A 56,568-nucleotide genomic window follows, 5' to 3' on the forward strand; every position below is an offset into this window, starting at 1 on the left:
GGAAAGCGGCGACCCGCTCAACGACATCAACGCACTCGCCGAAGTCTGCGAGCCGGGCACTGTGGTCATCGCCGTCGGCCAGGTGAACGACGTGCGCCTCTATCGCGACCTCATCGCCTCGGGCATTCAGGATTATCTGCTCAAGCCACTCAATCCCGGGCAGATCCGCGATGCGCTGGTACAGGCCCAGACGATCTTCACGGCACCCAAGAACCACGATGCGGGAACGGCAAAGCGCCACGTTTCGACCGCCATTGTCGGTACGCGTGGCGGCGTGGGCGCATCGACGCTGGCGACATCGATCGCCTGGCTGTTCAGCACCGATCACAAGCTGCCGACTGCATTGCTCGATCTCGATGTCCACTTCGGGACCGGCGCACTGACGCTGGACCTTGAGCCGGGCCGAGGCCTGACCGACGCGATCGACAATCCGAGCCGCATTGACGGTCTGTTCATCGAGCGCGCGATGATCCGTGCGAACGACAATCTGGCGATCCTTTCGGCCGAGGCGCCGATCAGTGCCCCGCTGATGACCGACGGCAGCGCATTCGTGCAGCTCGAGGAGGAATTCCGCCACGCCTTCGAGATGACGGTGATCGACATGCCGCGCAACATGCTGATCAACTTCCCGCATCTCCTGAGCGATGTGAATGTGGTGATCGTGGCAACCGAACTGACCCTTGCCGGTGCACGCGATGCCATCCGCCTGCTGTCGTGGCTCAAGACCAACGCGGCCCATGCTCGTCCGATCATCGTTGCCAACAAGATCCAGGTCGGCGCGAACGAGATCAGCAAGTCCGATTTCGAAGCCTCGATCGAGCGCAAGATCAACTTCATGGTGCCCTATGACATCAAGGGCGCATCGAATGCGGCCAAGCTGGGGCAGACCTTCGTCGCTGCCAACCGGTCGACCAAGGCCGGCGGTGTCCTGCGCGATGTCGCCCAGATGATCATCGGTTCGGTCGATGAAGAGGGGGCGACGAACGCAGACAACGGTGCCGACAAGCGCAAGGCATCGCTGCTGGGCAAGTTCGATCTCAAGAAGATGCTCGCGACCAAGCCGAAGGCCGGTGCGCCGGCCTGAGCCGGCGATGGCAAGGCATGAGGCGAAGTGACGTGAAGTTACCAGAAGGGCACAGCCGATGAACAACCTGCCACAGCTACTGATCATGGCCGTGGGCCTGATGCTGGCCATGGTGCTCGGCTATGCAGCGCTTTCGGGTCCATCGGCTTCAAAGGAAAGCGGCCGCCGCCTTCAGTCGGTGCGCTTCCGTCACTCCGACAACGCGACCGACAAGGTCGAGGCGCAATACCGGAAGACCGTTGCCTCGCGAAAGCCGCTTGGTCACAAGATCGCCGGCAGCGGATCGCGCCTGGAAGCGCTTGAACTTCGCCTGCACCGTACCGGCAAGGGCTGGACACTGTCGCAGTATCTCTATGTCAGCGGCGGCCTTGGCCTTGCGATCGTGATGCTTGTCTACCTCAAGACCGGGGCACCCATGCTGGCCCTGGGTGCGGGTGTCCTTATCGGAGGCGGCCTGCCGCACATGCTGGTTGGCCGCGCGATAAACAAGCGCACCGAGGGTTTTGTAAGCCGCTTGCCCGATGCGCTCGATCTGCTGGTGCGCGGTCTGCGCTCGGGCCTGCCGGTCACTGAAACGCTCAGCGTTGTCGCTGGCGAACTTCCGGGTCCGGTTGGCGAGGAATTCAAGCTGGTCACCGATCGCATCAAGGTCGGCCGCAGCATGGAAGAAGCCTTGCAGGATACGGCGGACCGCCTGAACCTGCCTGAATTCAACTTCTTCTGCATCACGCTGGCTATCCAGCGCGAGACCGGCGGCAACCTGGCGGAAACGCTCTCGAACCTTTCGGACGTGTTGCGCAAGCGCGCCCAGATGAAACTGAAGATCGCGGCAATGAGCTCCGAATCCAAGGCCTCGGCCTATATCGTCGGCGCCCTGCCCTTCCTCGTTTTCGCCGTGATCTACTGGATGAATCCGGCCTATCTCAGCCAGTTCTTCGTCGATGACCGCCTGATCATCGCCGGGCTGGGAGGCCTGACCTGGCTTGGCATCGGCGCCTTCATCATGGCCCAGATGATCAGCTTCGAAATTTGAACGGGAAGGACCTGCGAACATGACCCAGACTCCTCCTGGACCCACCCTGCTTGGCTTCGACGTCTACCTCGTCGGTTCGCTTCTCATCGGTGTTGCTGCCGCTGCCGTGATGCTGGCGATTTACGCCGCGATCACCGTGCGCGATCCGATGGCAAAGCGCGTAAAGGCATTGAACGAACGCCGCGAACAGCTCAAGGCGGGCATCGTCACGGCCAATGCGCGCAAGCGCACCAGCATCGTCCGGCGCAACCAGACCACGGACCAGATCCGCGGCTTCCTCGAATCGCTCAAGGTGCTGCAGGACAGCCAGCTTTCGGTCGTGCAGCAGAAGCTGGCTCAGGCCGGCATCCGCAAGAAGGAATGGGCCGTTGCGGTCATTCTTGGCCGCCTGGTCGGACCGATCGTGCTCGGCCTGCTCGGCGCGGTGCTGTTCTACTGGACTCAGACCTTCCCTGAATGGGGTCCCATGAAGCGCTTCATGGGTTTCGCCGTCATGCTCGTCGGCGGCTACAAGGGTCCGGACATCTTCATCCAGAACCTGATCTCGAAGCGTACGAATGCCATTCGCAAGGGCTTGCCTGACGCGCTCGACCTGCTGGTGATCTGCGCCGAGGCTGGCTTGACCGTCGATGCCGCATTCAGCCGCGTCGCCCGCGAACTCGGACGCGCCTATCCCGAGCTGGGCGACGAATTCTCGCTCACGGCGATCGAATTGTCGTTCCTGACCGAACGCCGCCAGGCTTTCGAGAACCTCGCTTATCGCGTCAATCTCGACTCGGTGAAGGGCGTGGTAACCACCATGGTCCAGACCGAACGCTACGGTACGCCGCTGGCATCGGCCCTGCGCGTGCTCTCTGCGGAATTCCGCAACGAACGCATGATGCGCGCAGAGGAGAAGGCTGCGCGTCTTCCCGCGATCATGACCATCCCGCTGATCCTGTTCATTCTTCCGGTGCTGTTCATCGTGATCCTAGGCCCGGCGGCCTGCTCGATCACCGATACGCTCATCAACAGGAAGCCCGCAGGCTGATCGTCCCGCAAGGGCAGAAACGAAAGGCCCCGCCGGGAAACCGACGGGGCCTTTTCGATTTCAGCTGAACTCGGCGCGAAGCTGGCGTCAGGGCTGGGTCACGGTCTGCTCGATCGCGCCGAAGATCGACTTGCCCTTTTCATCGCGCATCTCGATTCGCACGCTATCGCCCCACTTGAGGAAGGGCGTTACCGGCGATCCCTGCGCAATCGTCTCGACCATGCGCTGTTCGGCAATGCACGCATAACCGCGGCCACCCTGGGCGACGGGCCGGCCCGGTGAGCCATCCGGATCGCGGTTCGATACGGTTCCCGAGCCGATGATCGTGCCAGCGCCCAGGCTACGGGTCTTGGCGAGGTGGGCGATCAGTACCCCGAAATCGAACGTGCATTCCTCGCCCGCTTCGACACGTCCGAACGGTTCGCCATTCAGAAAGACGTTGAGCGTCCGGGAAAGCTTGCCCCCGCTCCAGGCTGTTCCGAGCGCCGCCGGGGTTACCAGCACGGGCGAAAAGTGACTTGCCGGCTTGGACTGCACGAAGCCGAAGCCCTTGGCCAGCTCGCCGGGAATCAGGTTGCGCAACGACACATCGTTGACCAGCCCGACAAGCCTGACGTGAGCGACCGCCTGCTCCGGCGTCACACCTTGCGGGACATCTCCTGTCACGACGACGATTTCTGCCTCGAGATCACAACCCCAGGCCTCGTCCGCCAGAAGCAGCGGCTCGCGCCCTCCGCGCAAGTCGTCGCTGCCACCCTGGTACATCAGCGGATCGGTCCAGAAGCTTTCCGGAAGCTCCGCGCCCCGGGCCTTGCGGACCAGTTCAACGTGATTGACGTAGGCGCTGCCGTCAGCCCACTGGAAGGCACGCGGCAGGGGGGCACAGGCCTCACGCTCGTGGAAACGCTTGCGCGGGATAGCTTCGTGAGCAAGCTCGATCGACAGGGCCTCGACCATCGGCGCGTAGCGATCCCAGTCGTCGAGCAGAGCCTGCATCGTCGGCACGATGTGATCGGCGTCGGCGTACCAGGCAAGGTCGTCGGACACGACGATCAGACGACCGTCGCGCCCCTGCGGCAATGATGCGAGCTTCACTTGTCGTCGCCTTCCAGTGTACGAGCCGCCTTGAGCAGCTTGTCGAGAATGGCGCGAAGCTTTTCCTGCTCGCGCGGGGTGATTGCCGCAAAGATGCGATCGTACATCTCGACCGCCTGTGGCCAGATCTTGCCGTGCAGGTCGCAACCGGCGGTCGTCAGTTCGAGATGGTGCGAGCGTCCGTCGTGCTCGTTTGGGCTGCGCTGGACCAGCCCTCTTTCCTCAAGCACCTTGCAGGCACGATTGACGGCGACCTTGTCCATCAGCGTTGCCCGGACAAGGTCTCTCTGCGTCAGCGAGCCGGCATCGCCCAGCACCGCCATGATGCGCCATTCGGGTATCTTCAGCCCGAATTCGCTACGGTATTCACCAGAGATCAGGCCACTCACCGCGTTCGAGGTGATGGCCATCCGGTAGGGCATGAAGTCGGACAGTCGGGTCTGTGTCTGCGGCATGATTTCGTATCACATGAAACCAGCCTGATGTGCAAGAGCGAAATAATGTGACACCAACTGGCGCGGTGACCAATAGATCAATGCGCGATAGAGCGCCACACGACATTTTCTTTACAGATGCACCACGCCAGCTTTAGCACGACCTGCCGCCTGGGGCAGCCTGCTGCGATCAGTGCGCGAGTATGCCTGCCATGATGAAATCGACGGTATGCTCGCGGTAGCTGTCGCGCAGATCTTCGGTCAGCGTATCCTGATCGAAACAATGCTTCAGCACCAGCCGCGCCGAGAAGAAGCGGTCGGCAGCTCCGGTAACTGTGAAGTAGAACAGCTGCGGGTTGATCGGCCGGAACACACCTGCCGTCACGCCATCGCCGATGAAACGGTTGTAAGCGCGATGAAGCGGCAGCAAATATTTGTCGGCGATGCGCTTGGCCTCGGCCTCGTCGCTATCACGAACCAAGCGCATCAGCAGCCGATTGAGATAGGGATAGGCATAGTAGGTATCGATGCACTTCGAGATGTGCTTGCGCAGCTTCGCTTCGGGACTCATGTCGTCCTTCGCCAACAAGGCGTCGACCGACTTGACGATGTTCTCCATGTCACGATCGAGCAGCGCCTTGAGCATCCCGGCCTTGTTGCCGAAATAATATTTCACCAACGCGGAATTGAGCCCGGATCGCAGGCTCAATTCCGAAAGTGAAATATCAACGACATCTCCCTCGCGCATGATCATCGACGCGGTCTGAAGAAGCTGCTCGCGTGCGCCTGGCGTTTCCAGGCTTTCCCCCTTTGACACTTCCGTACTCATTCCCAACCCGGCTCATTCCAAAACGGATAAAAGGCAGGCATATCCGAAGAAACGCGTCCAGGGTAGCGGGGTGCGCGTTTTTCCAGGAAACTGGCGATACCCTCTGCAGCATCCGCCCCGCGCGAGAGGGTATAGATCGCCCTGCTGTCAACGCGATGGGCCTCCATCGGGTGCGAAAGTGAAGGATTGTGCCACAACATCGCCCGGGTCATCGCGACCGAGACGGCGCTTGTGTTGTCGGCAATCTCGCGGGCAAGCGCAATGGCCGCAGGCATAAGGTCCTCCGGCTCATGGAGTGAGCGGACAAGGCCTCCGCGCAAGGCTTCCTCGGCACCGAACACGCGCCCGGTCATGCACCACTCGAGCGCTTGCGGCAGCCCGACGATGCGCGGCAGAAACCAGCTCGATGCCGCCTCGGGAACGATCCCGCGTCGTGCAAAGACAAGTCCGAAGCGCGCCTTGGTCGAAGCAAGGCGAATGTCCATCGGCAATTGCATGGTCACGCCGACGCCGACAGCCGCACCGTTGATTGCGCCGATTACCGGCTTCTTGGACTGGTAGATGCGCAGCGTGATAATGCCGCCGCCATCGCGCACACGTGGGTCCGAAAGATCGTCGACCGTATCGCCGCTGGAGAAGACATGCTTGCCGTCCGAAGGCGTCAGATCGGCCCCTGCGCAGAACGCGCGGTCGCCTGCGCCGGTGACGATCACCGCGCGGACACTGTCATCGGCATCCGTCCGATCGAACGCGTCGATCATCTCGGTCATCATCGTGCCGGTATAGGCATTCATCTTTTCGGGCCGATGCAACGTGATCGTCGCGATGCCGTCGGCGATGTCGAGCTTGATCTGCGTGTAGTCGGCCACGAAATTCTCCCAAACGATGGAGGCGGGGTTCATGCCCCGCCCCTCACTTGCCCTGGTGTTTTCAGCGTGGCGCCATGCGGATGGCACCGTCGAGGCGAACGTCCTCGCCGTTGAAATAGCCGGTCTCGATCATGCACATGGCAAGGTTCGCGTATTCCTCGGGCATGCCGAGCCGCTTGGGGAACGGCACCGACGCGGCGAGCGCATCCTTGACGTTCTGCGGCGCGCCCTGCAGAAGCGGGGTGTTGAAGATGCCAGGCAGGATGGTGTTGACGCGGATGCCCTCGGCCATCAGATCGCGCGCGATCGGAAGGGTCATGCCGACGACGCCGCCCTTCGAGGCCGAATAGGCGGCCTGGCCCATCTGGCCGTCTTCTGCCGCAACCGAGGCGGTGTTGACGATGGCGCCACGCTCCCCGAACTCATCGCACGGATCCAAGGTCATCATGCCCGCCGCAGACTTGGCGATGCAGCGGAACGTGCCGACGAGGTTGATCTGGATGATCCAGTTGAAGGCATCCATCGGGAAGTGCTTGATCTCCGCGGTTTCCTTCGAGCGGCTGGCGGTCTTGATCGCGTTGCCGGTGCCGGCGCAGTTGACGAGGATGCGCTCCTGGCCGTGCGCGGCGCGGGCCTTGGCGAAGCCGGCATCGACGCTTTCGTCGCTGGTCACGTTCACTTCGCAGAACACGCCACCGATCTCGGCGGCCATCGCCTCGCCCTTCTCCTTCTGCAGATCGAAGATGGCGACCTTGACGCCCTTGGCAGCAAGGGCGCGAGCGGTGGCAGCGCCGAGGCCGGAAGCGCCGCCGGTAACAACGGCAGCAACGGAATTGTCGAGCTTCATTGCAGGTTATCCTCTCTGGAATGCTTGAATATCAAAGGGCTTCGATGATGGTGACGTTGGCAACGCCGCCGCCTTCGCACATCGTCTGCAGGCCGTACTTGCCGCCGCGTGCGCGCAGCGCATGAACGAGCGTGGCCATGAGCTTGGTGCCCGAGGCGCCCAGCGGGTGCCCGAGAGCGATGGCGCCGCCATTGACGTTGAGCTTCTCGGGATCGGCGCCGGTATGCTTGAGCCAGGCCATCGGCACCGAGGCGAATGCCTCGTTGACCTCGTAAAGGTCGATATCGGAAATCTTCATGCCGGCCCGCTGCAGGGCGCGGTCGGTGGCGAACAGCGGCTCTTCAAGCATGATCACCGGATCGCCTGCCGTCACCGTCAGGTTGTGAATGCGGGCAAGCGGGGTCAGGCCGTGGGCCTTGAGCGCTGCTTCCGAGACGACCAGAACGGCGCTCGACCCGTCGCAGATCTGGCTGGAGCTGGCAGCGGTCAACGAGCCTTCAGGGTTGAGCAGCTTTACTCCGGCAATGCTTTCGAGCGTGGCGTCGAAGCGGATGCCCTCGTCCACGGTGTGCATCGCGGGGCCTTCGGGCGTCTCGATTTCCACGGGGACGATCTCGCCCGCGAAAGCCTGGGCATTTGTCGCGGCAATCGCCTTCTGGTGGCTGTTCAGCGAGAAGCGATCGAGGTCGTCCTTGGAGAAGCCGTGCTTCTTGACGATCATTTCTGCGCCCATGAACTGCGAGAACATGATGCCGGGATACTTGTCGTCCAGTCCGGGCGACTTGTAGTGACCGAGGCCCTCCTTCATGTGGAAGGTGGCGTTCGAGCCCATCGGCACGCGGCTCATGCTTTCCACGCCCGAGGCGATGACCACGTCCTGCACGCCGGACATTACTGCCTGCGCAGCGAACTGGATCGCCTGTTGCGAGGAACCGCACTGGCGGTCAATCGTGACGGCCGGCGTTGATTGCGGCAGCAGCTTTGACGCAAGCACAGCGTTACGCCCCACTTGCATCGCCTGCTGCCCCGCCTGCGTGACGCAACCCATGATCACATCGTCGACGGCCGTCGGATCGATGCCGGTGCGAGCGATGATGGCATCGAGGCTCAAAGCCGCGAGATCGACCGGGTGAACGCCCGCAAGCCGCCCGCCGCGGCGCCCCCCAGCAGTGCGCACTGCATCGACGATGTAGGCTGTGGCCATTTGCTCCGACTCCCTCTCAGACTTCTTTAATCGAACGATTAAGGAGCGAGAGGGCACTGGTCAAGCAGGCTTGTGGAGTTCGGCGCGCCATCCCATAGACCGCCTGTGAGCAAGGAACTTGCCCTGATCGAAGCACTGCGCGCTCTGGCCCTGCATCCGGCAGCGCGCGGACTGGCAGATGACTGCGCAGTTCTGCCGTTCGGGCAGGAAACGCTGGTGCTGACCCATGACATGATGGTCGAGGGTGTACACTGGCTCCCGGGACAGGACATGGCCGACGTGGCGTGGAAGCTGGTGGCCACCAACCTGTCCGATCTCGCCGCCAAGGGTGCCGAGCCTGTCGGCGTGCTGCTCGGCTTCACGCTGGGCGAGGACGATGGCCGCTTCGTCGAGGGTCTGGGAGAAGCGCTGCAGGCATTTGGCGTGCCCTTGCTGGGCGGCGATACCGTCAGTGCGAATGGGCCGCGCAGCCTGGGCCTGACTGCCTTGGGGCGCGCTACCTGCTCGCCAGTGCCATCGCGAAGCGACACACGCCCGGGCGATACGCTCTGGCTCACGGGGCCGGTGGGCGCAGCGATGCTGGGTTTCGAAGCGCTACGCGACGAGACGGGGGCCGATAGCCTTGCCTTCCGGCGCCCTTCCCCCCGCCTGAGCGAAGGGCGCGCGATTGCCCCCATCGCCCATGCGATGATGGATGTCTCGGATGGCTTGCTCATCGATGCCGCGCGCATGGCGCAAGCCAGCGGCGTGACCTTTGCCATCGACAGCGCTGCGGTCCCCTTCCCCGCCGACTTGCCCGACGGTCGCCGCGACGAAGCGATGCGCTGGGGCGATGACTACGAGCTGCTGTTTACCCTCGCACCCGGTGTTGCTTCACCGGTCGCAGCCTCCTGCATCGGCGTGGCTCGCGCCAGCATGGCCTCACCTGTTATCGTTGATGGTGCAGTGCCACATGGCAATCTGGGTTATACGCACGATTAAAAAAGCCCTTGATGCAGATCATGGAGGGCTTGCGGGGCAGAAATAAAACGATAGCTTCGCCCGACCCGCAACGACGGGGACGGGCCATTCGTGGCACCGGACATAAAGGGGGATGCCAACGTGAACCTAGTCGTATTATCGATAATACTCGGGTTGCTTGCCGTCGTTTATGGCTTCGTGACCAGCCGCCAGGTGCTCGGCGCACCGGCGGGCAACGCCAAGATGCAGGAAATCGCTGCCGCCATCCAGGAAGGTGCGCAAGCCTACCTCAAGCGCCAGTACACCACCATTGCGATCGTCGGCGTGGTCGTCGCCGTGATCATCGCTGCCACATTGGGCGCGATCTCGGCCACCGGCTTCGTGATCGGCGCAGTGCTTTCGGGCGTGGCGGGCTTCATCGGGATGAACATTTCGGTCCGTTCGAACGTGCGCACGGCAGCGGCTGCGCAGAACGGCCTGCAGGCCGGCCTGACCCTCGCCTTCCGTGCCGGCGCGATCACCGGCATGCTGGTGGCAGGTCTTGCCCTGCTCGCCATCGCGGTGTTCTACCACTACCTGACCGACATCGCCGGTTACACCGTGGGCGGCGATGACCGCACTGTGGTCGACGGCCTTGTCGCGCTGGCCTTCGGTGCCTCGCTGATCTCGATCTTCGCGCGCCTTGGCGGCGGCATCTTCACCAAGGCCGCAGACGTCGGCGCCGACCTCGTCGGCAAGGTCGAAGCAGGCATCCCCGAAGACGATCCGCGCAACCCGGCCGTGATCGCCGACAACGTGGGCGACAATGTCGGCGACTGCGCAGGCATGGCCGCCGACCTGTTCGAGACCTACGTCGTGACCGTGGGCGCAACCATGGTGCTCACCGCGCTGCTGCTCAAGGGCCTGGGCGACGCCCTGGGCGCGATGATGGCGCTGCCGCTGCTGATCGGCGGCGTCTGCATCGTCACCTCGATCATCGGCACCTATTTCGTCAAGCTCGGCTCCTCGAACAACATCATGGGCGCGATGTACAAGGGCTTCCTTGTCACCGCCGTCCTGTCCGTCGGGGCGATCTGGTGGGCGATTTCCTATGCGCTGGGCGACATGGAAACCGCGATGAGCTACACCATTCTCGACAACACGGTGACGTTCACCGGTCGCGTGCTGTTCTACTGCTCGCTGCTGGGCCTCGTCATCACCGGCCTGATCATCTGGATCACTGAGTACTACACCGGCACCAACTATCGCCCGGTGCGCTCGATCGCCAAGTCGTCGGAAACCGGTCATGGCACCAACGTGATCCAGGGCCTTGCGATCAGCCTTGAATCCACCGCAATGCCGACAATCGTGATCTGCGCCGGCATCATCATTGCCTACCAGCTCGCCGGACTGATCGGCATTGCCTATGCGGCCACCGCGATGCTGGCGCTGGCCGGCATGGTCGTGGCGCTGGATGCCTATGGGCCTGTCACCGACAACGCCGGCGGCATTGCCGAGATGGCAGGGCTCGATGATTCGGTTCGTGACAAGACCGACGCGCTGGACGCAGTGGGCAACACCACCAAGGCCGTGACCAAGGGCTACGCGATCGGATCGGCGGGCCTTGCCGCGCTCGTCCTGTTCGCCGCCTACACCACCGACCTCAAGGAGTTCTTCCCGAACCTTGCGGTCAGCTTCAGCCTCGAAAACCCTTATGTCATCGTCGGGCTGCTGCTCGGCGCGCTACTGCCGTACCTGTTCGGTGCGATGGGCATGACCGCAGTGGGCCGCGCGGCGGGCGACGTGGTGATCGACGTGCGTGACCAGTTCCGCGACAATCCGGGGATCATGGCCGGCACTTCCAAGCCGGACTATGCCCGCACGGTCGATCTCGTCACCAAGGCGGCGATCAAGGAAATGATCGTGCCGTCGCTGCTTCCCGTGCTGGCCCCGATTGCGGTCTATTTCGTGATCGCGGCGGTGGCTGGACAGGCCAACGGCTTTGCCGCGCTCGGAGCCTTGTTGCTCGGCGTAATCGTCGGCGGGCTGTTCGTCGCGATCTCGATGACCTCGGGCGGCGGCGCATGGGACAATGCCAAGAAGTACATCGAAGACGGCAACCACGGCGGCAAGGGCAGCGACGCCCACAAGGCCGCCGTCACGGGTGATACCGTGGGCGATCCCTACAAGGACACCGCCGGGCCTGCCGTCAACCCGATGATCAAGATTACCAATATCGTGGCGCTGCTGCTGCTGGCAGCCCTTGCCAGCCGCGCTATGGGATAAGCACCAACGGCAAAGTTGGGGAGAGGATGCCCCGCTCGGAGAAATCCGGGCGGGGTTTTCTTTTGCTGCTCCGTTAACCGAGTTTTCGGGCCTTGGGGCTAAAGCGGGCGGCGGAGACCTGTAGCTTGAACGCCCCGCCCTTTGCGCCGCTTGCCGGCACCGCCGTGATGGCCGATCTGCCGCAGCGCCTTGACCGCAGCGCCGAGGCGCGGCTGTCGCGGTGGCAGAACTGGACCGCGCCCGCATCGCTTGCGCAGTGGCGCAAACTGGCAGAGCAGGCGACCACGCCCAATCCCTTCTTCGAGCCGTGGTACCTTATCCCGGCATTCGAGGGTCTGGCACCAGCCGGCACCGGCAAGCTGCTGACTGTCCACTTGGGCGAAAAGCTGATCGGCCTGATGCCGCTTGCCACGCCGTCACGCTACGGTCGCTGGCCGTTGCCGCACCTATCGACCTGGCTGCATCCCAACGCCTTCCTTGGCGTGCCCCTGGTCGCGGCCGGCTGCGAGGCGCTGTTCTGGCAGGCAGTCCTGACCTGGGCCGACGATGTATCGCGGCTCGGGCGACGACTTTTCCTGCACTTCCCGGCGATGCCGCTTGAACAGCCGGTGACGCAGGCTCTCCTGGATCAAGCCGATGACACTGGGCGCCGTGCGGCGCTGGTGATGCGCCAGCAGCGCGCCCTGCTGCATTCGGCCCTCCAGCCCACAGCCTATTTCGAACGCGCCCTGACCGGCAAGAAGCGCAAGGAATTGCGCCGGCAATATGCCCGCCTGTCCGAACAGGGCGAACTCTCGTTCGAGCGGCTGGAAGGCAGCGCGGGGGTGGAACAGTGGATTGACGCATTCCTCGCACTCGAGCGCAAGGGATGGAAAGGTGCCGAGGGCAGCGCCATGGCCTGTGCCGAAGGGACCGCCAGCCTGTTTCGCAAGGCGCTGGGCAACGCGGCAGGCGAAGGCAAGCTTGAAAGGCTGGCGCTGAACCTTGATGGCCGCCCCATCGCAATGCTGGCAAACTTCCTGTGCCCGCCCGGCAGCTTTTCCTACAAGACCGCTTTCGACGAAGACTTCGCCCGCTTCTCTCCCGGCGTCCTGCTGCAGCGCGAAAATCTGGCGCTGCTAAACCGGCGCGAAGTGACGTGGTGCGACAGTTGCGCCGCCCCGGACCACCCGATGATCGACAGCCTGTGGACCGAGCGCCGTCCTATCGGCCGCGTCTCGGTTGCCATTGGGGGGCCGGTCAGGCGCAAGGCCTTCGATTTCCTCCTCTCGCTCGAATTGGGCCGCAACCCTGCGGGACTTGACCGATGAATCAGCAAACCAGCCTTTCCGCCGCCCATGCCACGCCGATCGATGCCTTCGACGGATCATCGCGCGCCGCCTTTGCCGCATCCTATCCCGAAGTGCCCCACAAGCTGGCGCACCAGCTGGTGGAGCATCCGTTGATGCAGCTTGGCGCGCTCGCCGAACTGGGTGAAAGCCTGCCGCCCGCCTCGGTCGAGTACAACCGCGCCGCCCTGCCTATCGGCCTCAATGGGGAAAAGGCCCCGGCCAATGGCATCGGCATTGGCGAGACCATCCGCAGCATCGCCACAAGCGGCAGTTGGGCCGCACTCAAGAACATCGAGCAGATTCCAGCCTATGCCGATTTGCTGCATGGCCTGCTTGCCGAACTTCGGCCGACGATCGAGGCGCGCACCGGCGCCATGCTCAAGCCTCAGGGCTTCGTCTTCGTTACCAGCCCGAACGGTGTCACGCCCTATCATTTCGATCCCGAACACAACATCCTGCTGCAGCTGACCGGCAGCAAGGTCATGACCATGTTCCCGGCGGGCGATCCACGCTATGCCCCGGACGAAACACACGAAACCTACCACACCGGCGGCGGGCGCGAGCTGTTCTGGCGCAACGAACTGCTCGACGGTGGCAAGGAGTGGGCCCTGTCGCGCGGCGAAGGCCTCTATGTCCCTGTCATGTCACCGCACTTCGTCCGCAATGGGCCAGCGCCGTCCATCTCGCTCTCGATCACCTGGCGTTCGGAGTGGAGCTTTGCCGAAGCCGATGCGCGCGCCTTCAACAGCCTGTTGCGCCGCATTGGTATCACCCCGCGTGCGCCAGGGCGCTGGCCAGCCACCAATCGTGCGAAGGCGCTGGGCTGGCGTCTGGCGAGACGCCTTCGCCGCTGACACATCCCGTTGACGTAAACGAGAACTCGGTTCATCGCGTCGCGCATGAACGACGATTCCAACCCAGGCCCCCAGGAAATGGTCGACCGACTTCTCGATCTGCTGGACGTGAAAGATCACGGCGGCGATCGCTTCGAGGGGCGTCGCAAGATTGGCGGCGTGGGCCGCGTATTTGGCGGACAGGTGATTGGCCAGGCTCTGGCCAGCGCCGAGCGTACCGTGCCCGATGATCGTCCGGTCCATTCGCTCCATGCCTATTTCCTGCGCGGCGGCAACGAAGACCACGAAATCGACTTCAAAGTGGAGCGGGACCTCGATGGCGGCTCGTTCTCCAACCGCCGCGTCGTCGCCAGCCAACTCGGCAAGCCGATCCTCAACATGGTCGCCTCGTTCCACAAGCGCGAGGACGGACGCTATCATGCCGAGCCGATGCCCGAGGTGGCAGGGCCAGATGATCTTGCCAGCGAAGCCGATCTGCGCCGTCGCCATGCAGAGAAGATGCCCGAGAAAGCCAGGGCGCAGATGCTGCAGCCCCGGCCGATCGAACTGCGCCCGCTGGAGGCCAGGCATTGGATGGACTCAGGACCGCGCGAACCGCGCGCCCACACCTGGTTCCGCTCGGTCGCAGCCTTGCCCGACGATGCGCGCATCCATCGCGCGGTGCTTGCCTATGCCAGTGACATGACGCTGCTCGGCACCTCGACCCTGCCGCACGACATCAGCTGGTCAAAGGGCAACCTCATGGGCGCAAGCCTTGATCATGCAGTGTGGTTTCACGATGATTTCCGCGCCGATGAATGGCTGCTCTATGCCTGCGACAGCCCGTGGGCAGGCCGCGCGCGCGGCTTCAATCGTGGGCGGATCTACACGCGCGACGGCCGGCTGGTGGCCAGCGTGGCGCAGGAAGGTCTGATCCGCCCCATCGAGCCGAAGAACCGCGGATAGGGCCAGATTTCAGGGTCTGTTGCACGCAGGCCCGGCAATCCTTGGCTGTGCGACCATGGCCATGACAACCCTGCCGAGAGCCGAAACCGCAGGTTGCCCTGCAAGGCTCCGCGCGACCGTATCGAAGCGACGGCAATTGGCAGGATCTGTCGCGCCCCCGCCATATCGGTTTCCGAGTTGTGTGGTGTAGCTGTCGTAAGTGTGGCCCTGGGCGAAGTGCGCGCGCAGGCGGCGGTCGGCAGCGGCGAAGACCGATGCGTGGGTGGACAGCATCGCTTCGTACTGGGCAGAGATATCGGCACCGATCGCCTTGCAGCGCAAGTTGACCGTCATCATCATCGTCTCGAATTCGTGGACCTGCGCGGCCACGAACGTCTCGCGGTCAAGGCAGCCCTGCGCCTGGGCCTGTGCAAGCAGCGGCATGAGCAGCGCGCTGACAGCAAGGCAGGCGATCAGGCGCTTCACTTTGCAGCCACCGTCACGGCGCAGGCAGCAATCGGCAGGGCCATGATCGCATCGAACTGGCGAACGACTGCTGCCTGCCGGCTGTAGGTCAAGGCCGCAACCTGCTGCTGGTAATCGCGCGCCTCTGCTGCCAATGCGTTCATTGGCGAGGGATCGCGCGAAAGCTGGTAGCTGTCATAGGCCTGCTGCAGCTTCTGCATGTGGGCAATGGCAGCGGCGTTGTTGCCGCGCGCTAGCTCGAGCAACGGCTTGTAGCGCAGTTCGTAGAACGCGTTGCGCTGTTCGGTCGAGCAGAACGAGGCCGGCAGCGCGAGGTCGCTGACGTCAGTCAACGCTGGCCGCGGTGGAAGGGCAAAGCCTTGCGCGGAAGCGACGGCGGAAGTGCTCGCGCCTAGCTCCTGCGACCGCGCTAGTTCGGTGAGCAGAGCCGCATCGCTGGAGACCTGCGCCGGCTCCGGGTGTGCCGCTGCAGCAATGGTCGTCGCCGGATTCTGGGAAGGTGGCGTTGGCGAAGGCAACGACGGCGAAGGTGGCGTCGGGATGGCTGCCTGGGTCGCCGGCACCGGCACGGCCTTGCGAAGGCTTGCAGCTTTCGCCCTTGCCAGTCCGGCAAATGTCCCGGAGGGGTACTGCTGCAGGTAGGCGTCATAGACTGCCGGATCCTCGCTTCCCGCGACAGACTGCCAGAACGCCAGTTCGAATGGGGATCCTACGCCATTTGCACTTTGCGCCGCCAGGGGCGAGGCGAAGGGCAGTATCGCTGCCGCCCAAAATCCCAGTGCCGCAACACGACCCTTGCGTGATGTCATGACCCGATATCTCCCGAACCCCGGCGCGTTCCGAATGCGCGGGGTCTTGTCCCGCAATCAGCAAGCACCGCACGGGCTCAACCGGGAGCAAACAAACAGGGTTACCGCTGCCTAAACGGTATTGTTGCGTAGCGCCCGTGTCAGGAAAGCAACGCTGCGGCGCGTGCTGCGGCAGGCTTCCAGCCCAGGCCCTGCGCCTCCAGCCAGGCATCGTCGTAATAGGTCTGGGCATAGCGCAGACCGGAATCGCACAGGATCGTGACGATCGAACCCGCCTGCCCCGCTGCCGCCATTTCCTCCGCCAATATCAGGCAGGCTTGGATGTTCGTGCCGGTCGATCCGCCAACCGGCCTGCCGATCCGCGCGGCAATGGCCCGCATGGCCCCGATCGAGGCGGCATCGGGCACGGCGATCATCCGGTCGATCACCTCGGGCACGAACGAGGGTTCGACACGTGGCCGGCCAATGCCTTCGATCAGGCAGCACGACCCCTGCGGTGGGGCCGTGACGCTGCGGTCGGCGTGGTGACGATGGAACACCGAACCTTCCGGGTCTGCCACGCACAGCCGCGTCGGGTAGCGGCCATAGCGGATGAAGCGCCCCAGCGTGGCCGAGGTGCCCCCCGTCCCCGCCCCGCAGACGATCCATGATGGCACGGGATGATCCTCGCGCGCCATCTGCTGGAAGATCGACTGGGCAATGTTGTTGTTGCCCCGCCAGTCGGTAGCGCGCTCGGCGTAGGTGAACTGGTCGAGGAACAGGCCGTTGCCCTCGGCAGCCAGGCGTTCGGCCGCCGCATACATCTCGCCCGGGCTGTCGACCATGTGGACATCGCCCCCGTGGAAGCGGATTGCCTCGATCTTGGCAGGCGATGTGCTGCGCGGGATGACCGCAACGAACTTCAGGCCGATCAGCCTGGCGAAGTACGCCTCGGAAACGGCTGTCGAACCGCTCGTGGCATCGACCAGCAGCGTGTCCGGGCCGATGCGATTGTTGCACAGGCCATAAAGGATCAGCGAGCGGGCCAGCCGGTGCTTCAGGCTACCGGTTGGATGGACGCTCTCGTCCTTGAGATAGAGCGTGATGCCGGGAAACTTCGGCAATTCCACGCGGATCAGGTGCGTGTCGGCAGAGCGGTTGAAATCCGCCTCGATGCGGCGCACGGCCTCGTCGCTCCACGCCCTGCGCTGGTCTGCCATGCTGCTCTCCATCTTTACCCGTTGGGATGATAGAAGTCGTAGACGGTTTGCGCCACAGTTGCGCTCACGCCGGGCGCGCGCTGCAGATCGTCGAGGCTGGCGGCGCGGACTTTACCCGCCGTACCGAAATGAAGAAGCAGAGCGCGCTTTCGCGCCGGGCCGATGCCGGGGATCTCGTCCAGCGGACTGGCCGTAATCGCCCGGCTCCGCTTGGCGCGGTGCGCTCCAATGGCGAAGCGGTGGACCTCGTCGCGCATGTTCTGCAGATGGAACAGCACCGGCGAGTTGACCGGAAGCATCTTCTCGCGCCCGTCTGGAAAGTGGAACACCTCGCGCCCCTCGCGCCCGTGGTGAGGGCCCTTGGCAATGGCGATCAGCGGCACATCCTCGATGCCAAGTTCGCCCAGCGCTTCCTTCACGGCCGACATCTGCCCCTTGCCGCCGTCGATCAGCACAAGATCGGGCCACATCCCGCTCTCGCGATCAGGATCTTCCTCCTGCGCCTTGCCGAAGCGACGGGTCATCACCTCGCGCATCATGCCGAAGTCGTCGTTGGTCTGCGCGGTCTTGATATTCCACTTGCGGTACTGGCCCTTCACGAAGCCCTCCGGCCCCGCGACGATCATGGCGCCAAGCGCGTTGGTGCCCTGGATGTGGCTGTTGTCATAGACCTCGATCCGCTGCGGCACTTCCGGCAGCTCGAGGAATTCGGCCAGTTCGCGCATGACCCTGGCCTTTGTCCCGCTCTCGGCCATCCGCCGGTCGAGTGATTCCACGGCATTGCGCTGCGCCTGCTCCATCAGCCTGCGCCTGTCGCCGCGCTGTGGAACGGAGATTTCGACCTTGCCGCCCGCGCCCTCGCACAAGGCTTCGGCCAGCAACGCCGCCTCGGGCAATTCGCGGTCGACGAGGATCAGACGAGCTGGTGGCACCTCCTCATAGAACTGGGCGAGGAAGCTCGTCATCACTTCCTCCTCGGACAACCCCTCGGTGTGGCTGGGGAAGAAGGCACGATGCCCCCAGTTCTGGCCGCCACGGATGAAGAAGGCCTGCACGGCAACCTGTCCGCTTTTCACCGCCATGGCAAAGACATCGGCATTGCCGACGCCTTCGGCGTTGATCGCCTGGCTTCCCTGGATGAAAGTCGCGGCGCGCAGGCGATCACGCAGCATTGCTGCCCGTTCGAAGTCGAGGCTCTCGGCCGCTTCCTGCATCTGCGCCTCGATCTCGCGCTGCACCGCGCTCGACTTGCCGCCGAGGAAGTCCTTGGCCTGCCGCACCAGATCGGCGTAATCGTCCTTGCTGATGCGATCGACGCACGGTGCCGAGCAGCGACGGATCTGGTAGAGCAGGCACGGCCGGTCGCGGCGCAACATGAAACCATCGTTGCAGCTTCTGAGCAGGAAGAGTTTCTGCAACGCATTGATCGTGGTGTTGACGCTCCCGGCGCTCGCAAAGGGCCCATAGTAATTGCCCTTGGCCTTGCGAGCACCGCGGTGCTTCTGGATGCGCGGGAAAGCGTGATCGCCCCGCAGCAGAATGAACGGGAACGATTTGTCGTCGCGCAGCAGCACGTTGTAGGGCGGGCGGAAGCGCTTGATGAGTTGCGCTTCCAGCAGCAGCGCCTCGGCTTCGGAATTGGTCGTGACGATCGTCATGCTGCGCGTCTGGCTGACCATGCGGCGCAAACGGTTGGGCAGTCTCTCGACCTGCGTGTAATTGGCGACGCGGTTCTTCAGCGCTCGCGCCTTGCCGACATAGAGCACGTCGCCCTTGGCGTCCTGCATCCGATAGACGCCGGGCTTGGGCTTGAGCGTCTGCACCGTGTCGCGGATTACCGACACGCCCAGCTCGATATCCGGCTTGTCCGCGCCGCGCACGGTCGTCGAGGCGCGGTCCTCGTGAAAGCGCTCGGTATCGCGGTCGGGTGGAGGTACGGGCTTGCGGGCCATGGTCTGGGCAGCAGATAAGCCTTGCCGCGCGTGGTGCAATGCCCCCGCCGCCGCTTTCCCCAGCACAAACCGCAAGACTTGCCCTGCGTTTGTCATAGCTATCAGTGTTTTACCTGATACCTCGTTTCGTCCGAATTATCCCCGATGCGACAGAATTGGCGCATGATCGGGAAACCATTTGGCACGGCAGGGCTGGGGTCGGGCGCAACAAGCATGCCCCACCGTCGCGGTGATCCTCGCGTTCGCCTCAACATACCTGGACGCTTGATCATGCTTTCGGGCACGGAAGAGTGCATCCTGGAAGACCTGTCGGTCACCGGGGCGGCCATCGTGCCGCAATACGGGCTTCCGCCCGCCGGTACCTCGGCCATTCTCAAGTGTGAACATGTCGAAGCCTTCGGGGTCGTGCGCTGGGCCCGTCATGGCCGCTGCGGCCTCATGTTCGACGAGAAGCTGCCCCTGGCGCAGGTCGTCAGCCTGCGCCATTTTGCCGATCACTTCGAGACGACCGAGCGCGAGCGCAACATGGAGCGCGCTCGCATCTGGGTGCAGGGAAGGTCTCGAGCCGTCTAGAACTGCTTGCGGAACTCGATCTCGAACACGCGCCCGCGCGCATCGAGATAACCCGGCTGATAGCGCAACGGCACCGTTCCTGTATCATCGGTCACGCGCTGCTGGGCGTTGAACAGGTTTGACACCGAAAGTGACAACCGCGAACCCTTGAAGAAGGGCACCTTTTCGACAAGCTTCTCCTTCCGCCCGAGATCTGCGAACATGCGCAGGTTGAACGTCGCGATGGGATCGAAGCGCAGCGTCGAGGAACCGGGCAGGCCGCTCGCATCGATGCGTGAACCGCCGGTGTAGGTGCCGTTCAGGCGCAGGCCGAAACCGCGATAGAACCCGCCACCTTCCATCTCGATCGAATGGCGCGCCACGCCGCCCGAGATGGCATCGCCATCGAGCAGGTCAAGCACCTGCCCGCCCGGCGCGATCTGGACAGACTGCTGAAAGCGCACCGTGTGGAATACCGACAGGTTCCATCGACCGCGACCGTCCGAGTTGAAGCCGCCCGGCCCTCCCCTGCCCCCGCCGCCTGCGCCCCGCGCTCCCATGCGCGGGCCGCCTTCGGGAGGCGCACCCGCACCGGCAGGCGCGCCACCGCCGCCAGGCCGTCCCGCACCACGCATTGCCGCCATCGGCCCGCGCGGTTGCGCCATCGCAGGGTCAGGCTTCCCGAAGCTTCCCGACACGTTCAGCCCGTAGCGCAGGCGCGACCCCTTCTCCTCGGCAAAGGTCACCGGGCTTTGATCGATGGCAATGATGCGGCCGCTGGCATCCCGCTGCACTCTTCCGGCGAATGCCGCCTCGACCTCAGGCGTCAGAAGCGAGAAGCTGTTGGTCGTATTGGTTGAACGGTTGCGGAAGTATTCGGCAACGAACGTGGAATCCTTGAGGAACGGGAGGGACCAGTTCACGCCGAACTTCCAGTCCCGCTGCCGCTCCTTCACTAGACCCGGATTGCCACCCGAGGTCACTTGCGCCAGCACGGTCTCGTTGCGGCTGAAATCGTAGACCGACACGTTCTCGGTCACGATGGTCGGTCCCCCGAGATCGCTAAGACCCGGCGCCTTGTCTGCGGCAACATACGTCGCCTGCAGCGTGAGCTTCTCGGTCGGCGCGTACGTCAGGCCACCGCCCCAATTGTACAGTGTGCCGAAGTCCGAAAGCCGGTGCACTTCGGCATTGGCGTTGAGCGACAGGTCGCCAATCCCTGATCCGAAATTTTCCTTCCGGCTGGTGATCGGAACATCGACGCTGAAGCCTGCCTGGGCATCGCCACGCTTCAGATTGATCTGGCCGACCGCCGTGCGCGTGTCGGTGCTCTCGATGCCCGAATAATCGAACCCCGCCTTGACGGTAAGTGCAACCTCGCCACCGGGCAGGCGAAGCGGTCGTCCACTGACCGTGGCCAGACTGGAAAGCGAGTCCGTCTTCGACAGCGCCCGGTTGGGGGATAGAGCGCCGATGGCGCCTGTCGGCAAAGCGCTGGTCGCGGTCAGCGAACCCGCATCGACCAGAGCCTGCAACCGCGACAGATCCGCGCGCTGGTCGATCGTGCTCTTCGTTTCGACGTGCCCGCCATCTGCAGTCAGCGCGAGAAACCAGTCGCCCAGGGGCTTGTTGTAGGCTGCCCCCGCCTGCAGTGTCGTCGTGCGCCGCCGCGTGGTCAGGGCCTGCGGATCGAGCAACGTGCGGGCATAAGTCCCGCTGGCATCGCTCAGCGTCACGGTATTGAGGCCATTGAGTGACCGCGAATCATCACGCTGGACGAGGATGTTGGCGCTCAAGCCCGCACCACCGCTCAAGGCGCGGGCCAGCGTCGCATTGATCTGCGCGGACTTCGAATCCGCGATCAAGGTGCGGTACGCAGCCGGATCGGGATCGCCGGCCACACGCATCGCTGAAGACGCTGGCTGGATAATGCCACGCTCGGCTTCGGTCAGGGGGCTTGCATCCTCGACCTTGCCGGTAACGTTGATGCGGTTGCCACCGGCAATCTGCGTGAGTGTGAATTCCTGCTCCCACTCGGTGAACCCGCCCCCGCTGGGCAGGCGAAGTTCGCTGTCGGAGCCCAGACTGCTGAAATTGTCCTTTAGGATGAAATTCACCACCCGCTGGTCCGGGCGGTAACCATAGCGCAGCGCCACTTCCTCGGGCAGGATTTCCACGCGCCGGATCGCCTCGGGCGGAAGGCCGCGCATTTCGCGAAAGCCCGATATGCGCATGCCGTTGAGCAGGACCACAGGCATGCCGCCGCCGCGCCCCCGGCCCGATCCCGTCTGCGGCGCCAATGCCGAAAGCAGGTCCTGGAGCGATCCGGCACCGTAGGAAGCAATCGCATTCTCGTCGAGCACCGCGATCGGCGGCTGGACCGTATCGACCTGGCCCTTGATGCGCGTGGCCACGACCAGGATCTGGTCGTCTTCCGGGGTGATTTCATCGCCATCCAAGTCCACGGTTGGCTCCTGCGAAGCTTCGGCCCCGGCGTTCTCAGCCTCCGGAACGGCACTTTGCGCGAATGCCGGGGCCGTCCCTGATAGAGAAAAGGCAATGGCGGCCAGCGATGGCGCGGCGTAAAATCTCACGTCTGCAATTCCTTGAATTCAGGCTCACCGGATCGGCATTGGCAAATTCAACGCCACACCTGCCGAGACTGTCCCGTAGCGGCAACGCGCATTTCGTATCAGTTTGTCGCACTGCAACATGCACGGCGCCATCGTGCACGAAACCTGAACCAAAGCCGGTCAGTCTCAGCGCGCCTCTTTCCTTTTGCCGCTGGCAAGGCTATGGGCCGCCCAAATTCCTTGCGCAGGGATCATATCCGGTGATCGCTGCGTTTTCCTGCATACCCTTATAAAAAGGCATCCGAGCCCGCCGATGGCGAAAGAAGAACTCCTCGAAATGCGCGGCCAGGTGGTCGAACTGCTGCCCAACGCGATGTTTCGCGTCCGTCTGGAAAACGATCATGAAATCCTCGGCCACACCGCCGGCAAGATGCGCAAGAACCGCATCCGCGTTCTGGTGGGTGACGAAGTGCTGGTCGAATTGACGCCCTACGATCTGACCAAGGGCCGCATCACCTATCGCTTCATGCCCGGCCGCGGCGGTCCCGGCGGCTTCTGATGGCGGGCGAGGTTTCGCCCGCACCTTCCTCTCCACAACTCGTTCTGGCCTCTGCCAGTCCGCGGCGGCAGGAGTTGCTCGCCCGCCTTGGCATAACGCCTGCGCGGGTCGTCGCCACCGATATCGACGAATCGCCGCTGCAAGGTGAACGGCCGCGTGCGCACGCTGTTCGTCTCGCTGCCGAAAAGGCGCGCGCTGCAGCGCTGTCTGCTCCCGATGCGATAATCCTGGCGGGCGACACGGTTGTCGGCGCCGGCGCACGCATCCTTCCCAAGGCCGAAGACGAGGCTACAGCGCGCCAGTGCCTCGCCCTGCTCTCCGGCCGGCGCCATCGCGTGTTCTCGGCAATTGCCGTGCTCACGCCCGATGGACGAATTCGCGAAGCCCTTTCTGAGACGATCGTGCGCTTCAAGCGCCTTTCCGAGCAGGAACTGGAGGATTACCTCGCTGCCGGGGAATGGCGGGGCAAGGCCGGCGGCTACGCGATCCAGGGCAGCGCTGAAGGCTTCTGTGACTGGTTGTCCGGCAGCCACTCCGGGGTCGTCGGCTTGCCACTGTTCGAAACGCGGCGCCTGCTGCGGGCGGCGGGCATCGATGTCCGCTGAGTGGCTTTACGAAGCCGGAATCGGCGAAGAGCGAGCCATTTACGTGGCCAACGGCGCCATCCTCTCGGCCCGGCTGGACTGGGGCGAAACCGTAAAGCCGGGGCTTGTCGCGCCAGCACGGCTGGTCATGCGCCACGCTGGCAGCAGACGTGGTGTGGTGCGCCTCGAAGATGGCACCGAGGCGCTGATCGACCAGCTGCCCCGAGAAGCGACCGAAGGCGTACCGCTGACCGTTCGGATCGTCCGCTCTGCCATTGCCGAGCGTGGCCGGACGAAACTGCCTGTGGCTCGCAATGCCCCCGGCGATGAACCACGACCTGCCCCTACCCTGCGAGAGGAACTGGAAGCCAGCGGCGCCCGTGTTCGTCCGATGCCCTCGGGCAGCGGAGAGTTTTCGCGCCATGGCTGGGATGAACTCGTTGGTCAGGCCATGAGCGGGGAGATCGCCTTTGCCGGTGGCGCTCTGCTCGTCAGCGCCACACCCGCGATGACCCTCTTCGACATCGATGGCAGCCTGCCGCCGCTCAAGCTGTCGCTTGCGGCTACAGGCGCCATTGCCGATGCGCTCCACCAGTTGGACATCGCCGGAAACATCGGCATCGACTTTCCGACCTTGTCCGAGAAAAAGGATCGCCAGCATGTCGACACGGCGCTTGGCGATGCGCTGCTGGATTGGCAGGGCGAAAAGACGTCCATGAACGGGTTCGGTTTCGTTCAGCTCGTCGCGCGTCTCGAACGGCCCTCTTTGGTATCACGCTTCGCCCGCGATCCGGCAGGCGCCATGGCGCGACAGTTGCTGCGCCGGGCAGAGGCTGTGCGCGAGCCGGGTGCGCTGTGTCTCGAGGCGCATCAGCGCGTCCTGGATGCCATCACCCCCGCATGGGAAGCCGAACTCGCTCGTCGCACCGGGCGAACCATCCGCCGCAGGGCTGATATCGCCATGGGCCTGCACGCTGCCCATGTTCAGGCGGTCCCGCTCTGATCCCTGCCCCGGAGACTGTCAGGCCAATGCATACCCCGGTTCGCAAACGCTGCCCGATCTGCGGCAAGCCGCGGCATGAAGATCATGTCCCGTTCTGTTCGGCGCGTTGCCGCGACCGCGACCTGATGCGCTGGCTGGACGACGGCTACGCGCTGCCCGGACGTCCGGCGGAGCAAGACCCCGAGGAATGAAATGCGCAGCCAGCGCATGACCAGACAAAATTTTCCGTTGTGGGGTATTGCCAACACCGTCCGCCTTCGCCATAGGCGCGCTTCCAACGGCCACGACGACTTCAAGAAGTCCTCGCAGGCGATGCCCGGGTAGCTCAGTTGGTAGAGCACGTGATTGAAAATCACGGTGTCGGCGGTTCGATTCCGTCCCCGGGCACCATTTTTCCAATTCTCCCGCAATTGCATTCGCCGGCTCGCGCAACGCGCTTGCGCTGTTGAATTTTCCAGCCCGCCATGGTCCATTTACCATGCTGCCCGCGCGGTGATTGCAGCTATGGCAGATCACCACGGCCATCTGCCTGCCAGGGCTGACGGATCATTAACCTTCGCGGCGTGGTTTGGGGAGAATAGCGGCGATGGATGCACTCATGCGCTGGCTGATAGAAACGGGTTTGCCGCCCCATGGCTTTTGCTTGCTGTGGCAACCTCAGCTCGTGGCGCTCCACGTCATCTCTGATGCCGTCATCGGCCTTGCCTACTTCTCGATACCCGTCGCGCTGGCCTGGCTCGTGCTGAAGAGGCGGCAGATCGAATTCAACTGGGTGATCGTCCTGTTTGCGGCGTTCATCCTTGCTTGCGGCACCACGCATTTCATCTCGATCCTGGTGCTGTGGGTGCCGGCCTACGGTCTCGAGGGTATCGCCAAGGCGTTCACGGCGGTGGTGTCGATAGCGACCGCAATCCTCATCTGGCCGATCGTGCCCAAAATCCTGGCCATGCCATCACACGCTGAATTGCAGCGCCTCAACGCCGAACTTGTCCGCGAGGCTGAAGCCCGCGCACATGCTGAAGAACAGTTGCGCCAGTCCCAGAAGATGGAAGCCTTCGGACAACTGACCGGCGGGATAGCGCATGATTTCAACAATCTGCTGCTGATCGTCGCAGGGAATATCGAGCGTGCCATGCGTGCGGTGCCCCAAGGCACGCCAGCCGCACGCAATCTGGCCAATGCCCTGACCGCGTCCGATCGCGCCGGGGCACTGACCGCGCAATTGCTCGCCTTTGCCCGCAAAAGCCCGCTCGAGGTGCGGCTGCAGGAGGTCGCCCCTATCCTGGAAGGCACGCGCGACTTGCTGGCGCAGGCCTCTGGCGAGAATATCGACATCACCCTCGACATCGCCGACGACCTCCACCCTGTCCTCACCGATCGTAACCAGCTTGAAAACGCCATGCTCAACCTCGTGCTCAATGCTCGTGATGCGCTGCCCGCTGGCGGAAAGGTGGAGATCGCGGCGCGCAACCTCGATAATGAAGTGGAAATCGTCGTGCGCGACGAAGGAGCAGGCATGGACGAAGCAACTTTGGCCAAGGCGACCGAGCCCTTCTTCACCACGAAGCCGATAGGCTCGGGCAGCGGTCTAGGCTTGAGCCAGGTCTACGGATTTCTCCACCAGATTGGTGGCCGCATGCAAATTGTGTCCTCACCCGGAACTGGAACGACAGTCAGGCTTTTCCTGTCGACGGAAAGGGAGGCCCATGGCGCGCGTCTTGCTGGTTGAAGATGAATTCCTGGTGCGGCAACTCGCAGCAGATGAACTTTCCGATGCGGGGCACGACGTAACCGAAGCCGAAAACGGCGACAGCGCATACCAGATCCTGCTCGGGCAGCAGCCTTTCGACCTCGTGATGACCGACATTCGCATGCCCGGCGCGCTCGATGGCTGGGCCTTGGGAGCAGAGGCTCTCCGCCTCCGGCCTTCGTTGGCGGTCGTATATTCGTCCGGGTTCTCGACCGAGATTAGACCACTTACCGAACGCGAACGCATGCTGCCCAAGCCATACCGGATGAACCAGCTTGTCGACATGGTCGATGCGCTGCTTGGAGGCGGCAGCTAAGTTCATCCGATCGGAAGCCGCGCTTGATCGGGCCGAGGTTTTGGCCAAGTGTCGGGCGATGGGCCTGACCTGCGATCACGATGCGCCTGCCGAAGTCTGCGTTCTGGGCGCCACCGGGACAATCGGCCGCGCCGTCTTCACCGAGCTTTGTCGCCGGGGCATTCGAGCCGTTACATTGACGCGTCAGGCCGACAAATCGCTCGAGGCACTCGGCACGGTCATTGTCTCGCCGCTCTCGTCGGCCGAAGATCTTGCCGCTGTGCTGCGCCAACACCGTTTTGCTGCGGTCATTTCATGCCTTGCATCGCGAACCGGCACGCCTGACGATGCCTGGGCGGTCGATTATCGTCTCAACAGCAATGCGCTGGCTGCGGCAAAGGCTGCGGGCGTGGGCCACTTTGTGCTCCTGTCTGCGCTCTGCGTGCAGAAGCCGCGCCTTGCCTTCCAACAGGCCAAGCTCGCCTTCGAAACCGAACTTGCCGCATCGGGGCTGCGCTATTCGATCGTCCGCCCGACTGCCTTCTTCAAGTCGCTGTCCGGCCAGATTGACCGCGTGCGCGCAGGCCGCCCGTTCCTGATTTTCGGCAACGGCAATCTGACCGCCTGCAAGCCGATCAGCGACGGCGATCTTGCGGCCTACATCGCTGATTGCCTGACATGCGAGGATCGCTGGAACCGCATCCTGCCCATCGGCGGCCCCGGCGATGCGCTAACGCCTCGGCAACAGGGCGAAGCGCTGTTCTCACTCCTTGGCATGGCGCCGCGCTTTCGTTCGGTGCCGCTGCAATTGCTCGACGTGATCGCCGCAATGCTTCGCTTGGCTGCGAGGGTCGTACCGGCCCTTGCCGTCAAGGCCGAACTTGCGCGGATCGGGCGCTACTACGCCAGCGAATCCATGCTGGTCCTTGACCCGGCCACCGGCCAATACGATGCCGACGCCACACCCTCAACCGGTAGCGAGACCTTGATCGACCATTACCAGGCGGTGATCGAGGGTCGTGTCACGGTCGATCGCGGCGATCACGCCGTGTTCTGAATTTCTACTGGAAACGATCATATTTGATCGCTATTGATCGTTTCGAAATCATTTGGGAGACAGCGCTTGGCTTCAGGCGCAACCATCGTCGTCGATCTTGGCAAGACGCTGAGCAAAGTCAGCCTGTGGGATGCAGGCGGGACCATGCTCGACCGTCAGGTGCGCGCAAACGCGCCTTTCGAAGCGAGCGGCATCCGCCGGCTTGACGCAACAGCAATCGGCACCTGGCTGGTCGAGGCGATGGGCCGCTACGCCCACGCCCGGGTGGAGACGATCATACCTGTCGGCCACGGCGCCGGCGTGGTCGCGCTGGTCGATGGCAAGCTGGCCTTTCCACCCTTCGATTACGAGCAGGCGCTGCCGCCAGCGATATTGGCGCAGTACCGTGCGCAGCGCGATACGTTCGATCTCACCGGCTCCCCGGCGCTGCCAGACGGCCTCAACTTCGGTAGCCAGCTCTGGTGGATGGAAAGTGTTGCACCCGAAGACATGGCCCGCGCCACGCTCCTGCCATGGGCGCAATACTGGGCCTGGTTTCTCACCGGCAACGCGGTCAGCGAAGTGACCAGCCTGGGCTGTCATTCGGACTTGTGGTGCCCGCAGACGGCGGACTTCTCACCCATGGCCAAGCGCTTGGGCTGGGCAGAGCGCTTTGCCCCGCTTGTCCGCGCAGGCGATATCTCCGGCACGCTGCACCCCGAAATTGCCACCCGCACCGGCCTCTCGCCCAGCGTCAGGGTTCTGGCGGGCTTGCACGATTCCAACGCCGCGCTGCTTGCCGCTCGCGGCTTTGCCGAGATCGCCGACGAGGAGGCCACGGTCCTTTCCACCGGCACATGGTTCATCGGCATGCGCCTGCCTGCGGCAACGGTCGCAACGGCCAACCTGCCCGAAGCCCGAGACTGCCTCGTCAACGTAGATGTCCATGGCCGCGCAGTGCCTTCAGCGCGCTTCATGGGCGGGCGCGAGATCGAGACGCTGATCGAGATCGACACGCGCCGGGTGGACATCAAGCCCGACCAGCCCGCGCTGCTGGCGGCAGTGCCTGAAGTGCTGCGCTATCCCCGCATGATCTTGCCCACGCTGATGCGGGGCTTCGGGCCCTTTCCTCACGGCACGTTCGAGTGGATCAACCGCCCGGAAGACTGGTACCAACGCCGCGCTGCCGCCTGTCTCTACGCCGCGCTGGTCGCAGACACCGCGCTCGACCTGATCGGCTCCTCCGAGCGTCTGCTCGTAGAAGGGCGTTTTGCCGAGGCCGAAGTGTTTGTCCGTGCGCTAGCCGCGCTGCGACCCGATACGGCAGTATATACCGCTAATGCGCACAACGACGTGTCGTTCGGCGCGTTGCGACTTCTCGATCCCACGCTCAAGCCGCAAGGTGAACTGGTGCGTGTGCAACCGCTGGACGGCGATCTCGACACCTATCGCAACCGCTGGCACGCCGAGATCGACGCATCGCACAAGAGAACCGCCGCATGATCGCCGCCTCCATCCCCGATTTCCGCGAACTCGCCCGACGCCGCCTGCCGCACTTCCTGTTCGAATACATCGACGGCGGTTCCTATAGCGAGACGACGCTCAAGCGGAACGTCGAGGACTTGCGCGACATTGCCCTGCGCCAGCGCGTGCTGCGCGACGTGTCAGGCCTCGATCTTTCCACCGAACTGTTCGGTCAGAAGCTGAAACTGCCGGTTGCCCTCGCCCCCATCGGCCTTGCCGGGATGAATGCGCGCCGCGGCGAATGCCAGGCAGTGCGCGCAGCGGAAACGGCTGGCATCCCCTTCACTCTCTCCACCGTCTCGGCCTGCTCGCTCTCCGAAGTGTCCAAGGCCGCGAGCAAGCCGTTCTGGTTCCAGCTCTACATGACCCGCGACCGCGGCTTCATGCGCGAATTGCTGCAGGAAGCGGTCGAGCTGAACTGCTCGACGCTGGTGTTCACGGTGGACATGCCGGTGCCGGGCAGCCGCTATCGCGATTATCACTCGGGCCTTGCCGGAGCGTCGGGCATGAAGGGCGCGCTGCGCCGCACGCTGCAGGGGGCGATGAAGCCGGCTTGGGCGTGGGACGTCGGCGTGATGGGCCGCCCGCATGGCCTTGGCAACGTAATCCGCAAGCTTCAGGGCAAGACCGGAATCGAGGACTTCTTCGCCTGGATGCGCGAGAATTTCGACAGCTCGATCTCGTGGAAGGATCTCGATTTCATCCGCTCGGAATGGAAGGGGCCGCTGGTCATCAAGGGCCTGCTCGATGCCGTGGACGCGGTGGAAGCGGCCAACCTCGGCGCGGACGGCATTGTCGTGTCGAACCACGGCGGTCGCCAGCTCGACGGCGTGCCCTCTACAGCACGCGCCCTGCCCGCAATTGCCGAGGCCGTTGGCGATCGGCTGACCGTGCTGGCCGATGGCGGCGTGCGCTCGGGCCTCGATGTCGTGCGCCTGCTCGCTTTGGGGGCCAAGGGGGTGCTGCTCGGCCGAGCATGGGTTTTCGCGCTGGCGGCGCAAGGACAGCAGGGCGTCGAGCACATGCTGCGCCTGATCGAGGCCGAGATGCGCGTCGCCATGACGCTGACCGGCGTGAAGAACATCAGCGAGATCGACCGCTCGATACTCGTCAAATCATAAGAACAAGGGACAGGAACCGATGGGCGCGAACCCGCTGCTGGGCGTTATCTTTCACTGGATCGGGGGCTTCTCCTCGGCCAGCTTCTATGTACCGTACAAGCGCATCAAGTTGTGGTCGTGGGAAGTGTTCTGGTTGGCAGGCGGTCTGTTCTCCTGGTTGATCGCGCCGTGGCTGTTCGCCTGGATCCAGACGAAGGACCTCCTCGCCGTCCTTTCGGCCACCCCGCGCGGAACGCTGATGTGGTGCTGGTTCTGGGGCGCGATGTGGGGCTTTGGCGGGCTGACTTTCGGGCTCACCATGCGCTACCTCGGCCTCTCGCTCGGCATGGCCGTGGCGTTGGGGCTGACCACCGTTATCGGCACGATGGGCCCGCCCATCTTCGACGGCACATTGGGAGCCATTGCCGCCACCACCAGCGGCAAGCTGACCCTGCTCGGCATCGTGATCACGCTGGCCGGCATCATCGTCGTTGCCCGCGCCGGCAATGCCAAGGAAGCGGACCTCGGCGGCGAGGCTTCCGAAGGCGTGGCCGAGTTCAACTTGCGCAAGGGACTGCTGATCGCGACTTTCTCGGGCGTGATGTCGGGCTGCTTTGCCTGGGGCCTTGCCGCAGGCCAGCCAATCCGCGACCTGACGCTGGCAGCGGGCACCGACCCGCTGAGCCAGGGATTGCCGGTCCTGTGCGTGGTCCTCGCAGGCGGCCTCACCACCAACGCCCTATGGTGCGCCTACCTGATCGCGAAGAACCGCAGCTTCGGCCAGTTCTTCGGCGCGCCTTCGGCTGAGGCGCAACCCGGCGAGCGCCCCAACCTGCTTGCCAACTGGCTGCTCGCCGCGCTCGGCGGCACGCTGTGGTACGGCCAGTTCTTCTTCTACACCATGGGCGAGAGCCAGATGGGCGAATACGGCTTCTCCTCGTGGACGCTGCACATGGCCTCGATCATCCTGTTTTCCACGCTGTGGGGCTTCGCGCTCAAGGAATGGAAAGGTGCCTCCCCGCGTACCCGCGCGCTGGTGTGGACCGGGATCGGCCTGCTGGTCGGCTCGACCATCGTTATCGGCGCTGGCAACATGCTGCAGGCGAGTGCATAAGCGCCGAATTCAGGGGGCATCATGCACGCGGCAGAACGGGAAAGACGCATCTTCGAGGCGCTGCGGCCAACGGGCTTCGTCAGCTATCGCGATCTCGAGGTGCTGCTCGATGCCTCACCGGCGACGATCCGGCGTGACCTGACGCGGCTGGAGGAATCCGGCCAGATCGTCCGCATCCACGGCGGGGCCAAGCTGCCCGAAGGCGACGACGCCAGCGGCCCGCGCCTGATGGGCACTTCGTTCGACCAGAACATCACCCAGAACCTCGGCGCAAAGCAGGCGATCGGCAAGGCAGCAGCAGCGCTGTGCCAGCCGGGCGAAGGTGTCATGATCGATGGCGGCACCACCACGCTGCAGATGTGCCCCCACCTTGACGGGCTCGGGCTGCAAGTGCTGACCAACTCGCTGCACATCGTCAACGCGCTGCTGCCCCAGGCCGGCACGCGCATCCTGCTGCCATCGGGCGCGGTGTTCCGCGAACAGAACATCATCCTTGCCCCCGCCGGCGAGGAATCGATGCCACGCTTCCACGCCCCGCGCCTGTTCATGGGTGCCGCCGCGATCGGACCGCAAGGCGCGATGCAGGCCGACCCGGTGCTGGTCGCCGCCGAACGCCGCCTCATCGACCGCGCCGAGGAAGTCATCCTGCTGGTCGACAGCAGCAAGTTCCGCACCCAATCAGGTACCATCGTCTGCGGGCTGGACGAGATCGACATCGTGATCACCGATACCGGCATCACGCCAGAAATGGCCAAGGCCCTGCAGGATGCCGGGGTGAAGCTGGTGGTGGTTTAGTCGCTACTTCGCCTGAGCGCGCATCTGCAGATAAGCGGCTTCGCGCTCGTCCGGAGCGAGCGCCAGAAGATAGCGGCTGGCGTCCTTGAACGTCAGGAACGGCTTGCCATCCACCTCGATCGGTACGGTCCGCCCGTTGTAGATCCGTCGAAGCAATCGCCGTTGCGGTCTGCTCAATGCGGCTTCGGCGTCCGGATTGTCCGTTTCAATGTCCATCTGGCCGCCTATAGGGCACAGAATCCGCACCAGCCAATTCCTTCAAGAGAGAAAAGATGACCGCCCCGTTCACCGACGCCGAACTGTCCGAACATTTCGCCCACTGCATCCAGGTGCTCGGCGGCACGACTGCAGCGAGCAGGCGCCTCGGCATCGACGAGCGCGCGATCCGGCGTTTCGTCACCGGTGAAAAGCTCATTTCCGAACGGCTGATGCAGGACACGGCTGCAACCTTGCGCGCCCTGATCGATGAAGCCTCAGCCGCCGAGGCCCGCATCACTGCAGCGCTCGGCGCCTGATTCAGCGCAGGTAGCGCTGCACCAGCCGTTCCGCCGCCATGCTGACATCGGCCCAGGCCTGCTCGAAATCCTCCTCGTCGCCATAATAGGGGTCGATCACCGCCGTCCCCTTGCGACCGGGCACGAGGTCCATCAGCAACCCTACTTCGGCTATGTGGCGCGAAGGCTCGATCCGGCGCAGGTCCTTGAGGTTCTGCTGGTCGAGCGCGAAGACATGCCCGAAGCGATGGAAGTCTTCGGCAACGACCTGCCGTGCGCGATAGCGCGAAATGTCGAGGCCATGGCGCTGTGCGGTCGCCTGCGCGCGAGGATCGGGCGGGCGGCCAACGTGCCAGTTGCCAGTCCCGGCCGAGTCAATGGTCATCGCCACGCCCGCCGCCACGGATTGCGCACGCAGCGCCGCCTCGGCGAGAGGTGAACGGCAGATGTTTCCAAGGCAGACGAACAGTATTGACGGCTGACTCACGGGATCACGATACTCCGCTGGCTGGGCCTCCCCATGCCAATCAGGAACGGATCCTCTCCCTGCCGCGCAGTGAACATGCTTCGTGACGTGATGTCCAGCCATTTCAGAGCGATCTGCACCTGTCCGATCGCCCCGCCCAGCGTCTCGCCGGGGCCAAGCAGCACCACGCGATCAGGCGCAAATTCGCGGATGCCCACGGTCATCGCAGCGGTAAAGTCGTAAGGCTGCAGAATCTGGTGGGCGAAGGTATAGTCCCAAAGATCCCGGCGATTGCTTTCAAACCGTCGCCATACCTTTCCGCGCCCGTCGATCAGCGGAACCTGTGGCTGCCCGAACCACTCAACCGGGAACTGCTCTTTCGCAGCATCGCTGCTTGCCTGCATCAGCGGGGTGTGGAACGGCCCGTGCCCGGCGAGCCGCATCGGCGGTCGCGGTAGCGTCGGCAAACCCTTCTCGAACCCATCGAGCGCCGCCACCGGCCCCGCTACCACCAGCATACCGCCCAGCCAGATCGAGGGGAGCACGCCATGGCGCGCCATTGCCGCCTCCACCTCGGCAAGCAGCGCAGGATCAACGGTCCAGTCTTCCCCGGCAAGCACCAGCACCGCCTGCCCTCCAGGCTCGTGGCGCTGAGAATTGATCCCCATGCCATCGGCAATGGCAAAGCCATGCTCCGGTGAGACTGCCCCCGCGCAGGCCAGCGCCGTATACCAGCCCATCGAATTGCCGGTGACCGCGACGATCTCGAACCGCTCCCGGTCGATCCTGAGGAAGTCGAGATAGGCACAGGCGTGAATCAAGGGTGCGGCATTGTCGCCTCGCAGGTGCGCCGGTGTGAATTTCGCCGCCCCATCCAGGGCCGACAAGCTCTCCTTGCCCGCCTCGGCCCGCATCGCATCGAACCGCGCCAGCCATTCAGCCCCGGCGTGGTGCTGCTGCAGGTAGCCGAGTTCCGGTGCATTGTAGGTGCCGCGTCCGGGGCAGACGACAAGGACGGTTTCCTTAGCCACACACCATCTCCAGCACCTTGGCGACAATGTCGTCGCGGCTCGGCAGGGTGTGCGTGGCGGCGCGCGCCAGCGGAATGAAGCTGTCCGTCGCCGCCAGGCGCGCAATCGCCTTGCCCGGCGCGCGTTCGGCCAGAAGCGCCATCAGCGCCTCGTTCTGCCCACCAGTGATGCGGCATTCGTCGACCACCAGCACGCGAGAGCAAGGCGCAACAGCCTCGATCACAGCGTCGTCGTTCATCGGCCCCAGCCAGCGCAAATCGATCACCCGGACCGCGATGCCCTGCTCGCCCAGCACCTTCTGCGCCTGCAGCGAAAGGTAGAACCCGTTGCCATAGGTCACGATGGCAAGATCATTGCCTGTGCCCGCAACGCCAATCTCGCCAAATGCGATCTCGCCGTCCCCGGGAGGCTGGTAGATGCTTGACCACAAGCCATCCCCCGGCTCGTGCAGGTCCCGCGTCATGTAGAGTGCGATTGGTTCCACGAACACGACAACACGTTGCTCCTCATGCGCCAGCCGCACGCATTCGCGCAGCATCGCCACTGCATCGCGCCCGTTCGACGGCACGGCGAGCACCACGCCCGGAATATCGCGGAAGACCGCCAGCGAGTTATCGTTGTGGAAGTGCCCGCCAAAGCCCTTCTGGTATGGCAACCCGGCGATACGCACGACCATTGGATTGGTGTACTGCCCGTCCGAGAAGAACGACAGCGTCGCCGCCTCGCCACGGATCTGATCCTCGGCGTTGTGAACATAGGCGAGAAACTGGATCTCGGGCATCGGCAGCAGCCCGTTATGGGCTGCACCAATCGCGAGCCCGAGGATCGCCTGCTCGTCGAGCAAGGTATTGATTACCCGCGCCGAACCGAACCGTGCATGGAGCTTCTGCGTCGCGGCATAGACCCCGCCCTTTGGCCCCACGTCCTCCCCGCAGACAATCGCATTGGGGTATTGCAGCAGCAGGTCGGCCAGCGCCCAACTGATCAGCTTGGCCATGTGATGCGGCTTTTCGAGCGCAGCGGCGTCGTCCGCAAGCAGCGCAGCGCGATCCTGCGCCGAGGCCATCGGGCGCGTCACGCCCTCACGCCTGGGCGGCACGATGCTGGCCATGACCGCTGCGGCATCGGGCAGCTTGGGCCGCCGGATCGCCAGCTCCACCTGCCGCTCGAGCGTCGCCTCGATCTCGTCATAGACCGCGCCGACCTCAGCCGCCGACATCACCCCTTCCTCGATCAGCAGCGCCGCGCTCGCCAGCAAAGGATCGCGCTCTTCCTCGGCGCGGATCTCGTCTTTGCTGCGATAGGCCAGCTGCACGTCGTTCCCGGCATGTCCGTAGAGCCGCACCGTCTTCATGTGCAGGAACACCGGCTTGCGCTGCCGCCGCGCCATCGCTTCCGCTTCCCGCGCCGCGCGCATGGTGTCGACGAGGTCCGATCCGTCGCAGGCGATGTAGTGCAATCCTGCCCGCCCCGAGAAATTCGCCTCGATCCACCCCGGCGGTGTCCGCGTCGAAATACCAATGCCGTTGTCCTCGCACAGGAATATGATCGGCATCGGCGTGCCTTGGAACGCCGCCCAGCATGCGGTGTTGATGGCCCCCAGCGCGGTCGAGTGGTTGGCGCTGGCATCGCCGAAGCTGCACAACACCACACCATCCTTGGCCAGCACCGTCTCGCTCCAGCCCATCCGCCGCGCAATGCCGATCGAGAACGCCGCCCCCACCGCCTTGGGCAGGTGGCTGGCGATGGTCGAGGTCTGCGGCGGGATGAACAGGCGCTTCGATCCCAGCAACTTGTGCCGCCCGCCCGAGATCGGGTCCTCGGCGCTGGCGGCAAAGCTCAGCAGCATGTCCCACGCCGGGTTCTCTCCCGGCACACGGTGCGCGCGGTGAATCTGGAAGGCGGCATCGCGATAATGGAGGAACGCCATGTCATCCACGCGCAGCACTTCGGCCAGCACCGCATTGCCCTCGTGGCCAGAGGAGCCGATGGTATAAAATCCCTCGCCCCGCGCCTGCAGCTTCCGGCTCATCCGGTCGAGCTGGCGCGACAGCGCTTGAGAGCGGAAAAGCGCCGCCGCGCGCTCCGGCTTCAGCCCCACATCCTTCAGCCCGAGGTTCGAGCGCCTGCGCGCCGTGCCGTTTTCCAGTGCATCAAGGAACTGCCGGTGGACCTGCTCGGCGGCATCAAGCGACATTGCGGATGGTTTCCCTCGTAACGAACCCGCGTGATAGCCGCAGGCCTAGCGCAAGTCCACGACCTCCACCGGCGGCAAGGCCAGTGCCCCCGGCTGCTCCATCCAGTGCCGCGCATTGAGCACGCCGCCATCAGCACGCAACTCGGCCACCTTTGCGGTATCGATCTCGGCGAAGACCCACTGCGCCACCCCTTCAACGCCCACCTTTACAACGCCGTCCTCCGGCATCCCGCGATCGGGCGGACCATAGACCGCAGCTGCGCCGCGGTTCTCGTCAACCGCCGGAGACCACGCCGCCTCGCCCACCGTCGGCGAGTGCACCGCATAGCATTGCCCCTCCAGCGCCCGCCCTTGCGCGCCGATCCGCACGCGCCAGTAACCGTGCAGCGTATCCGTACACGAAGGCACAAGCAGCACTTCCGCTTCGGCTTCGACGCAGGCGCGCGCCAGCAGCGGAAACTCGCTGTCATAGCAGATCGACACCGCCAGCCGCCCGAGCGCCGTATCGAACACCCGCAGCGTGGCACCCGCAGCGATGTTCCACTGCTCCCGCTCGAACCGCGTCATCACCAGCTTGTCCTGCACCGAGGACTTGCCATTGGGCGCAAACAGCCGCGCGGCATTGCGAAACCGCCCGTCAGCATCATTGCGCGGTGCCGATGCTGCCAGAATGTGCATCCCCGTCCGCGCCGCCAACTCGGCATGAAGCGCATCGACACGCGGCAGCAAGGCCGAGACGGTCTCGATGGAACCCGCCAGATCGCCCATCGTCGCAGGATCGAGGCTGGCCAGCTCCATCGCCCCATATTCGGGAAAGACCGCGAGCGAGGCCCCCGCCGCCGCAGCCTGTTCCACCCATCGCGTCAGCTTGGCCTCATAGGCATCCCAGCTCGCCAGCCGGTCGATCGGATACTGCGCGGCAGCGACGGTGAAGCTTACCATTGGCGCATCCAGTACTGCATCATGTTCACCTTCTCGGCCTCGTCGCCGTGTTCCTTCCATGACAGATGCGTGGTCAGACCCGGCACCACGGCATAGCCCCGCCGCGCCCAGAACGCATCGAGCGGAGTGTAGTCCGCAGGCCGCGCCGGATGATCGTCCTCCCGCACCACTGCAGCAAAGCACGCCGCATTTGCCCCGCAAGCCTTCGCCTGCGCCTCACGCTGGTCGAAAAATGCGTGACCGATGCCCTGCCCCCGATACGCCGGCAGCAACACGCTCTCGCCAAAGTAAAACAGCCGCGCAGTATCGATGCCGCGCGTCTCGAACGGCGCCCGAAACTCCGCCTTCTGGTGCATCATCGGAGCGGCCGTCGCCGCGCCGACGATCCGGGCGCCATCGAACGCCGCTACCAGCACGGCACCCGGCGCCGCCGCGTACTCGGCAATGTACTGCGCCTCATAGGCCGCATCGCCATCATAGAGATACGGATAGGCCGCGAAGACGTTTATCCGCAGCCGCGCCAGATCGTCCAACGCCGCCGCAATCTCGCCACCGGTCAGCGGCCGGACCGATACGCTCATTCGCCCACCACCTGCGTCGTCCAGTCGGCCAGATTGTAATACATCGTCAGCCGCGAGATCTTGCCGCCCTCGATGGCAAGGAATGCCCCCGCTGGCAGCACGTAAGTCTGCCCATTCGCTTCCGGCAGGCCTTCGTCGGTCGCCAGATATTCGCCATGGACAACGAACTCTGCGGCAGCCCGAGTGCCGTCCTCACTGGCCATCAACACAATGTCTTCAAGCCGCTCCTTGTAGCAGCGCTCCATGTGCCCGAGAAACTTGGCGAAGGCCGCCTTGCCGGTCACGCGCTCGCCCTGGTTGATGTCGTGCGCCACATCCTCGCTCAGGCATTCCAGCATGCCATCCCAATGCCGCGCATTGAAAGCGGCGTAGTAACGGGCAAGCAAGGCAATCGCATCGGTACGGGCGGCGGGACTGGTCATCGGCAGATCTCCTTTGCCGCCGGTCTAGCGCCCCTGATCGCGCCATTCCAGCACTCCGCCCTGCAAGGCTCCATTGCAGCCCTGCGCGGAATTGCACTTTGGCGCATGTTCGCCTATGGGCGGCAAGAACGCCCCGGCGCTTGCGATGGATTCGCCTCCAACGCGATGCCGGGGTTTTGTATTCTGGCCGGGCTGCTGCCCGGCGCCGTGCAGGAAGACGTCATCATGTCCCGTCGCCGCCAGATCTACGAAGGCAAGGCCAAGATCCTTTACGAAGGCCCCGAACCGGGCACGATCATCCAGTACTTCAAGGATGATGCCACTGCCTTCAACGCGCAGAAGCGCGGCACGATCAACGGCAAGGGCGTGATCAACAACCGCATCAGCGAGTACGTGTTCACGCGCCTCGCCCATATCGGCATCCCCACCCACTTCATCCGCCGCCTGAACATGCGCGAACAGCTCGTGCGCCAGGCAGAGATCATCCCGATCGAAGTGGTCGTGCGCAACATCGCCGCCGGTTCCATTTCCAAGCGCCTCGGCATTGAAGAGGGTGAGCCGCTCCCGCACACCCTGATCGAATACTACTACAAGGACGATGCGCTGGGCGATCCGATGATCGCCGAAGAGCACATCGCCTGCTTCGGCTGGGCATCGAACGAGGAAATGCAGGACATCTCCTCGATGGCGATCCGCGTGAACGATTTCCTCTGCGGGATGTTCGCGGCGATCAACATCAGCCTCGTCGATTTCAAGCTCGAATTCGGTCGCATCTGGGACGGCGATTACAGCCGCGTGATCCTGGCTGACGAAATCAGCCCCGACGGCTGCCGCCTGTGGGACATGACCACCGGCGAAAAGCTCGACAAGGACCGCTTCCGCCGTGACCTCGGCGGTGAAGAGGAAGCCTATCAGGAGGTGGCCCGCCGCCTCGGCCTGCTCGAAAACGACGGCGGCCCGAGCGAAGTCTTCGACCTTGGCGCACACCGCAAGCTGCGCGGGAAGAAGTAAGGCTTCAGGCCCCGTTTAGAAACACGAAGACCCCCTTCGGCAACGGAGGGGGTTTTTGTTTGCCCCAACTCCTCATTGCGCGTTCAGCACCGACCGGGCACACCCGCTGGCAATGTCTCTTCACCGCTTGCTCCCTTTCGCCGCCGCCCTCACCCTCGCCGCCTGCGCCGCGCAGCCTTCAAGCGTAACCAGCTCGCCGAAACCCACCTGGGCGTTCCAGCAAAGCGACCTCCCCCCCGATCCTGCCTACCGCTATGGCCAGTTGCCCAACGGATTGCGCTACATCATCCGCCGCAACGCCACGCCTGCCGGCACTGCGCAAGTCCGCATGGACGTCGCCACCGGATCGCTTGACGAGCGCGAGGACGAGCGCGGGTTTGCCCATTTCGTCGAGCACATGGCCTTCAATGGATCGACCCACGTGCCCGAAGGCGAGATGGTCAAGCTGCTCGAACGCAGTGGTCTTTCCTTCGGTGCCGACACCAATGCGCAGACATCTTTCGAGCAGACACTCTACATGCTCGATCTGCCGCGCAACGATCCGAAACTGCTCGATACCGCCCTCATGCTGATGCGCGAGACGGCAAGCGAACTTAAGTTCGATCCCGAAGCCGTCACGCGCGAACGCGGCGTCGTCCTGTCCGAACTGCGCGACGGGCAAGGCTGGAGCCGCACCAATCTCGAAGACCAGCTTGCCTTCTTCTACCCCACGGCCACTTACCCCAGGCGCTTGCCCATCGGCACGGTCGAAACGCTCAACGCCGCCACCGCCAACGCCCTTCGAGCCTTCTGGGCGCGCGAATACCTGCCCTCGAAAACCACGCTCATCGTCGTCGGCGATTTCGAACCCGAAGCGATTGAACAGGCCATCCGCACCCGCTTTGCCGACTGGCAGCCAAAGCCCGAAACCCCGCGCCCCGACGAGGGCAAGGTCGAACCGAAGCAGAAAGCCAGGGCTGACATCCACCTCGATCCCTCGCTGTCCGAGCGCGTGACCGCCTCGCGCCACGGACCGTGGCTGGATGAACCCGACACCATCGCCAACCGCCGCCGCAACCTCCTTCGCCAGATCGGCTACGGCGTCGTCAACCGCCGCCTTGCCCGCCTGAGCCGCGCCATTGACCCGCCGTTCCGCGGCGCGGGCTTCGGCACCAGCGAGGTTTTCCACATCGGCCGCACCACCAACCTGATCGTCGATACGGTCGACGGTGGCTGGCAGCGCGGATTTGCCGCTGCTGCCGGGGTCTATGCCCGTGCACTTGGCACCGGCTTCACCCAGCCCGAGATCGACGAGCAATTGGCCGACATCCGCACCGGCCTCGAAAACGCCGCCGCCGGGGCCGACACGCGCAGCCACGGCGCGCTGGTCTCTGCAGCGCTCGCCCTGATCCGCGACGATCAGGTGCCGACCACGCCGCAATCAGGCCTCGCGCGCTTCAGCCAGTTTGCGCCGACGATCACGCCAAAAACCGTCCTTGCCGCCCTGAAAGAGGAAGCTGTCCCGCTCAAGGACCCGCTGATCCGCTTCCAAGGCCGCGCCGCACCCAAGGGCGGCGAAGAAGCGCTCCGCAGCACATGGGCCAAGGCCACCCGCGCCAAGGCTCCTGCCGGCGAAGTCCCTGCGCCTGTCCCCTTCGCCTACACCGACTTTGGCCCCACCGGCGCGGTGGTTTCGGACGCTGTCGAACCGCTCTACGGCATCCGCCAGATCCGCTTCGCCAACAACGTCCGCCTCAACCTCAAGCGCACCGATCTTGCCAAGGACCGCATCGACGTCCGCCTCAATCTCGATGGCGGCGAAATGCTCGACAGCAAGGCCGATCCTCTCGCCACCGAGATGACCGGCGTCCTCGCCCGCGGGGGGTTGGCCAAGCACAGCGAGGACGACCTGCAGACCCTGCTCGCGGGCCGCTCGGTCGCCTTCGGACTGGGCGCTGGCGGAGACACCTTCTCCGCCGATACCACCACCACCCCACGCGACCTGGCGCTGCAACTGCAGTTATTCGCCGCGCTGCTCACCGATCCCGGCTACCGGGCGGAAGGCGAAGTGCTCTACCGCCAGAACATCGCCAACTTCTTCGCCCGCCTGCGCTCCAGCCCGGGCGCTGCCCTGTCCAACAGCATTGGCGGCATCCTGTCCGACAACGACCCGCGTTTCACCTTGCAACCGCAATCAGCCTACGCCGTACTCGGCTATGACAAGCTGAAGCAGGCAATCTCTGACCGCCTCGCCCGAGGTGCGCTCGAAATCTCCATCGTCGGCGACATCGATGAAGCTGCTGCCATCGATGCTGTGGCGAGGACCTTCGGTGCGCTCCCGACCCGCGAAGCCGGCTTCCGTCCCTATACCGCCGAACGCAAGCGCAGCTTCACGGCAAGGCGCGGCCTGCAGATCGTCCGACACACCGGCGAGGCAAATCAGGCGATCGTCCGCTACACCTGGCCCACCCGCGATGATCGCGACCCGGAAGAAGCGATGGCCCTTTCGCTCCTGGCCGAGGTCGCCGGCATCGAAGTGCTCGACAGCGTGCGCGAAAACCTCGGCAAGGCCTACAGTCCTGGCGCATCCTCGGCGCTGAGCCGGGTCTGGACCGGCTATGGCACCTTCACCATGAACGCCTCGGTCGATCTTGCCGACGTCTCCGCCACCCGCGCCGCTCTCGAGGACACCGCGCGAAACCTCATCGCCGCACCTGTTGACGCCGACATCCTGCAGCGCGCCCGCGCCCCGATGCTCGAACGCATCGACAACGCGCTCAAGAGCAATGGCGGCTGGAGTGCCCTTGCCGAACGTGCCCAGACCCAGCCAGACCGTCTCGCCCGCGCGCAGTCGGCCCGCGCCAGGCTTGAAAAGCTGACAGCTGCCGATCTGCAGTCCATCGCCCGCCGCTATCTCGCGCCCGACCAGGCGGTGCAGATCCTGGTGCTGCCGGAGGGAGCAGCAGCCCCTGTACGCTAGGCGACGGTTTCCTGATATCGCCTGATCGCCACCGTCCCCAGCACGCCCGGCGGGCGCGGCGGTGGCTTCAGTTCGCAGCCTTGCGCAGGCCGGCAAGGATCAGGCCCGCGTGGTTCTCGGCCATCCAGTCGATGTCGAGCGCTTCGGCCCCGACCGGTTCGAATACATTGCGCCACAGCGCGGCGAAGATTACGCCACCAGCTGCGCTGCGCGCCGCCATCTTGGGATCGGCGCAGGAAAACTCGCCACGCTCCACGCCGTGTATGATCAGCCGCTCGATCGCTCCTAGGACACATATCAGCGCGGTTTCGTGGTAGAACCGCGCCAGTTCGGGGAAATTTCTCCCCTCGCCGACAATCAAGCGGGGCAGGAACGCCATTTCGGGGCTGGCGATGCGCTTCATCGCGTTCTTCAGGAAAGCCCGAAGCAGCGCCGGCGCCGGCAGCGTGCCGTAGTCGCTCGGCAACAGCTTCGGCATCATTTCGGTGATGACCTCCGATACCAGCGCGCGGAACATCGCTTCCTTGCTGTCGAACGCGAGATAAAGCGCCGCGCGGCTGATTCCGACCCGCTTGGCGACATCTTCCAACTTGGCAGCAGCAAAGCCGCGCTCCGCGAACTCTTCTCGAGCGGCTTCAAGGATCCGGTCGCGCCGGTCGGCTGGGGTCACGCGTGGCATGCGCTAAGCATAACTGACACATGCGTCATAATGAAGCGGAAAAGCGGTGGCAGGCACGAGGAACCTTGCGCGTGGGGTGCGAGAAGTATCGGCTCTGCCGCACCTGCCACCGAATGGACACTAACCTGTCCTTGGCAAGCTTATGGTAACCCAGCCTGCGCGCTGATGCGTGATCGTTTTCCTACTTAAGCAATCCGCGCTAGGCCATTGCAACGCTCGTTCAATCGTTCCGATAGGGGCGGGAAATCGTGCGCATCGCCGTGCTGCGGGGTATTTTCTCTGGACAGTGTAAACCCCGTAAACCCCTCCCCCGATCTAGTCCCTTGCTCTTCACTGCCCTGCGTTGCATAGGCGCGCCAAGATTCTCCAGCATTCAGGTTCCGAAAGGCCACGCCGATGAAGGTCCGCGTCATTGTCACCCTCAAGAACGGCGTGCTCGATCCGCAGGGCCGCGCCATCCATCACGCGCTCGAAGGTCTTGGCTTTGATGGCGTCAACGATGTGCGAGCCGGACGGGTCATCGAACTCGACGTGGCTGACAGCACGACCGACTCCGCGCTCGACGAGATGTGCTCCAAGCTCCTCGCCAACATGGTGATCGAGAACTATCGCATCGAAAAGGCCGCCTGAGCTTAGGAACCCGCGCCATGGCTTTCACCTCTGCCGTCATCACCTTCCCCGGCTCGAATTGCGATCGCGACATGGCGGTTGCGATCGAGCAGGTCTGCGGCGGCACGGTCCATCGCGTCTGGCACGGCGATGCCGACTTGCCCGACAATCTTGATTTCATCGCCCTGCCCGGCGGCTTCTCGTACGGCGATTACCTGCGCTCGGGCGCGATGGCGGCACGTTCGCCGGTGATGCAGGCCGTGGTTCGCGCGGCCGAGCGCGGCGTGACCGTGCTCGGCGTGTGCAACGGCTTTCAGGTGCTGACCGAAGCGGGCCTTCTGCCCGGCGCGCTTATGCGCAACGCCGGCATCCGCTTCGTCTGCCGCGACGTGGCGCTAACGGTCGAAAACAACCAGTCGCTGTTCACGGCGGGCTATGACGCTGGCCAGCAGATCACGATCCCGGTTGCGCACCACGACGGCAACTATTTCGCCGACGATGCCACGCTCGACCGCATCGAGGGCGAAGGTCGCGTGGCGTTCCGCTATGCAGAAGCCGTCAACGGTTCGGCCCGCAACATTGCCGGCGTGCTGAACGATCGCGGCAACGTGCTCGGCATGATGCCGCACCCGGAACGCATGATCGAGGCAGCGCAGGGCGGCTCCGATGGGCGCGCCCTGTTCGAAAGCGTTGTGCGCGGCCTCGTCGCCGCCTGAGTGGTCAACCGGCTTTGCGGTTGCGCAAGCCGTTTTGATTGAACAGCGCTAGCGCGTCCACGGCGTTCATCGGGCGACCGAAGTAGTAGCCTTGGATCTTCTTCGCGCCGAGACGGCGGATGCAGGCCAGTTCGGCCTCGGTCTCCACGCCTTCGGCTGTCGTCGACATCTCCAGCGCGTCGGCCATCGCCACCACCGCGCGGACAATGGCCAGGCTTTCGGGATTGTCCTTGGCCGCCCCCTGCACGAAGCTGCGGTCGACCTTGATCGTCGAGAAACGCATCTTGCGCAGGTAGCCCAGCGACGAGTAGCCGGTCCCGAAGTCATCGAGCGCGACCCCGCAGCCGATGCCCATCAGGTTCTCGAGCGTCATCTGTGCGGTGGTGCCATCGCGAACGAAGATGCTTTCGGTGACCTCGATCTCGAGCCGGTGTGGCGAAAGGCCCGTGGTTGCCAGGGCACCGACGACGGTTTCGGCAAAATACGGGTCCAGCAACTGCTCGCCCGAGACATTGACCGCGATCTTTACGTGGTCGGGCCAGCGCATCGCCTCGGCACACGCCGTTCGCAGAACCCACTCGCCAATCGGCACGATCAGGCGCGTGTCTTCGGCCAGTGGGATGAACTTCACGGGGTTGACGAAACCGTGCTCCTTGCTGGTCCAGCGCAACAGCGCCTCGAAACTTTGCACCTGCTCGGTCGTCGCATCGACGACGGGCTGGTACATCAGCGAGAACTCGTTGCGTTCGAGCGCATGGCGGAGCGAGAATTCGAGCTTGCGCCGCTCCTCTGCATGGGCGTGCAACGACGGCTCGTAGGTACAATGCCGCCCCCCGCCCTCATCCTTGGCGCGATAAAGCGCCAGATCGGCATTGCGCAGCAAAGTCTCGACCGAGTTGCCATCGCGCGGCGCGATGGCTGATCCGACGCTGGCGCCCACGTAGAGGACGTGGTGATCGATCTGGTAGGGTTGCGAGAGCGTCGAAATGATCGCGTCAGCCAGTTCGGTCACACGGTCCAGATCGGCGGCGTCGCGGATGACGACCGCAAATTCATCGCCACCCAGACGTCCACAAACCTCGTCATCGCGCATGATCACGCGGAGACGTTCTGAAACGAGCGCCAGCATCTGGTCACCGACGAGATGCCCCAGGGTATCATTGATCGCCTTGAAGCGGTCGAGATCGATCATCATGAACGCACAATGCGTACGCCATTTCTCGGCGTAGGCCATCGCATTGCCGAGCGCTTCGGTCAGCATCAGGCGATTGGGCAGACCGGTGAGCGTGTCATAGCGGGCCAGATAGGCGATCTTCTCGGCACTTTCGCGCTGCTCTGTCACGTCGGAGCCGACGCCCCGGAATCCGATGAACGTGCCGTTCTCGTCAAGCTTGGGCGAGGCGGACAGTTCCCACCAGCGATGACTGCCGTGCAGGGTCACGCGGACCAGCAGGTTGGAGAAGCTCTCGCGCCGCTTCAGGCGTTCGGCAAGGTCATGAAGACTGGAGTGGAAATGCCCTGAATCCCAAGCCGCTCCAGCGATGAGCTGGATCAGGGGCCTGCCGTCGACATCCTCCGGGTCCTCGCCCAAGGCGAACGCGAAACGCGGCGAAACCGAGCGTACGCGGCGGTTGGCATCGATCTGCCACAGCCAGTCCGCATCGCCTTCCTCGAATTCCCGCAGCAAAAGCGACACGACTTCGGACTTCTCTGCCATTCCCGCCTCGGCAAGTCTGGCACCAAGAAACGTCCTCGCCGCTTCGATGCCCCCGACCGAGACGATCGCAACAAAAGCGGCAGCAACGGCGGCTGCCGTGAATTCGCCGGAGAACAGGAAGACAAGGACTGCGGAAAGGCCGACGATCCCTGAGAAGGTCACCGTGGCCAGAGGCATGGCGGCAAAGGTCACGGCCATGCCGGCCATGAGCATCGCCATGACAGTCCACAAGGTCATGCGCACCGCCGGCTCGGCAAAGGGTGCAAAGACCAACATGGGCACGCTCCACACCGCGGCGGTGCACAGCGAGCTGATCGTCTGGCGATGTACTTCCTGGCGCGTGACGCGGCGCTTGTCGGCATCGATCAGGGTGCGGTCGAAACGGGCACCGCTGATCAGCACCGCCACAAGCAAAGCCATCCAGCCAACCAGCAGAAACGGGCTGACCGTGGCTGCAAATATCTGCATGACCAGCAGCGATGCCAGGGCATGAGCAAGAAGCCGCGCGAAAGTGAGACGCGCCAGGCTGCAATACTGCAGACCGCGAAGCCTGCCCCAGTCACCCTCCACCGGGTCGCGAAGCCCGATGACAGCCAGGATCGGCAGACGCGCTGCAGATGAATCGATAGAAGGCATGGGCGGCGTGGTCACCGGCCGAGGATTACCGACATTTGATTATTCAATCGTAAGCAAAACCCTTGCAGTCCGGAACATGTCGCGACGGCGAGGCATCATCGAAAAGGCCCGCCACGCCTCGTTCGAGGCGCGACGGGCCGGACTTTCCTCCCCAGGAAAGGTCGTGTCTGGCAGTGCGACGCGTTAACGTCTTTTCGAGTTAACGACCCAGTGCGCTGCCAAGCCGGTGGTAGAGGTTCGAGAACTTGACCGATTCGGGCTGGTCCTCGATTGCCTTCAGATAGTGCAGTACGGCTTCGCGGATCAGCTTGAAGTCCTCGGTCGAGAGGACCGCGCGGGCACGTGCAGGTTCAGCCATGGTGGGTCTCCTTCTTGGATCTTCGAGGCGTGATTGCCGCGAGGATTTGCTTTTCGGAGAGGGGTGAAGCCCCTTCCCGACCCCTCCCCTTGCGGGGAGAGGCTTTCAGTCTTTCACGTCTTAGGCTGCGAACTGGTTCATCGTGTTGTGGACGCCGCCTGCCTTGAGCGCGGCTTCGCCCGAGAAGTATTCCTTGTGATCGTCGCCAATGTCCGAGCCGGACATGTTCTGATGCTTCACGCACGCGATGCCCTGGCGGATTTCCTCGCGCTGGACCTGCTTGACGTAGCCAAGCATGCCTTCTTCGCCGAAGTAGCGCTTGGCGAGGTTGTCGGTGCTGAGCGCGGCGGTGTGGTAGGTCGGCAGCGTGATCAGGTGATGGAAGATGCCAGCCTGCGCCGCAGCATCACGCTGGAACGTGCGGATGCGCTCGTCAGCTTCTATGCCAAGCTCGGTGCCATCGTAGTCCACGCTCATCAGCTTCGAACGATCGTAGGCCGAGACGTCCTTGCCTGCTTCGACCATCGCATCATAGACTTGCTGGCGGAAGTTCAGCGTCCAGTTGAACGAGGGGCTGTTGTTATAGACCAGCTTGGCGTTGGGGATCACTTCGCGGATGCGGCTGACCATCCCGCCGATCTGGCCGATGTGCGGCTTTTCGGTTTCGATCCACAGCAGGTCCGCGCCGTTCTGCAGCGAGGTGATGCAATCGAGCACGCAACGATCCTCGCCGGTTCCGCTGCGGAACTGGTAAAGGTTCGAAGGCAGGCGCTTCGGGCGCATCAGCTTGCCATCGCGGGCAATCAGCACGTCGCCGTGGCCGAGATTGGCAGGGTCGACTTCATCACAATCGAGGAAGCTGTTGTACTGGTCGCCCAGGTCGCCTGCCTCACGGGTGTAGGCAATCTGCTTGGTAAGGCCAGCACCCAGCGAGTCGGTGCGGGCAACGATGACGCCATCGTCAACACCAAGTTCCATGAAGGCGTAGCGGACCGCGCGGATCTTCGCGAGGAAGTCCTCGTGCGGAACGGTAACCTTGCCGTCCTGGTGGCCGCACTGCTTTTCGTCCGAGACCTGGTTTTCGATCTGGATGCAGCAGGCGCCGGCTTCGATGAATTTCTTGGCGAGCAGATAAGTTGCTTCTGCGTTGCCGAAGCCCGCGTCGATGTCGGCGATGATCGGCACGATGTGCGTTTCGAACTCGTCGATCTTGTGGAGCAGGCGATGCGTGTTGACAGCGTCGCCAGCCTTCTTGGCCGCATCGAGATCGCGGAACAGCATGCCGAGCTCGCGGGCGTCTGCCTGCTTGAGGAAGGTGTAGAGTTCCTCGATCAGGTCCGAGACGCTGGTCTTCTCATGCATCGACTGGTCGGGCAGCGGACCGAATTCGCTGCGCAGTGCGGCAACCATCCAGCCCGAAAGGTAGAGGTAGCGGCCCTTGGTCGTGCCGAAGTGCTTCTTGATGGAGATCATCTTCTGCTGGCCGATGAACCCGTGCCAGCAGCCGAGCGACTGGGTGTAGTTCGCGGGGTCAGCGTCATAGGCCTCCATGTCGCGGCGCATGATCTTGGCGGTGTAGCGCGCAATATCGAGGCCGGTGTGGAAACGGTTCTGCAGGCGCATGCGGGCCACGCTCTCGGGCTCGATGCCATCCCAGGTCTGGGCGAAAGGCGCGATGGCCTTGCCTGCTTCGACGATCTTGCTGTGGTAGGTCATGTCCCGTGTTCCCTCACGTGGTGTGCGTCTGTGTGAGACCGGGGTAACGCGCGAATCGCAGGTGCGGAACGGCGCGCGAAGTGATGTTGTCAAACTTTACAGGATATGATTGTAAAGTTGTACAGTGACGACAAGGATCATGTGAAGTGTCGACAAGACCTTTGTATCTCGGCCCGAGACTCAAGCGCATCCGGCGGGAACTGGGGCTGACGCAGCAGGCGATGGCCGACGAGCTGGGCATTTCGCCGAGCTACATTGCACTTATCGAGCGCAACCAGCGACCTTTGACGGCAGACCTGCTGTTGCGGCTGGCGCGGGCCTACAAGCTCGACATGGCGGACCTCGCCAGCGATGAGCGGGATGACTACGCGCGCAGGATGGCAGACGCGCTGCGCGATCCGATCTTCAACGATATCGACCTGCCCGCGCTGGAAGTATCGGACGTTGCGGCGAGCTTCCCGGGGGTGACCGAGGCGCTGCTGCGGCTTTACGGGGCTTGGCAGCGCGAGCAGCAAGCGCTGGCAGAGCAGCGCAGTGCAGTGCCAGGGACGGGTGCCAGCGATCCGGTGGGCGAAGCGCGGCGCTTCGTGGCGGCGAGGCGCAACTATTTTCCGTCCATTGATTCGAAGGCGGAAGAACTGGCAGACGAGATCGCCAAGGCGGGCGGCGCGGCGGAGTGGCTGCGGCTGCGCGGGGTGCGGGTGCGATTCCTGCCGCCCGACGTGATGATGGACGCCGTGCGGCGTTATGACCGGCACAACGAGCAGTTGCTGATCGACGATACCCTGTCGCCATCGGGGCGGGCGTGGCAGCTGATGCAGCACATTGCCTATACGGCGCTGCGGAGCGAGATCGCGGGCGTGATCCGGGGCGAGAGCTTTGCCAGCGAGACGGCGGCGCGGCTGGTGCGGCGGGCGCTGGCGGGATACGCGGCGGCGGCGCTGGTGATGCCTTATGACCGCTTTGCGCGGGCAGTGGATGCGCGGCGCTATGACATCGAGGCGCTGTCCGGGCAGTTCGGGGCGAGTTTCGAGCAGGTGTCGCATCGGCTGACCACGCTGAACCGGCCGGGGCAGGAGCGGGTGCCGTTCTTCTTCATTCGCGTGGATACGGCGGGCAACGTCTCGAAACGACTGGATGGCGCGGGCTTCCCCTTTGCCGCGCATGGTGGCGGGTGTCCGCTGTGGAGCGTGCATGAATGCTTCCGCAACCCAGGCGAGATCGTGACGCAGTGGCTGGAACTGCCGGATGGACAGCGCTTCTTCTCGCTGGCGCGGACGGTGACTTCGGGCGGCGGCGGTTTCGGGCGACCGCGTTGGACGCGGGCGATTGCGCTGGCCTGTGCGGCAGAACACGCACCGCGACTGGTCTATGCGGCCGGCGCTGATCCCAAGGCGGTTGAGGCAACGCCGATCGGCGTGACCTGCCGCCTGTGCCACAGGGCACAGTGCACGGCGCGGGCCGAGCCGCCGATCGGTCGAGAGATTCTGCCTGACGACTATCGGCGCGGGGCCGAGCCGTTCAGCTTTGCGGAGAGTTGAGCCAGAAACGGATAATCATCGCGACCACGCCCAAGGTGAGGACGCTGGCAAGCCAGATTGCCGCCATCCAGCCAAGGCGCTGCCACAGTGGCTTGGCATCGGCCCTGTCCGCACCATCGAGGCGGGGATCAATGATAGCCATGTTCGCCGACCTTGCCGCGGAACACCCAGTAGGCCCATCCGGTGTAAACGAGGATCAGCGGCATGATCAGGCCGACGCCAATCAGCATGAAGACCTGACTGCGTTCCGGCGCGGCCGCATCCCAGATGGAGATGCTCTGCGGCACGACCCAAGGCCACATCGACACGCCAAGGCCGATCATGCCCAGCAGGAACAGGCCGAGGGCGTAAAGGAACGGCCGGACCGGCTGGCGGGCATGGACGGCACGAAGCAGCAGGATCGCAAGACCCGCGGTCAGCATCGGCACCGGCACCAGCCAGAAGATCATCGGTTCGGTAAACCAACGCTGGAAGTACTGGTGCGCCAGGAAAGGCGTGGCGAGGCTGACGCTGGCCATCAGCGCGAGCGTGGCCCATGCGGCAAGCCGGGCATAGCGGAATGCCTTGTCCTCGGCGCTGCCCTCCACCTTGATCGCCAGCCAGCACGCGCCCAGCAACGCATATCCGGCGACGACGCCAGCGCCGGTCATCAAGGAATAGGGAGAAAGCCAGTCGAGCCAGCCGCCGGCATAGGCGCGGCCCTCCACGTGAATGCCCTGCAGCAGGGCACCAAGCGTGATCCCCTGCGCCAATGCGGCGATGAGCGAGCCGGCAAAGAATGCCCAGTCCCAGAATGCGCGATGACGGGGATCGCGCCATCGGAATTCGAAGGCGACGCCGCGAAAGACGAGGCCCAGCAGCATGGCGATTATCAGCGGATAGGTGGCGGGCAGGATGATGGCATAGGCAAGCGGAAAGGCCGCGAACAGCCCTCCCCCGCCGAGCACGAGCCAGGTCTCGTTACCGTCCCACACCGGCGCGATGGCGTTCATGGCCTGATCGCGCTCGGCCCCTTCGTGGAACCACGGGAAAAGGATGCCGATGCCGAGGTCAAAGCCGTCCATGACCACATACATCAGCACGGCGAAGGCGATGATGAGCGCCCAGATCGTTGTGAGGTCGATCATGACGCGGCTCCATCGCTCTGGGCATCCATATGCTGGGCAGGCGTGATGCCGGCCGAGCGGATCGGCGCGCGCTCTTCCTCTTCCAGCGCCGGTTCGTGCGGGTGCGGTGGGTCCTTCATCAGGTGCACGATATACCAGGTGCCGATGCCGAAGACCGCAAAGTAGACCACGACAAACGCCGCAAGCGAAGTGGCAACTGCAGGTGCCGCGATCGGGCTGACCGAGTCCGCCGTGGTGAGCAAGCCATAGACCGTGTAGGGCTGGCGCCCGACTTCGGTCGTCACCCAACCGGCGATCACCGCGATGAAGCCTGAGGGGCCCATCAGCACGGCGAGGCGGTGTAGCAGCGGCCAGTCATAGAGCTTCTTGCGCGTGCGGGCGAGCAGGCTCCACAGGCCGAGGCCGAGCATCAGGAAGCCAAGGCCAACCATGATGCGGAATGACCAGAACACGATCCACACCGGGGGCCGCTTATCTGGCGCAATGGTATCCAGCCCCGCAAGCGGGGCGTTCGGATCATGCTTCAGGATCAGGCTCGAAGCCTTGGGGATGGCGATCGCGTAATCGAGCTTCTGGTCCTTGTCGTCGGGAATGCCGAACAGGTAGAGCGGCGCGCCATCGGGGTGGGACTGGTAGTGCCCCTCCATCGCCATGACCTTGGCAGGCTGGTGTTCCAGCGTGTTTAGGCCGTGCATGTCGCCAACGAAGATCTGCACCGGGGCGACCAGCGCCGCCATCCACATCGCCATAGAGAACATCTTGCGGGCGTGGAGGTTGACGCGGTCCCTGAGCAGGTGCCACGCGCCAACTGCACCGACGACGAAGGCGGTCGTCAGATAAGCGGCAATGACGGTGTGGACGAGGCGATAGGGGAAGCTTGGATTGAAGATGATCGCAGCCCAGCTCGGCCCGGGCATGAACGCGCCATTGGGGCCGATCTCGAAGCCGGTCGGGGTCTGCATCCACGAATTCACGGAGAGGATCCAGAAGGCCGATATGAAGGTGCCGACGGCAACCATCAGGGTGGCGGCAAAGTGAAGCCCCCTGCCCACCCGATTCATGCCGAACAACATCACGCCAAGGAAACCGGCTTCAAGGAAGAACGCTGTAAGCACTTCATAGGCCATGAGCGGGCCGATCACGCCGCCGACCTTGTCGGAAAACACCGACCAGTTGGTGCCGAACTGGTAGGACATGACGAGGCCCGAGACTACGCCCATCGCAAAGGCGACCGAAAAGATCTTCAGCCAGTAGCGGAACAGGTCGAGGTAGAGTTCCTTGCCAGTCTTGAGCCAGAGCGCCTCGAGAACGGCGAGGTAGCTGGCAAGACCGATGGAAAAAGCCGGAAAAATGAAGTGGAAGCTCACCGTGAAGGCGAACTGCATCCGCGCGAGAACCAGCGCCGCCGCCTGGGCGTCCATACCTGCGAACACGTTTATCTCCCCAATTCGGGATAGGGCGTCTTCTTTTGGCGCCTCAAGCACTTCCTAGCCATATATAAGCATAATCTAAAGTGATATTCCCGAGGCAACGGTTGCAGTTTCTGCACGCAAACAACCACTGTGCGAACGCGACGTTCCTCCAAACTTGCAGCATGTTGCAGGGGGGGCTATCGGCGCGCTTCCTGCCGGTTTGACCGGCGCGATGAAAGCCCTGCCGTTGTCCAAGATCATTCCGCTTGCCGATGTCGATCCCGCGCTGGTCGAGCAATTGCTCGATGCAGCGTTCGAGCCGACGCGGCACCAGCGAACGGCCTACAAGGTGCGCGAAGGGATGGAACCGCTCGGCAACCTTTCGTTCGCGGCGCTCGATGACGATGACATGCTGGCGGGCACGATCCAGTGCTGGCCGGTGGCGCTGACCGATGCGGATGGCCGGATGCATCCGATGATCATGGTCGGTCCGGTAGCCGTCATTCCCCATCTGCAGGGCGAAGGGTTCGGCAAGGCGCTTATGACCGCAGCACTTACCGCAATCGATCCGCGCGCACCGCTGCCGCAGGTGCTGATTGGCGATCCCGAGTATTACGAGCGGCTGTTCGGCTTCAGCAGCGCCCAAACCGGGGGCTGGCGCCTGCCCGGGCCCTTTGAACAGCATCGCCTGCTGTGCCGCACCGCAAATCCAGCCGTCCTGCCGCAAGAGGGCATGCTGGGGCCTTGGCGACGCTGACCCGATCTGGCATCGGCAGGGGCGTGCCTTATGAACCGCCCCCCGAACTCGCCGCGCTGAGCCTTGGCCAACTGGCCGAGCAGGTCGCAGCACGCAAGCTGCCGCCCATCGACCAGTGGTCCCCGCAGGATGTGGGCGATAGCGAGATGCGCATCGCAGCGGACGGCCGCTGGTATCATCAGGGCGGAGAGATACGCCGGCCTGCCATGGTGCGCGCCTTCTCATCGCTCCTTGTCCGCGACGATTCGGGACAGCACTGGCTGGTCACGCCGTTCCAGAAGCTGTCGATCGAGGTCGAGGACGCAGCGTTCATTGCCACGGACATGCAGGCAACCGTAGATGCACAAGGGCGGGCGGTACTGGCATTCCGGCTCAACAGCGACGATCTGGTGATCTGCGGGCCTGATCACCCCCTTCGCGTGACAGGGACGCACGATGTGCCTGCGTTTTATCTCTCCGTCCGCCATGGCACCGAAGCACGTCTCAATCGCAGCACCTATGGCCAGTTGATCGAGCATGCGCTGGCCATTGGCGGATCCGAGCTGGCGGTGGAAAGCCAGGGAGCACGGTTCGTGCTTGTCCCCGCATGACCCTGGGAGATCGGCTGACCGCGCTTTTCGCCGCAGGTCACCGCGCCCCCCTGCAGGACCTTTACGAAGACTGGCGGCCCTTGCCCGAACAAGGACTGCGCCCTGCGGCAGTCCTGATCGCGGTGACCGACCGCGTGGGCCATCCCGATGGGCCGGGTGTGCTCGTGACCCATCGCCCATCGCACATGCGCGCGCATCCGGGGCAGGCCGCCTTCCCCGGCGGCAAGCTCGATCCCGGTGAGACTCCGGTAGAGGCCGCGCTGCGCGAAGCAAACGAGGAACTGGGCATCCGGCCCGAAGACGTGACGGTCATCGGCGAGACCGACCGTTTCCGCACCGGCACGGGCTATGACATCACGCCCGTGCTGGCGCTGGTGCCTCCTGACCTTGACCTGCACCCCAACCCGGCAGAAGTCGCCGACTGGTTCGAACCGCCGTTGGGCTATCTGCTCGATCCGGCAAATCATGTCTCGCAATCAGCCGAGTGGAATGGCCGCACGGGCCGCTATATCGAGATCCTGTGGCAGCAGCACCGCATCTGGGGCGTAACCGCGGCGATCATATCCAACCTGTCGAAACGAATCCGCTGGCATGACTGACCGACTACCATCAGCCCCCTGGACCTCGCGTGAGGACCTCGCCACTCTCGTCGCCGCGCTCGATTCTCAGGCCGAAGGCAACTCGCGTTGGGTCGGCGGGGTTGTGCGCGACACGATCCTTGGCCTGTCGCCCAAGGATGTCGACATGGCCACGACGCTGCTGCCCGAGGAGACCATGGCACGGCTGGAGGCCGCAGGGATCCGGTCGATCCCCACGGGCATTGCCCATGGTACGGTGACAGCTGTGCTGTCCGAAGGGTCGGTCGAGATCACGACATTGCGTCGCGATGTCTCCACCGATGGCCGGCACGCCACGGTCGCCTTCTCGACTCGGTGGCAGGACGATGCGGCGCGGCGCGATTTCACGATCAACGCGCTTTACGCCGATCCGCGCACGCTCGAGGTTTTCGACTATCACAGCGGTCTGTCCGATCTAGCCGCGCGACGCGTCAGGTTCATCGGCGATGCGCGGGAACGCATCCGCGAGGATTACCTGCGCATCCTGCGGTACTTCCGCTTTCAGGCGCGGTTCGGCTCCGAGCCTGCCGATGCTGAGGCCGAGGCCGCGATCCAGGAACTGGCTGCGGGCCTAAAGGGGCTTTCACGCGAACGCGTCGGCTGGGAATTGATGAACCTGCTGAGCTTGCCTGATCCGGCACCGACAATTGCGCGCATGTCCGAGTTGGGCGTGCTCGAGCAAGTGCTGCCCGAAAGCGGCGCTGATGGCCGGGCCGCCCTGTCGGCACTGGTCGCGCACGAAATCGCCGAGGGCACGGCGCCTGACGGACTGCGCAGGCTGGCGGCCCTGCTTCCGGCAAGCCCGGCGATGGCAGAGCAGGTCGCCGCAAGGCTGCGGCTCTCGACCTCTCAGCGCAAGCGGCTTGCGACGGCTGCGGCGCGTGAGGGCGTAGCGGGCGAGGCCCGCGCCCTCGCCTATCGGCTGGGCGCCGTGGCAGCGCGCGATCGCCTGTTGCTGACGAACCAGGCGATCGCCGAGCTTGATGGTTGGGAGTGCCCGGTCTTTCCGCTGAAAGGCGGCGCCATCGTGGCGAGGGGAATCATGGCGGGGCCGGAAGTGGCGCGCCTGCTGCGTGCAGTAGAGCAGCGGTGGATAGAGGAAGGCTTTCCTGATGAAATCCGGGTGGGCGAGCTGCTGGACGCCGAACTGGCAGGGCGCTGAAACTCAGCCCTTCCACTCACGACGATCTTCGGCCGCCCGCAACACTTCGTACGAAACCTGAAGCTTCTGGAACTGTTCCGCAGCCGCCTTGTCGTTGGGGCGAACGTCAGGGTGGACTTCCTTGGCCTTGGCGCGCCACGCCTTTTTCACCGCATCGAAATCTGCATCGGGATCGAGGCCCAGCACTTCGAGCGCGCGCAACTCGTCACGGCTGCGGGTGCCATCGCCCGAGCCGCCCCATTCCGCCCAGGCAGCCTGCTTGAAGCCAGACGCTTCACCGCGTTCCTCGGCCTCGCGCCGTTCGGCCTCTTCCTTGTCCAGGCCTTCGAAGTAGTTCCAGCCCTGGTTGTATTCGGCGGCGTGCTGCTGGCAGAAATACCAGCGATCGGGATTGTTCGGCGATTTGGGTGCAGGACAATCGCCCTTCTGTTCGCACCCGGCACGATCGCACAGGCGAACAGGCGCAGCCTCGAAGGCTCTGCCGTAGCCGCGCCAGCGGGGAAAGCCCCAGTCAGTCGATCGAGTGTTTCGTGCCATCGCGGTAAGGTCAAAGCCTGATCGTGCTCATGCCGTCAAGATGGGTGTTGGAACCCAAAAGCAAAAGGCCCGGACAGTGCACTGGTCCGGGCCTTGATGCTGACGTGAGCTGCGTCAGTTTATCGTCACGGTGACCGCACGACGATTGCGAGCGTAGGATTCCTCGTCCGAGCCCAGCGCCAGCGGGCGCTCCTTGCCGTA

General features: G+C 64.0%; 57 protein-coding genes and 1 tRNA gene (2 of these 58 cut by a window edge). 31 read left to right on the forward strand and 27 right to left on the reverse strand.

What is annotated here, in order from left to right; all coding sequences use genetic code 11:
* The 3 genes in view from B9A23_RS07180 to B9A23_RS07190 are tightly spaced (at most 58 nt apart) and all read left to right on the forward strand, a layout consistent with a single transcriptional unit that may run on beyond the window.
* A protein-coding gene (locus B9A23_RS07180; protein ID WP_084278174.1) for a P-loop NTPase family protein crosses the window boundary here: on the forward strand, positions 1–1,084 show its 3' portion. 191 nt of this gene lie to the left of the window's left edge; the window shows 1,084 of its 1,275 coding nt (coding positions 192–1,275); the start codon falls outside the window, past its left edge; it ends in the stop codon at positions 1,082–1,084.
* A gap of 58 nt (positions 1,085–1,142) precedes the next feature.
* Entirely contained in the window at positions 1,143–2,117 is a 975-nt protein-coding gene (locus B9A23_RS07185) for a type II secretion system F family protein (protein WP_084278175.1), read from the forward strand.
* Between the two features lie 19 nt (positions 2,118–2,136).
* On the forward strand, positions 2,137–3,147 hold the full coding sequence (locus tag B9A23_RS07190) for a type II secretion system F family protein (RefSeq protein WP_084278176.1): 1,011 nt from the start codon (positions 2,137–2,139) through the stop codon (positions 3,145–3,147).
* 87 nt (positions 3,148–3,234) lie between these two features.
* Here B9A23_RS07190 and B9A23_RS07195 read toward each other — a convergent pair whose 3' ends face one another.
* The 6 genes from B9A23_RS07195 to B9A23_RS07220 form a co-directional block, all read right to left on the reverse strand.
* Complete coding sequence (locus B9A23_RS07195) at positions 3,235–4,242, reverse strand: fumarylacetoacetate hydrolase family protein (protein ID WP_084278177.1); 1,008 nt, start codon at positions 4,240–4,242, stop codon at positions 3,235–3,237.
* Positions 4,239–4,697, reverse strand: coding sequence for a MarR family winged helix-turn-helix transcriptional regulator (locus tag B9A23_RS07200; protein ID WP_084278178.1), 459 nt, complete (start codon positions 4,695–4,697; stop codon positions 4,239–4,241). The genes B9A23_RS07195 and B9A23_RS07200 overlap by 4 nt, the downstream gene beginning before the upstream one ends.
* 169 nt (positions 4,698–4,866) lie before the next feature.
* The gene (locus B9A23_RS07205) at positions 4,867–5,505 is read right to left on the reverse strand and encodes a TetR family transcriptional regulator (RefSeq protein ID WP_084278179.1); all 639 of its coding nucleotides are present in this window, start codon (positions 5,503–5,505) and stop codon (positions 4,867–4,869) included.
* Positions 5,502–6,374 carry a crotonase/enoyl-CoA hydratase family protein gene (locus B9A23_RS07210; RefSeq protein ID WP_084278180.1) on the reverse strand — a complete coding sequence of 291 codons (873 nt, stop codon included), beginning with the start codon at positions 6,372–6,374 and terminating at the stop codon, positions 5,502–5,504. The genes B9A23_RS07205 and B9A23_RS07210 overlap by 4 nt, the downstream gene beginning before the upstream one ends.
* A gap of 61 nt (positions 6,375–6,435) precedes the next feature.
* A complete protein-coding gene (locus B9A23_RS07215) occupies positions 6,436–7,221 on the reverse strand; it encodes an SDR family NAD(P)-dependent oxidoreductase (protein WP_084278181.1) in 786 nt (261 codons plus the stop codon).
* 31 nt (positions 7,222–7,252) lie between these two features.
* Positions 7,253–8,425, reverse strand: a complete 1,173-nt coding sequence (locus B9A23_RS07220) for an acetyl-CoA C-acetyltransferase (RefSeq protein WP_084278182.1) — start codon at positions 8,423–8,425, stop codon at positions 7,253–7,255.
* Between the two features lie 105 nt (positions 8,426–8,530).
* Between B9A23_RS07220 and thiL the strand changes: the two genes are divergently transcribed.
* From thiL to B9A23_RS07245, 5 genes are all read left to right on the forward strand, one after another.
* The gene (gene thiL, locus B9A23_RS07225) at positions 8,531–9,406 is read left to right on the forward strand and encodes a thiamine-phosphate kinase (RefSeq protein ID WP_084278183.1); all 876 of its coding nucleotides are present in this window, start codon (positions 8,531–8,533) and stop codon (positions 9,404–9,406) included.
* A 120-nt stretch (positions 9,407–9,526) separates the two neighbouring features.
* On the forward strand, positions 9,527–11,650 hold the full coding sequence (locus B9A23_RS07230) for a sodium-translocating pyrophosphatase (protein WP_084278343.1): 2,124 nt from the start codon (positions 9,527–9,529) through the stop codon (positions 11,648–11,650).
* 125 nt (positions 11,651–11,775) lie between these two features.
* Complete coding sequence (locus B9A23_RS07235; protein ID WP_254895036.1) at positions 11,776–12,960, forward strand: GNAT family N-acetyltransferase; 1,185 nt, start codon at positions 11,776–11,778, stop codon at positions 12,958–12,960.
* Complete coding sequence (locus tag B9A23_RS07240) at positions 12,957–13,835, forward strand: transcriptional regulator (RefSeq protein WP_084278184.1); 879 nt, start codon at positions 12,957–12,959, stop codon at positions 13,833–13,835. Before B9A23_RS07235 ends, B9A23_RS07240 begins: the two co-directional genes overlap by 4 nt.
* Positions 13,836–13,880: 45 nt before the next feature.
* Positions 13,881–14,780: an acyl-CoA thioesterase gene (locus B9A23_RS07245; protein ID WP_084278185.1), complete on the forward strand. Its 900-nt coding sequence runs from the start codon at positions 13,881–13,883 to the stop codon at positions 14,778–14,780.
* 9 nt (positions 14,781–14,789) lie between these two features.
* Here B9A23_RS07245 and B9A23_RS07250 read toward each other — a convergent pair whose 3' ends face one another.
* The 4 genes from B9A23_RS07250 to uvrC all read right to left on the reverse strand — a co-directional run bounded on the left by B9A23_RS07250 (position 14,790) and on the right by uvrC (position 19,205).
* Positions 14,790–15,245, reverse strand: a complete 456-nt coding sequence (locus B9A23_RS07250; protein WP_084278186.1) for a hypothetical protein — start codon at positions 15,243–15,245, stop codon at positions 14,790–14,792.
* Positions 15,242–16,054, reverse strand: coding sequence for a hypothetical protein (locus B9A23_RS07255; RefSeq protein WP_084278187.1), 813 nt, complete (start codon positions 16,052–16,054; stop codon positions 15,242–15,244). Before B9A23_RS07255 ends, B9A23_RS07250 begins: the two co-directional genes overlap by 4 nt.
* Before the next feature lie 140 nt (positions 16,055–16,194).
* A complete protein-coding gene (locus B9A23_RS07260; RefSeq protein WP_139797374.1) occupies positions 16,195–17,253 on the reverse strand; it encodes a PLP-dependent cysteine synthase family protein in 1,059 nt (352 codons plus the stop codon).
* Between the two features lie 14 nt (positions 17,254–17,267).
* Positions 17,268–19,205, reverse strand: coding sequence for an excinuclease ABC subunit UvrC (gene uvrC, locus B9A23_RS07265; RefSeq protein ID WP_084278189.1), 1,938 nt, complete (start codon positions 19,203–19,205; stop codon positions 17,268–17,270).
* A gap of 213 nt (positions 19,206–19,418) precedes the next feature.
* On the opposite strand from uvrC, the gene B9A23_RS07270 reads away from it, so the two are divergent.
* Positions 19,419–19,778: a PilZ domain-containing protein gene (locus B9A23_RS07270; protein WP_176217911.1), complete on the forward strand. Its 360-nt coding sequence runs from the start codon at positions 19,419–19,421 to the stop codon at positions 19,776–19,778.
* Here B9A23_RS07270 and B9A23_RS07275 read toward each other — a convergent pair.
* Entirely contained in the window at positions 19,775–22,351 is a 2,577-nt protein-coding gene (locus B9A23_RS07275; RefSeq protein ID WP_254895037.1) for a TonB-dependent receptor, read from the reverse strand. The genes B9A23_RS07270 and B9A23_RS07275 overlap by 4 nt on opposite strands.
* A gap of 292 nt (positions 22,352–22,643) precedes the next feature.
* Here B9A23_RS07275 and infA point away from each other — a divergent pair, with 292 nt between their 5' ends.
* From infA to B9A23_RS07335, 12 genes are all read left to right on the forward strand, one after another.
* Complete coding sequence (infA, locus tag B9A23_RS07280) at positions 22,644–22,889, forward strand: translation initiation factor IF-1 (protein ID WP_039338683.1); 246 nt, start codon at positions 22,644–22,646, stop codon at positions 22,887–22,889.
* Complete coding sequence (locus tag B9A23_RS07285; protein WP_084278191.1) at positions 22,889–23,494, forward strand: Maf family protein; 606 nt, start codon at positions 22,889–22,891, stop codon at positions 23,492–23,494. The genes infA and B9A23_RS07285 overlap by 1 nt, the downstream gene beginning before the upstream one ends.
* Positions 23,484–24,476: a ribonuclease gene (locus B9A23_RS07290; protein WP_084278192.1), complete on the forward strand. Its 993-nt coding sequence runs from the start codon at positions 23,484–23,486 to the stop codon at positions 24,474–24,476. The genes B9A23_RS07285 and B9A23_RS07290 overlap by 11 nt, the downstream gene beginning before the upstream one ends.
* Positions 24,477–24,502: 26 nt before the next feature.
* The gene (gene yacG / locus B9A23_RS07295; RefSeq protein WP_084278193.1) at positions 24,503–24,667 is read left to right on the forward strand and encodes a DNA gyrase inhibitor YacG; all 165 of its coding nucleotides are present in this window, start codon (positions 24,503–24,505) and stop codon (positions 24,665–24,667) included.
* A gap of 123 nt (positions 24,668–24,790) precedes the next feature.
* A tRNA-Phe gene (locus B9A23_RS07300) sits at positions 24,791–24,866 on the forward strand.
* Positions 24,867–25,119: 253 nt separating this feature from the next.
* Positions 25,120–26,205: a sensor histidine kinase gene (locus B9A23_RS07305; protein ID WP_176217912.1), complete on the forward strand. Its 1,086-nt coding sequence runs from the start codon at positions 25,120–25,122 to the stop codon at positions 26,203–26,205.
* On the forward strand, positions 26,183–26,542 hold the full coding sequence (locus B9A23_RS07310; protein ID WP_084278195.1) for a response regulator: 360 nt from the start codon (positions 26,183–26,185) through the stop codon (positions 26,540–26,542). Before B9A23_RS07305 ends, B9A23_RS07310 begins: the two co-directional genes overlap by 23 nt.
* Positions 26,526–27,578 carry an NAD(P)H-binding protein gene (locus B9A23_RS07315; protein ID WP_254895038.1) on the forward strand — a complete coding sequence of 351 codons (1,053 nt, stop codon included), beginning with the start codon at positions 26,526–26,528 and terminating at the stop codon, positions 27,576–27,578. The genes B9A23_RS07310 and B9A23_RS07315 overlap by 17 nt, the downstream gene beginning before the upstream one ends.
* Before the next feature lie 66 nt (positions 27,579–27,644).
* Positions 27,645–29,060, forward strand: a complete 1,416-nt coding sequence (locus tag B9A23_RS07320) for an FGGY-family carbohydrate kinase (protein ID WP_254895039.1) — start codon at positions 27,645–27,647, stop codon at positions 29,058–29,060.
* Complete coding sequence (lldD, locus tag B9A23_RS07325; RefSeq protein ID WP_084278196.1) at positions 29,057–30,202, forward strand: FMN-dependent L-lactate dehydrogenase LldD; 1,146 nt, start codon at positions 29,057–29,059, stop codon at positions 30,200–30,202. Before B9A23_RS07320 ends, lldD begins: the two co-directional genes overlap by 4 nt.
* Positions 30,203–30,221: 19 nt before the next feature.
* Complete coding sequence (gene rhaT / locus B9A23_RS07330) at positions 30,222–31,295, forward strand: L-rhamnose/proton symporter RhaT (RefSeq protein ID WP_084278197.1); 1,074 nt, start codon at positions 30,222–30,224, stop codon at positions 31,293–31,295.
* A 21-nt stretch (positions 31,296–31,316) separates the two neighbouring features.
* Positions 31,317–32,090, forward strand: a complete 774-nt coding sequence (locus B9A23_RS07335; protein WP_084278198.1) for a DeoR/GlpR family DNA-binding transcription regulator — start codon at positions 31,317–31,319, stop codon at positions 32,088–32,090.
* Between the two features lie 3 nt (positions 32,091–32,093).
* Here the strand turns inward: B9A23_RS07335 and B9A23_RS07340 are convergent, their stop codons facing one another.
* Entirely contained in the window at positions 32,094–32,306 is a 213-nt protein-coding gene (locus tag B9A23_RS07340; protein WP_084278199.1) for a hypothetical protein, read from the reverse strand.
* 56 nt (positions 32,307–32,362) lie between these two features.
* Between B9A23_RS07340 and B9A23_RS07345 the strand changes: the two genes are divergently transcribed.
* Positions 32,363–32,605 carry a hypothetical protein gene (locus tag B9A23_RS07345; protein WP_084278200.1) on the forward strand — a complete coding sequence of 81 codons (243 nt, stop codon included), beginning with the start codon at positions 32,363–32,365 and terminating at the stop codon, positions 32,603–32,605.
* Position 32,606: 1 nt separating this feature from the next.
* Here the strand turns inward: B9A23_RS07345 and B9A23_RS07350 are convergent, their stop codons facing one another.
* Genes B9A23_RS07350 through B9A23_RS07375 form a run of 6 tightly spaced genes read right to left on the reverse strand, consistent with a single transcriptional unit; the run spans position 32,607 to position 38,223 of the window.
* Positions 32,607–33,071, reverse strand: coding sequence for a low molecular weight protein-tyrosine-phosphatase (locus B9A23_RS07350; RefSeq protein ID WP_084278201.1), 465 nt, complete (start codon positions 33,069–33,071; stop codon positions 32,607–32,609).
* Complete coding sequence (locus B9A23_RS07355) at positions 33,068–34,081, reverse strand: acyl carrier protein (protein WP_084278202.1); 1,014 nt, start codon at positions 34,079–34,081, stop codon at positions 33,068–33,070. The genes B9A23_RS07350 and B9A23_RS07355 overlap by 4 nt, the downstream gene beginning before the upstream one ends.
* Complete coding sequence (locus tag B9A23_RS07360) at positions 34,074–36,278, reverse strand: dehydrogenase E1 component subunit alpha/beta (RefSeq protein ID WP_084278203.1); 2,205 nt, start codon at positions 36,276–36,278, stop codon at positions 34,074–34,076. Before B9A23_RS07360 ends, B9A23_RS07355 begins: the two co-directional genes overlap by 8 nt.
* Before the next feature lie 45 nt (positions 36,279–36,323).
* On the reverse strand, positions 36,324–37,220 hold the full coding sequence (locus B9A23_RS07365) for a carbon-nitrogen hydrolase family protein (RefSeq protein ID WP_084278204.1): 897 nt from the start codon (positions 37,218–37,220) through the stop codon (positions 36,324–36,326).
* On the reverse strand, positions 37,214–37,801 hold the full coding sequence (locus B9A23_RS07370) for a GNAT family N-acetyltransferase (protein WP_084278205.1): 588 nt from the start codon (positions 37,799–37,801) through the stop codon (positions 37,214–37,216). Before B9A23_RS07370 ends, B9A23_RS07365 begins: the two co-directional genes overlap by 7 nt.
* Positions 37,798–38,223: a ketosteroid isomerase-related protein gene (locus tag B9A23_RS07375; protein WP_084278206.1), complete on the reverse strand. Its 426-nt coding sequence runs from the start codon at positions 38,221–38,223 to the stop codon at positions 37,798–37,800. The genes B9A23_RS07370 and B9A23_RS07375 overlap by 4 nt, the downstream gene beginning before the upstream one ends.
* Positions 38,224–38,448: 225 nt before the next feature.
* On the opposite strand from B9A23_RS07375, the gene purC reads away from it, so the two are divergent.
* Positions 38,449–39,234, forward strand: a complete 786-nt coding sequence (purC, locus tag B9A23_RS07380; protein ID WP_039332937.1) for a phosphoribosylaminoimidazolesuccinocarboxamide synthase — start codon at positions 38,449–38,451, stop codon at positions 39,232–39,234.
* Positions 39,235–39,346: 112 nt separating this feature from the next.
* Positions 39,347–42,193, forward strand: a complete 2,847-nt coding sequence (locus tag B9A23_RS07385) for a M16 family metallopeptidase (protein ID WP_084278207.1) — start codon at positions 39,347–39,349, stop codon at positions 42,191–42,193.
* Between the two features lie 67 nt (positions 42,194–42,260).
* Here the strand turns inward: B9A23_RS07385 and B9A23_RS07390 are convergent, their stop codons facing one another.
* Complete coding sequence (locus B9A23_RS07390) at positions 42,261–42,872, reverse strand: TetR/AcrR family transcriptional regulator (protein ID WP_084278208.1); 612 nt, start codon at positions 42,870–42,872, stop codon at positions 42,261–42,263.
* 396 nt (positions 42,873–43,268) lie between these two features.
* Here B9A23_RS07390 and purS point away from each other — a divergent pair, with 396 nt between their 5' ends.
* Positions 43,269–43,502 (forward strand): phosphoribosylformylglycinamidine synthase subunit PurS, encoded by a 234-nt coding sequence (purS, locus tag B9A23_RS07395; RefSeq protein WP_084278209.1) that lies wholly within the window; start codon positions 43,269–43,271, stop codon positions 43,500–43,502.
* Positions 43,503–43,519: 17 nt separating this feature from the next.
* Positions 43,520–44,197 (forward strand): phosphoribosylformylglycinamidine synthase subunit PurQ, encoded by a 678-nt coding sequence (purQ, locus tag B9A23_RS07400; protein ID WP_084278210.1) that lies wholly within the window; start codon positions 43,520–43,522, stop codon positions 44,195–44,197.
* A 4-nt stretch (positions 44,198–44,201) separates the two neighbouring features.
* Here the strand turns inward: purQ and B9A23_RS07405 are convergent, their stop codons facing one another.
* The 3 genes from B9A23_RS07405 to B9A23_RS07410 form a co-directional block, all read right to left on the reverse strand.
* Entirely contained in the window at positions 44,202–46,550 is a 2,349-nt protein-coding gene (locus B9A23_RS07405; RefSeq protein WP_084278211.1) for a putative bifunctional diguanylate cyclase/phosphodiesterase, read from the reverse strand.
* A gap of 199 nt (positions 46,551–46,749) precedes the next feature.
* The gene (locus B9A23_RS22745) at positions 46,750–46,908 is read right to left on the reverse strand and encodes a hypothetical protein (protein WP_011444689.1); all 159 of its coding nucleotides are present in this window, start codon (positions 46,906–46,908) and stop codon (positions 46,750–46,752) included.
* Between the two features lie 120 nt (positions 46,909–47,028).
* Positions 47,029–48,624, reverse strand: a complete 1,596-nt coding sequence (locus tag B9A23_RS07410) for an isocitrate lyase (RefSeq protein WP_084278212.1) — start codon at positions 48,622–48,624, stop codon at positions 47,029–47,031.
* Between the two features lie 146 nt (positions 48,625–48,770).
* On the opposite strand from B9A23_RS07410, the gene B9A23_RS07415 reads away from it, so the two are divergent.
* Entirely contained in the window at positions 48,771–50,165 is a 1,395-nt protein-coding gene (locus tag B9A23_RS07415) for a helix-turn-helix domain-containing protein (RefSeq protein WP_084278213.1), read from the forward strand.
* Here the strand turns inward: B9A23_RS07415 and B9A23_RS07420 are convergent.
* Genes B9A23_RS07420 through B9A23_RS07430 form a run of 3 tightly spaced genes read right to left on the reverse strand, consistent with a single transcriptional unit; the run spans position 50,146 to position 52,713 of the window.
* Positions 50,146–50,307, reverse strand: coding sequence for a DUF2474 domain-containing protein (locus B9A23_RS07420; protein WP_084278214.1), 162 nt, complete (start codon positions 50,305–50,307; stop codon positions 50,146–50,148). The genes B9A23_RS07415 and B9A23_RS07420 overlap by 20 nt on opposite strands.
* Positions 50,294–51,292: a cytochrome d ubiquinol oxidase subunit II gene (cydB, locus tag B9A23_RS07425; RefSeq protein WP_084278215.1), complete on the reverse strand. Its 999-nt coding sequence runs from the start codon at positions 51,290–51,292 to the stop codon at positions 50,294–50,296. Before cydB ends, B9A23_RS07420 begins: the two co-directional genes overlap by 14 nt.
* Entirely contained in the window at positions 51,289–52,713 is a 1,425-nt protein-coding gene (locus tag B9A23_RS07430) for a cytochrome ubiquinol oxidase subunit I (protein ID WP_084278216.1), read from the reverse strand. The genes cydB and B9A23_RS07430 overlap by 4 nt, the downstream gene beginning before the upstream one ends.
* Positions 52,714–52,951: 238 nt before the next feature.
* Here B9A23_RS07430 and B9A23_RS07435 point away from each other — a divergent pair, with 238 nt between their 5' ends.
* From B9A23_RS07435 to B9A23_RS07450, 4 genes are read left to right on the forward strand one after another with little or no spacing between them, the layout of a single operon-like run.
* Positions 52,952–53,461, forward strand: coding sequence for a GNAT family N-acetyltransferase (locus B9A23_RS07435; RefSeq protein WP_084278348.1), 510 nt, complete (start codon positions 52,952–52,954; stop codon positions 53,459–53,461).
* A 23-nt stretch (positions 53,462–53,484) separates the two neighbouring features.
* Complete coding sequence (locus B9A23_RS07440) at positions 53,485–54,051, forward strand: DUF1285 domain-containing protein (protein WP_084278349.1); 567 nt, start codon at positions 53,485–53,487, stop codon at positions 54,049–54,051.
* Positions 54,048–54,650 (forward strand): CoA pyrophosphatase, encoded by a 603-nt coding sequence (locus tag B9A23_RS07445; protein ID WP_084278217.1) that lies wholly within the window; start codon positions 54,048–54,050, stop codon positions 54,648–54,650. Before B9A23_RS07440 ends, B9A23_RS07445 begins: the two co-directional genes overlap by 4 nt.
* Positions 54,643–55,830, forward strand: a complete 1,188-nt coding sequence (locus B9A23_RS07450) for a CCA tRNA nucleotidyltransferase (RefSeq protein WP_084278218.1) — start codon at positions 54,643–54,645, stop codon at positions 55,828–55,830. The genes B9A23_RS07445 and B9A23_RS07450 overlap by 8 nt, the downstream gene beginning before the upstream one ends.
* 3 nt (positions 55,831–55,833) lie before the next feature.
* On the opposite strand, the gene B9A23_RS07455 is transcribed toward B9A23_RS07450, so the two are convergent.
* Together B9A23_RS07455 and pal are read right to left on the reverse strand one after the other, a co-directional pair.
* Positions 55,834–56,367, reverse strand: coding sequence for a J domain-containing protein (locus B9A23_RS07455; protein ID WP_084278219.1), 534 nt, complete (start codon positions 56,365–56,367; stop codon positions 55,834–55,836).
* Between the two features lie 114 nt (positions 56,368–56,481).
* Positions 56,482–56,568: the 3' end of a peptidoglycan-associated lipoprotein Pal gene (gene pal / locus B9A23_RS07460; RefSeq protein ID WP_084278220.1), read on the reverse strand. It continues 432 nt past the right edge of the window; only the last 87 of its 519 coding nucleotides appear in the window; its start codon lies off the right edge, out of view; the stop codon is at positions 56,482–56,484.

This window comes from Novosphingobium sp. B1, assembly GCF_900176395.1.
Lineage (GTDB): Bacteria > Pseudomonadota > Alphaproteobacteria > Sphingomonadales > Sphingomonadaceae > Novosphingobium.

Coding starts and splice junctions, on each gene's coding strand:
- B9A23_RS07185 (WP_084278175.1), top strand. CDS start 1,143: ATGAACAACCTGCCACAGCTACTGATCATGGCCGTGGGCCTGATGCTG.
- B9A23_RS07190 (WP_084278176.1), top strand. CDS start 2,137: ATGACCCAGACTCCTCCTGGACCCACCCTGCTTGGCTTCGACGTCTAC.
- B9A23_RS07200 (WP_084278178.1), bottom strand. CDS start 4,697: ATGCCGCAGACACAGACCCGACTGTCCGACTTCATGCCCTACCGGATG.
- B9A23_RS07205 (WP_084278179.1), bottom strand. CDS start 5,505: ATGAGTACGGAAGTGTCAAAGGGGGAAAGCCTGGAAACGCCAGGCGCA.
- B9A23_RS07215 (WP_084278181.1), bottom strand. CDS start 7,221: ATGAAGCTCGACAATTCCGTTGCTGCCGTTGTTACCGGCGGCGCTTCC.
- B9A23_RS07220 (WP_084278182.1), bottom strand. CDS start 8,425: ATGGCCACAGCCTACATCGTCGATGCAGTGCGCACTGCTGGGGGGCGC.
- B9A23_RS07240 (WP_084278184.1), top strand. CDS start 12,957: ATGAATCAGCAAACCAGCCTTTCCGCCGCCCATGCCACGCCGATCGAT.
- B9A23_RS07245 (WP_084278185.1), top strand. CDS start 13,881: ATGAACGACGATTCCAACCCAGGCCCCCAGGAAATGGTCGACCGACTT.
- B9A23_RS07255 (WP_084278187.1), bottom strand. CDS start 16,054: ATGACATCACGCAAGGGTCGTGTTGCGGCACTGGGATTTTGGGCGGCA.
- B9A23_RS07260 (WP_139797374.1), bottom strand. CDS start 17,253: ATGGCAGACCAGCGCAGGGCGTGGAGCGACGAGGCCGTGCGCCGCATC.
- uvrC (WP_084278189.1), bottom strand. CDS start 19,205: ATGGCCCGCAAGCCCGTACCTCCACCCGACCGCGATACCGAGCGCTTT.
- B9A23_RS07270 (WP_176217911.1), top strand. CDS start 19,419: ATGCCCCACCGTCGCGGTGATCCTCGCGTTCGCCTCAACATACCTGGA.
- infA (WP_039338683.1), top strand. CDS start 22,644: ATGGCGAAAGAAGAACTCCTCGAAATGCGCGGCCAGGTGGTCGAACTG.
- B9A23_RS07285 (WP_084278191.1), top strand. CDS start 22,889: ATGGCGGGCGAGGTTTCGCCCGCACCTTCCTCTCCACAACTCGTTCTG.
- B9A23_RS07290 (WP_084278192.1), top strand. CDS start 23,484: ATGTCCGCTGAGTGGCTTTACGAAGCCGGAATCGGCGAAGAGCGAGCC.
- yacG (WP_084278193.1), top strand. CDS start 24,503: ATGCATACCCCGGTTCGCAAACGCTGCCCGATCTGCGGCAAGCCGCGG.
- B9A23_RS07310 (WP_084278195.1), top strand. CDS start 26,183: ATGGCGCGCGTCTTGCTGGTTGAAGATGAATTCCTGGTGCGGCAACTC.
- lldD (WP_084278196.1), top strand. CDS start 29,057: ATGATCGCCGCCTCCATCCCCGATTTCCGCGAACTCGCCCGACGCCGC.
- rhaT (WP_084278197.1), top strand. CDS start 30,222: ATGGGCGCGAACCCGCTGCTGGGCGTTATCTTTCACTGGATCGGGGGC.
- B9A23_RS07335 (WP_084278198.1), top strand. CDS start 31,317: ATGCACGCGGCAGAACGGGAAAGACGCATCTTCGAGGCGCTGCGGCCA.
- B9A23_RS07340 (WP_084278199.1), bottom strand. CDS start 32,306: ATGGACATTGAAACGGACAATCCGGACGCCGAAGCCGCATTGAGCAGA.
- B9A23_RS07345 (WP_084278200.1), top strand. CDS start 32,363: ATGACCGCCCCGTTCACCGACGCCGAACTGTCCGAACATTTCGCCCAC.
- B9A23_RS07360 (WP_084278203.1), bottom strand. CDS start 36,278: ATGTCGCTTGATGCCGCCGAGCAGGTCCACCGGCAGTTCCTTGATGCA.
- B9A23_RS07365 (WP_084278204.1), bottom strand. CDS start 37,220: ATGGTAAGCTTCACCGTCGCTGCCGCGCAGTATCCGATCGACCGGCTG.
- B9A23_RS07370 (WP_084278205.1), bottom strand. CDS start 37,801: ATGAGCGTATCGGTCCGGCCGCTGACCGGTGGCGAGATTGCGGCGGCG.
- B9A23_RS07375 (WP_084278206.1), bottom strand. CDS start 38,223: ATGACCAGTCCCGCCGCCCGTACCGATGCGATTGCCTTGCTTGCCCGT.
- purC (WP_039332937.1), top strand. CDS start 38,449: ATGTCCCGTCGCCGCCAGATCTACGAAGGCAAGGCCAAGATCCTTTAC.
- B9A23_RS07385 (WP_084278207.1), top strand. CDS start 39,347: ATGTCTCTTCACCGCTTGCTCCCTTTCGCCGCCGCCCTCACCCTCGCC.
- B9A23_RS07390 (WP_084278208.1), bottom strand. CDS start 42,872: ATGCCACGCGTGACCCCAGCCGACCGGCGCGACCGGATCCTTGAAGCC.
- purS (WP_084278209.1), top strand. CDS start 43,269: ATGAAGGTCCGCGTCATTGTCACCCTCAAGAACGGCGTGCTCGATCCG.
- purQ (WP_084278210.1), top strand. CDS start 43,520: ATGGCTTTCACCTCTGCCGTCATCACCTTCCCCGGCTCGAATTGCGAT.
- B9A23_RS07405 (WP_084278211.1), bottom strand. CDS start 46,550: ATGCCTTCTATCGATTCATCTGCAGCGCGTCTGCCGATCCTGGCTGTC.
- B9A23_RS22745 (WP_011444689.1), bottom strand. CDS start 46,908: ATGGCTGAACCTGCACGTGCCCGCGCGGTCCTCTCGACCGAGGACTTC.
- B9A23_RS07410 (WP_084278212.1), bottom strand. CDS start 48,624: ATGACCTACCACAGCAAGATCGTCGAAGCAGGCAAGGCCATCGCGCCT.
- B9A23_RS07420 (WP_084278214.1), bottom strand. CDS start 50,307: ATGGCTATCATTGATCCCCGCCTCGATGGTGCGGACAGGGCCGATGCC.
- cydB (WP_084278215.1), bottom strand. CDS start 51,292: ATGATCGACCTCACAACGATCTGGGCGCTCATCATCGCCTTCGCCGTG.
- B9A23_RS07430 (WP_084278216.1), bottom strand. CDS start 52,713: ATGGACGCCCAGGCGGCGGCGCTGGTTCTCGCGCGGATGCAGTTCGCC.
- B9A23_RS07445 (WP_084278217.1), top strand. CDS start 54,048: ATGACCCTGGGAGATCGGCTGACCGCGCTTTTCGCCGCAGGTCACCGC.
- B9A23_RS07450 (WP_084278218.1), top strand. CDS start 54,643: ATGACTGACCGACTACCATCAGCCCCCTGGACCTCGCGTGAGGACCTC.
- B9A23_RS07455 (WP_084278219.1), bottom strand. CDS start 56,367: ATGGCACGAAACACTCGATCGACTGACTGGGGCTTTCCCCGCTGGCGC.